Origin of the sequence: Aphanizomenon sp. CS-733/32, assembly GCF_028330045.1 — a bacterium.
GTDB classification, from domain to species: Bacteria; Cyanobacteriota; Cyanobacteriia; order Cyanobacteriales; family Nostocaceae; genus Dolichospermum; species Dolichospermum gracile.
The window spans coordinates 1-57,591 of the sequence record NZ_JAQMSE010000163.1 but is presented as its reverse complement, the minus strand read 5'-3'; the positions used below and the strand labels follow the sequence as shown (position 1 = coordinate 57,591).

The 57,591-nt window shown below is 38.2% G+C and carries 52 protein-coding genes; 18 read left to right on the top strand and 34 right to left on the bottom strand.

Features of this window, described 5'->3' with window-relative positions; translation table 11 throughout:
- The first annotated feature begins 187 nt into the window (after positions 1-187).
- On the top strand, positions 188-622 hold the full coding sequence (locus PN471_RS13100) for a DUF29 family protein (RefSeq protein WP_271777217.1): 435 nt from the start codon (positions 188-190) through the stop codon (positions 620-622).
- A 90-nt stretch (positions 623-712) separates the two neighbouring features.
- Here the strand turns inward: PN471_RS13100 and PN471_RS13095 are convergent, their stop codons facing one another.
- The 9 genes from PN471_RS13095 to PN471_RS13055 form a co-directional block, all read right to left on the bottom strand.
- Positions 713-838: a type II toxin-antitoxin system HicA family toxin gene (locus PN471_RS13095; protein ID WP_236630619.1), complete on the bottom strand. Its 126-nt coding sequence runs from the start codon at positions 836-838 to the stop codon at positions 713-715.
- Between the two features lie 102 nt (positions 839-940).
- Positions 941-1,147, bottom strand: a complete 207-nt coding sequence (locus PN471_RS13090) for a type II toxin-antitoxin system HicB family antitoxin (protein WP_053537805.1) — start codon at positions 1,145-1,147, stop codon at positions 941-943.
- A 385-nt stretch (positions 1,148-1,532) separates the two neighbouring features.
- On the bottom strand, positions 1,533-2,228 hold the full coding sequence (fabG, locus tag PN471_RS13085; RefSeq protein WP_257120443.1) for a 3-oxoacyl-ACP reductase FabG: 696 nt from the start codon (positions 2,226-2,228) through the stop codon (positions 1,533-1,535).
- Positions 2,229-3,042: 814 nt separating this feature from the next.
- Complete coding sequence (trxA, locus tag PN471_RS13080) at positions 3,043-3,360, bottom strand: thioredoxin (protein ID WP_027403754.1); 318 nt, start codon at positions 3,358-3,360, stop codon at positions 3,043-3,045.
- A 138-nt stretch (positions 3,361-3,498) separates the two neighbouring features.
- Positions 3,499-4,806: a dihydrolipoamide acetyltransferase family protein gene (locus PN471_RS13075; RefSeq protein WP_271777216.1), complete on the bottom strand. Its 1,308-nt coding sequence runs from the start codon at positions 4,804-4,806 to the stop codon at positions 3,499-3,501.
- A 463-nt stretch (positions 4,807-5,269) separates the two neighbouring features.
- Entirely contained in the window at positions 5,270-6,883 is a 1,614-nt protein-coding gene (locus PN471_RS13070; RefSeq protein ID WP_271777215.1) for an archaeosortase/exosortase family protein, read from the bottom strand.
- Between the two features lie 10 nt (positions 6,884-6,893).
- Positions 6,894-7,670, bottom strand: coding sequence for an HpsJ-like protein, cyanoexosortase A-associated (gene hpsJ-A / locus PN471_RS13065; protein WP_271777214.1), 777 nt, complete (start codon positions 7,668-7,670; stop codon positions 6,894-6,896).
- 267 nt (positions 7,671-7,937) lie between these two features.
- A complete protein-coding gene (locus PN471_RS13060) occupies positions 7,938-8,387 on the bottom strand; it encodes a YlqD family protein (protein ID WP_053537811.1) in 450 nt (149 codons plus the stop codon).
- A 91-nt stretch (positions 8,388-8,478) separates the two neighbouring features.
- On the bottom strand, positions 8,479-10,434 hold the full coding sequence (locus PN471_RS13055; RefSeq protein ID WP_271777213.1) for an AMP-dependent synthetase/ligase: 1,956 nt from the start codon (positions 10,432-10,434) through the stop codon (positions 8,479-8,481).
- A gap of 237 nt (positions 10,435-10,671) precedes the next feature.
- Between PN471_RS13055 and PN471_RS13050 the strand changes: the two genes are divergently transcribed.
- The gene (locus PN471_RS13050; protein WP_271777212.1) at positions 10,672-10,908 is read left to right on the top strand and encodes a hypothetical protein; all 237 of its coding nucleotides are present in this window, start codon (positions 10,672-10,674) and stop codon (positions 10,906-10,908) included.
- Between the two features lie 304 nt (positions 10,909-11,212).
- Here the strand turns inward: PN471_RS13050 and recQ are convergent, their stop codons facing one another.
- Both recQ and PN471_RS13040 read right to left on the bottom strand, forming a co-directional pair.
- A complete protein-coding gene (gene recQ / locus PN471_RS13045) occupies positions 11,213-13,402 on the bottom strand; it encodes a DNA helicase RecQ (RefSeq protein ID WP_271777211.1) in 2,190 nt (729 codons plus the stop codon).
- 145 nt (positions 13,403-13,547) lie between these two features.
- On the bottom strand, positions 13,548-14,015 hold the full coding sequence (locus PN471_RS13040; RefSeq protein ID WP_271777210.1) for a DUF29 domain-containing protein: 468 nt from the start codon (positions 14,013-14,015) through the stop codon (positions 13,548-13,550).
- Positions 14,016-14,369: 354 nt separating this feature from the next.
- Between PN471_RS13040 and PN471_RS13035 the strand changes: the two genes are divergently transcribed.
- Both PN471_RS13035 and PN471_RS23360 read left to right on the top strand, forming a co-directional pair.
- A complete protein-coding gene (locus tag PN471_RS13035; protein WP_271777209.1) occupies positions 14,370-14,960 on the top strand; it encodes a hypothetical protein in 591 nt (196 codons plus the stop codon).
- 164 nt (positions 14,961-15,124) lie between these two features.
- Positions 15,125-16,600: an SUMF1/EgtB/PvdO family nonheme iron enzyme gene (locus PN471_RS23360; RefSeq protein ID WP_334311917.1), complete on the top strand. Its 1,476-nt coding sequence runs from the start codon at positions 15,125-15,127 to the stop codon at positions 16,598-16,600.
- A 51-nt stretch (positions 16,601-16,651) separates the two neighbouring features.
- Here PN471_RS23360 and PN471_RS13025 read toward each other — a convergent pair whose 3' ends face one another.
- The gene (locus tag PN471_RS13025; RefSeq protein ID WP_271777208.1) at positions 16,652-18,142 is read right to left on the bottom strand and encodes a HEAT repeat domain-containing protein; all 1,491 of its coding nucleotides are present in this window, start codon (positions 18,140-18,142) and stop codon (positions 16,652-16,654) included.
- Positions 18,143-18,284: 142 nt separating this feature from the next.
- Between PN471_RS13025 and PN471_RS13020 the strand changes: the two genes are divergently transcribed.
- Positions 18,285-18,569 carry a DUF427 domain-containing protein gene (locus tag PN471_RS13020; protein WP_271777219.1) on the top strand — a complete coding sequence of 95 codons (285 nt, stop codon included), beginning with the start codon at positions 18,285-18,287 and terminating at the stop codon, positions 18,567-18,569.
- Positions 18,570-18,856: 287 nt separating this feature from the next.
- Here PN471_RS13020 and PN471_RS13015 read toward each other — a convergent pair whose 3' ends face one another.
- The 4 genes from PN471_RS13015 to PN471_RS13000 form a co-directional block, all read right to left on the bottom strand.
- On the bottom strand, positions 18,857-19,291 hold the full coding sequence (locus tag PN471_RS13015; RefSeq protein ID WP_271777207.1) for a TOBE domain-containing protein: 435 nt from the start codon (positions 19,289-19,291) through the stop codon (positions 18,857-18,859).
- A 114-nt stretch (positions 19,292-19,405) separates the two neighbouring features.
- Complete coding sequence (hisA, locus tag PN471_RS13010) at positions 19,406-20,179, bottom strand: 1-(5-phosphoribosyl)-5-[(5-phosphoribosylamino)methylideneamino]imidazole-4-carboxamide isomerase (protein ID WP_271777206.1); 774 nt, start codon at positions 20,177-20,179, stop codon at positions 19,406-19,408.
- A 35-nt stretch (positions 20,180-20,214) separates the two neighbouring features.
- Positions 20,215-20,547: a DUF3593 domain-containing protein gene (locus PN471_RS13005; RefSeq protein WP_271777205.1), complete on the bottom strand. Its 333-nt coding sequence runs from the start codon at positions 20,545-20,547 to the stop codon at positions 20,215-20,217.
- Complete coding sequence (locus tag PN471_RS13000; protein ID WP_271777204.1) at positions 20,544-20,879, bottom strand: DUF2499 domain-containing protein; 336 nt, start codon at positions 20,877-20,879, stop codon at positions 20,544-20,546. Before PN471_RS13000 ends, PN471_RS13005 begins: the two co-directional genes overlap by 4 nt.
- Before the next feature lie 85 nt (positions 20,880-20,964).
- On the opposite strand from PN471_RS13000, the gene csaB reads away from it, so the two are divergent.
- The 6 genes from csaB to PN471_RS12970 all read left to right on the top strand — a co-directional run bounded on the left by csaB (position 20,965) and on the right by PN471_RS12970 (position 27,763).
- A complete protein-coding gene (gene csaB / locus PN471_RS12995) occupies positions 20,965-22,011 on the top strand; it encodes a polysaccharide pyruvyl transferase CsaB (protein ID WP_271777203.1) in 1,047 nt (348 codons plus the stop codon).
- Positions 22,012-22,063: 52 nt separating this feature from the next.
- Positions 22,064-22,642, top strand: coding sequence for a Uma2 family endonuclease (locus PN471_RS12990; RefSeq protein ID WP_271777202.1), 579 nt, complete (start codon positions 22,064-22,066; stop codon positions 22,640-22,642).
- Positions 22,643-22,852: 210 nt separating this feature from the next.
- On the top strand, positions 22,853-23,473 hold the full coding sequence (locus PN471_RS12985) for a DUF3859 domain-containing protein (protein WP_271777201.1): 621 nt from the start codon (positions 22,853-22,855) through the stop codon (positions 23,471-23,473).
- A 2-nt stretch (positions 23,474-23,475) separates the two neighbouring features.
- On the top strand, positions 23,476-25,170 hold the full coding sequence (locus PN471_RS12980) for an asparagine synthetase B family protein (RefSeq protein ID WP_271777200.1): 1,695 nt from the start codon (positions 23,476-23,478) through the stop codon (positions 25,168-25,170).
- A complete protein-coding gene (locus tag PN471_RS12975) occupies positions 25,134-26,348 on the top strand; it encodes a diaminopimelate decarboxylase family protein (RefSeq protein ID WP_442867154.1) in 1,215 nt (404 codons plus the stop codon). The genes PN471_RS12980 and PN471_RS12975 overlap by 37 nt, the downstream gene beginning before the upstream one ends.
- Positions 26,349-26,458: 110 nt before the next feature.
- The gene (locus tag PN471_RS12970; RefSeq protein ID WP_271777198.1) at positions 26,459-27,763 is read left to right on the top strand and encodes a hypothetical protein; all 1,305 of its coding nucleotides are present in this window, start codon (positions 26,459-26,461) and stop codon (positions 27,761-27,763) included.
- Positions 27,764-27,865: 102 nt separating this feature from the next.
- Here PN471_RS12970 and PN471_RS12965 read toward each other — a convergent pair whose 3' ends face one another.
- Together PN471_RS12965 and crtR are read right to left on the bottom strand one after the other, a co-directional pair.
- Entirely contained in the window at positions 27,866-28,750 is an 885-nt protein-coding gene (locus PN471_RS12965) for a fructosamine kinase family protein (RefSeq protein WP_271777197.1), read from the bottom strand.
- A 79-nt stretch (positions 28,751-28,829) separates the two neighbouring features.
- Entirely contained in the window at positions 28,830-29,711 is an 882-nt protein-coding gene (crtR, locus tag PN471_RS12960) for a beta-carotene hydroxylase (protein WP_271777196.1), read from the bottom strand.
- A gap of 528 nt (positions 29,712-30,239) precedes the next feature.
- Here crtR and pyk point away from each other — a divergent pair.
- On the top strand, positions 30,240-32,009 hold the full coding sequence (gene pyk / locus PN471_RS12955) for a pyruvate kinase (protein WP_271777195.1): 1,770 nt from the start codon (positions 30,240-30,242) through the stop codon (positions 32,007-32,009).
- 146 nt (positions 32,010-32,155) lie between these two features.
- Here the strand turns inward: pyk and PN471_RS12950 are convergent, their stop codons facing one another.
- From PN471_RS12950 to PN471_RS12925, 6 genes are all read right to left on the bottom strand, one after another.
- Complete coding sequence (locus PN471_RS12950; RefSeq protein WP_271777194.1) at positions 32,156-33,232, bottom strand: glucose-1-phosphate thymidylyltransferase; 1,077 nt, start codon at positions 33,230-33,232, stop codon at positions 32,156-32,158.
- Positions 33,229-34,116, bottom strand: coding sequence for a dTDP-4-dehydrorhamnose reductase (gene rfbD, locus PN471_RS12945; RefSeq protein ID WP_271777193.1), 888 nt, complete (start codon positions 34,114-34,116; stop codon positions 33,229-33,231). Before rfbD ends, PN471_RS12950 begins: the two co-directional genes overlap by 4 nt.
- The gene (gene rfbC / locus PN471_RS12940; protein WP_271777192.1) at positions 34,109-34,654 is read right to left on the bottom strand and encodes a dTDP-4-dehydrorhamnose 3,5-epimerase; all 546 of its coding nucleotides are present in this window, start codon (positions 34,652-34,654) and stop codon (positions 34,109-34,111) included. Before rfbC ends, rfbD begins: the two co-directional genes overlap by 8 nt.
- 226 nt (positions 34,655-34,880) lie before the next feature.
- A complete protein-coding gene (locus tag PN471_RS12935; protein ID WP_271777191.1) occupies positions 34,881-35,564 on the bottom strand; it encodes a pentapeptide repeat-containing protein in 684 nt (227 codons plus the stop codon).
- Positions 35,561-36,961: a DICT sensory domain-containing protein gene (locus PN471_RS12930; RefSeq protein WP_271777190.1), complete on the bottom strand. Its 1,401-nt coding sequence runs from the start codon at positions 36,959-36,961 to the stop codon at positions 35,561-35,563. The genes PN471_RS12935 and PN471_RS12930 overlap by 4 nt, the downstream gene beginning before the upstream one ends.
- 164 nt (positions 36,962-37,125) lie before the next feature.
- On the bottom strand, positions 37,126-38,700 hold the full coding sequence (locus PN471_RS12925; protein WP_271777189.1) for a photosystem II high light acclimation radical SAM protein: 1,575 nt from the start codon (positions 38,698-38,700) through the stop codon (positions 37,126-37,128).
- Positions 38,701-39,280: 580 nt separating this feature from the next.
- On the opposite strand from PN471_RS12925, the gene PN471_RS12920 reads away from it, so the two are divergent.
- Entirely contained in the window at positions 39,281-39,676 is a 396-nt protein-coding gene (locus PN471_RS12920) for a DUF1830 domain-containing protein (protein ID WP_168644488.1), read from the top strand.
- A 343-nt stretch (positions 39,677-40,019) separates the two neighbouring features.
- On the opposite strand, the gene PN471_RS12915 is transcribed toward PN471_RS12920, so the two are convergent.
- Positions 40,020-40,430 carry an AbrB family transcriptional regulator gene (locus PN471_RS12915; protein WP_096666021.1) on the bottom strand — a complete coding sequence of 137 codons (411 nt, stop codon included), beginning with the start codon at positions 40,428-40,430 and terminating at the stop codon, positions 40,020-40,022.
- Between the two features lie 409 nt (positions 40,431-40,839).
- On the opposite strand from PN471_RS12915, the gene PN471_RS12910 reads away from it, so the two are divergent.
- The 4 genes from PN471_RS12910 to PN471_RS12895 all read left to right on the top strand — a co-directional run bounded on the left by PN471_RS12910 (position 40,840) and on the right by PN471_RS12895 (position 47,198).
- Complete coding sequence (locus PN471_RS12910; RefSeq protein WP_271777188.1) at positions 40,840-41,283, top strand: Rrf2 family transcriptional regulator; 444 nt, start codon at positions 40,840-40,842, stop codon at positions 41,281-41,283.
- Positions 41,284-41,364: 81 nt separating this feature from the next.
- A complete protein-coding gene (cbiB, locus tag PN471_RS12905; RefSeq protein WP_271777187.1) occupies positions 41,365-42,315 on the top strand; it encodes an adenosylcobinamide-phosphate synthase CbiB in 951 nt (316 codons plus the stop codon).
- A gap of 287 nt (positions 42,316-42,602) precedes the next feature.
- Positions 42,603-43,139, top strand: coding sequence for a bifunctional pyr operon transcriptional regulator/uracil phosphoribosyltransferase PyrR (gene pyrR / locus PN471_RS12900; RefSeq protein WP_190383495.1), 537 nt, complete (start codon positions 42,603-42,605; stop codon positions 43,137-43,139).
- 111 nt (positions 43,140-43,250) lie between these two features.
- Complete coding sequence (locus PN471_RS12895) at positions 43,251-47,198, top strand: Eco57I restriction-modification methylase domain-containing protein (RefSeq protein WP_271777186.1); 3,948 nt, start codon at positions 43,251-43,253, stop codon at positions 47,196-47,198.
- Between the two features lie 104 nt (positions 47,199-47,302).
- On the opposite strand, the gene PN471_RS12890 is transcribed toward PN471_RS12895, so the two are convergent.
- The 8 genes from PN471_RS12890 to PN471_RS12855 all read right to left on the bottom strand — a co-directional run bounded on the left by PN471_RS12890 (position 47,303) and on the right by PN471_RS12855 (position 55,817).
- Positions 47,303-48,052, bottom strand: a complete 750-nt coding sequence (locus tag PN471_RS12890; protein WP_271777185.1) for a carbonic anhydrase — start codon at positions 48,050-48,052, stop codon at positions 47,303-47,305.
- Positions 48,053-48,133: 81 nt separating this feature from the next.
- Positions 48,134-48,799, bottom strand: a complete 666-nt coding sequence (locus tag PN471_RS12885) for a retron system putative HNH endonuclease (protein WP_271777184.1) — start codon at positions 48,797-48,799, stop codon at positions 48,134-48,136.
- Positions 48,796-50,157, bottom strand: a complete 1,362-nt coding sequence (locus PN471_RS12880) for an AAA family ATPase (protein ID WP_271777183.1) — start codon at positions 50,155-50,157, stop codon at positions 48,796-48,798. The genes PN471_RS12885 and PN471_RS12880 overlap by 4 nt, the downstream gene beginning before the upstream one ends.
- Positions 50,158-50,352: 195 nt before the next feature.
- Positions 50,353-50,916: a 5-formyltetrahydrofolate cyclo-ligase gene (locus PN471_RS12875; protein WP_271777182.1), complete on the bottom strand. Its 564-nt coding sequence runs from the start codon at positions 50,914-50,916 to the stop codon at positions 50,353-50,355.
- A gap of 199 nt (positions 50,917-51,115) precedes the next feature.
- The gene (locus tag PN471_RS12870) at positions 51,116-52,060 is read right to left on the bottom strand and encodes a GDP-L-fucose synthase family protein (RefSeq protein ID WP_271777181.1); all 945 of its coding nucleotides are present in this window, start codon (positions 52,058-52,060) and stop codon (positions 51,116-51,118) included.
- A gap of 20 nt (positions 52,061-52,080) precedes the next feature.
- Entirely contained in the window at positions 52,081-53,160 is a 1,080-nt protein-coding gene (gene gmd / locus PN471_RS12865) for a GDP-mannose 4,6-dehydratase (RefSeq protein WP_271777180.1), read from the bottom strand.
- 643 nt (positions 53,161-53,803) lie between these two features.
- Complete coding sequence (locus PN471_RS12860; RefSeq protein ID WP_271777218.1) at positions 53,804-54,562, bottom strand: sugar transferase; 759 nt, start codon at positions 54,560-54,562, stop codon at positions 53,804-53,806.
- A 112-nt stretch (positions 54,563-54,674) separates the two neighbouring features.
- Positions 54,675-55,817 carry a glycosyltransferase gene (locus PN471_RS12855; protein ID WP_271777179.1) on the bottom strand — a complete coding sequence of 381 codons (1,143 nt, stop codon included), beginning with the start codon at positions 55,815-55,817 and terminating at the stop codon, positions 54,675-54,677.
- 283 nt (positions 55,818-56,100) lie between these two features.
- On the opposite strand from PN471_RS12855, the gene PN471_RS12850 reads away from it, so the two are divergent.
- Positions 56,101-57,033: an NAD-dependent epimerase/dehydratase family protein gene (locus PN471_RS12850; protein WP_271777178.1), complete on the top strand. Its 933-nt coding sequence runs from the start codon at positions 56,101-56,103 to the stop codon at positions 57,031-57,033.
- Between the two features lie 109 nt (positions 57,034-57,142).
- Here PN471_RS12850 and pirA read toward each other — a convergent pair whose 3' ends face one another.
- Positions 57,143-57,385 carry an arginine synthesis PII-interacting regulator PirA gene (pirA, locus tag PN471_RS12845; protein ID WP_271777177.1) on the bottom strand — a complete coding sequence of 81 codons (243 nt, stop codon included), beginning with the start codon at positions 57,383-57,385 and terminating at the stop codon, positions 57,143-57,145.
- Positions 57,386-57,591 lie beyond the last annotated feature (206 nt).

The window sequence follows — 57,591 nt, the reverse complement described above, 5'->3', positions numbered from 1 at the left end:
GTTTCGGGCATTTTAACGTGATTTTTTTGATGATTTTTGAGCGCTCGCTATTGAGCAGAAGTTAATCACCAAAAGCCTGAAACGAGGGATTTTCGTTCATGCACATCATGGTGAATTTGTACAGTGCGTAAGTCCTAGTAACTAATACTATAATTAGTATATATCCCATTCTCACATAATTAAAGATATGGAAGAACTTTTGACATTAAGGGAATTACTACTTAAAGGTGATATGACTGGAGCTTTGGCAATTGTTGACGAGTTAGAAGAAATGAGCAGAGACGATAAAATCAACAACATTCGTAGCTATGCAGTAATTCTGCTCATACATCTAATCAAGCAAAAAGCAGAAAATCGCACTACGAAATCGTGGGAGCTATCAATTCGCAACTCTATACGTGGCATCCAAACCAAAAACCAGCGACGTAAAGCTGGCGGAACATACCTCAATACCGATGAATTAAGCCTAGCAATTTCTGAAGCTTATACAGAAGCAGTTGATCGCGCCTCCTCAGAGGTTGAAGAAGGACGCTATGAACCCCATGAGTTAGCCAAACTAGTCAACCGTCAAGAGATATGCGATCGCGCCATGATTTTAATCTCTACAAATCTAGAAATTTAAACTGGGTGTTAAGGATTCTAATGGGAGCTTAGGCGATTCAGAAGGTCAGCGTAGCGATCGCCAATACTGACAATAATACATACCATATATTTAAACAGCGGCAATAAATTCTTCTACTGTTAACCCAGCAGTTCGTATCAGTCCACGTAAAGTCCCTTTTGCCACCTCATGATGATCAGGAACAGACAAAGTTACCATTTCACCTTCTTTGACCAAAATGATATGACTTGCACTTTGGCGTGCAAATCGCCAGCCCAGCTTTTCAACAGGTACGAACTACTTCTTGTCCACTCAGAACAGGTAATTTTGATGCCATAACTATACTAAGACTTCTACTTGTTTAGTTTCAATAGTCAATGGCAACCCCATTTCTGCCCTCACTTGTAAGCAAGCAGAAATTGCATCTTGAATATTCTCTAAAGCCTCTTCTTTTGTTGCTCCCTGACTAATGCAACCAGGAATACTAGGACATTCAATCATCCAGACACCATCTTCATCTCGATCAATCGTGACATTGAATTTCATACTAAGTTGTAGTTAAGTAATACCTGTATTTTAGCTTTGAAAATTTCGATTATTAGTCTTAATGGAAGATTACCGCAGATTCTCGAAAAAAGTCAATTGCGATCGCTTTAACTAATAGACATCTCCCGTAAAGATTGTAGAGACGTTCCATGGAACGTCTCTACAGTGACTTGAGGTCACGCATATTTAATTTTTGGAGATGTCTAATAATTATAGGTGATACCTGCTGAGTAACAAACAGATAAGCTGTTACGCAGCTAAATTTGATAACCATAATTTACTTGAACTTTGTAGTGCGGGCATCTTGCCCGCTAGAATTATACAAACTAAATGCACAACAGCTTACCACTCTCATAACCTTTCTCTTTCTCAGTCGTGGTTTATTTCACAAACTACCATAAACGGGAATGACTGCACCACGGACATCCTTGGCTGCTTCTGAGGCTAAAAAGCAGATAACTTGGGCGATAGATTCGGGTTTTACCCATTTATCAGCGTTTTCTGTACCCATAGCGGCTCTATTACTGGGAGTATCAATGATACTGGGGAGAATGGTATTAGCAGTAATATTAGTATTTTTGGTTTCATGAGCGATCGCTTTTGTTAAGGCTATTACCCCAGCTTTCGCCGCAGAATAAGCTGCTAACTGTGCAGCAGGTTCAGCACCAGCGCGAGAACCTACAGTCACAATCCGTCCATAGCCATTTTCCAGCATACTTGCAAGGCTATATTTACAAGTCAAAAAAGTTGTATTTAAGTTTAAATCTATTTGCTGTTTCCAATCATCAAAACTGTATTTGTGAGTTTTTCCCATAGAAAAACCACCAACCAAATGAATTAACACATCCACTTTTGTCATGCGGCTGACCAGTTTCTCTACTGATGCTTCATCTTCCAAATTAGCAGGAATAAAATGAATTCTTGCAAAATCCGCCGGGGAAATAATTCCTTTGAGCCGTTCTACATCTTGAGGATTACGATAAGGAATAGTTACATCTGCACCTTGGGCGATAACTGCGGGTGTGACACCTAAACCGAGTCCCCCTGTGCCACCTGTAAGTAAAACTTGTTTGCCTTTCATTATTAAAGATGCACTCCTTGGATATTCTTTATTCGGCGTTGCTGATAGCCTGCGTGGCGTATCCCTGCGGGAGCCGGAGGCATTAGCCATATTGAGGTATGAAATTCCCAAATTGAACCTTTAAAACTCAAACCTCAGTGCGTCTACTCTTCGAGATCACGAAGCGTGATTGCGCCTTTGCGTGAGACTAAAATTCATACCCTTAATCAGCAACGCCCTTTATTCAAGATAGCGTGGATTTTCCAGAATCAATTTCATGATTTTGTTTCGCGCAATCTCTCTTAGATATCCCGCAGATGTAGGCACAAAGGGGCAAAAGAAGAAACACACAGTGCTGTCATAGAGACGTGGGATTTGGCATCTCTAATTAGGGCTTGCTACACAAACAAAGTCCGCACTTCGACAAGCTCAGTGACCGCCTGCGCGGACTAAGGAAAAATCAAGAATTGAAACCCACGCAGGTGGGTTTTGCCTGTGTAGACGCGGTTTCTAACCGCCCGTTTAACGTTAACTTGACACCTATAATCACTGCTAAAGCCCTACCTTCACAGACAACTTTTTCAGCAAACCTTAATTAAACATCTCCGAGAATTAAATGTGCGTGACTTTAAACCCTTGTAGAGACGTTCCATGGAACGTCTCTACAATATTTTTCGGAGGTGTCTATTGAAGACAGTAACTAAGTAGGTTGGCGTTGAAAATTGTCGTTATGGCAAGGCAAAAGGCAATCATGCAAGAGTGAAGAGGGTTTAGGCGATTTTACTTTTCTTTACACAGATTGGTTTTATTGTGTTCACCTACTTATGTTAAAGGTTCAAATAAGAGGTTGCAGATGTTGTACTAATTGTGGTGCTTGCACAACACCTTCAATTCTATCTACAGGCTGTCCTTGCTTAAATAGTACCAAGGTTGGTAAAGCCGCAATCCCGTATCGGCTGGCTAATTCTGTATACTTTTCTGTATCAATCTTGACAATCCGCAAACGGTTTTTCAATTGACTGTTGACTTGTTCTAAAATTGGCACCATCATTTGACAAGGACCACACCAGTCAGCATAAAAGTCTACCAATACGGGTACATCTGAACCAGATAGCATTTCTTCAAAGCTGTTGAATTCTTTTTTAATGGTCATAACACACCAGTTTTTAATTAATTGTTTGTTTTAATGTTAGTTCTTAGAATCTGTAATTTGTATATGTTTATATTTTTTATAGATCCCCTTTTGAGATCCCCGACTTCTTTAAGAAGTCGGGGATCTGAGTATTAGTGCTTACATTGTCAAAGACTGAGGATTGGTTTCAATCAATTTTGCTAAGTCTTGCAAGAATCCGGCGGCATCAGCACCATAAATGATACGATGATCACAGGTAACAGTTACTTGCATTTGTTGACGGACACCAAATAGGCCGTCGGCTGTGGCTACTACTTGGGGACGTGATGCGCCAATGGCTAAGATAGAACCTTGTCCAGGCGGTAAAATGGCATCAAAGGTATCTACACCAAACATTCCCAAGTTGGAGAGGGTGAAAGTACCGCTGTTGTATTCTGCTGGTTGTAGCTGTTTGGCTCTAGCGCGTTCTACTAAGGATTTCCAGTTGCGAGATAAAGAGTAGATGTCAACTGTATCTGCATTTTGCAAAACGGGTGTGATTAAACCACCATCATCCATGGCTACGGCGACGGAAACGTTAATATTAGGATGATTGACAATTCCTTGGTCTGAGTAGCTGGCATTGAGGATGGGGTGTTTTTGCAATGTCACGGCTACAGCTTTGGCTAGTAGCGCGGTCATTGTTACGCCTTTAGACTTAATTTGTTTGTAAAGTTTATCGAGTCCATCGGTGCTAATTGTGTAACTAACACGGAATACAGGTACGGATAGACTGGCTACCATACCCCGAACTACGGCATTTTGTAAGGTAGTGAATGGTACTATTTGACCGGGAACAGCACTACTAACTACTGGTGCTGCTGTTGGTGCGGCTACAGGCGCAGGTGTTGCTGCGGCTACTGGTACTGATGCTGGTACTGGGGCGGCAGTGACAACAGGGGTAGTAATTGGCTGAACTTTACCAGTTGCAACTTCTACATCCTCAGCGACAATGCGACCGTAGGGACCGCTACCTGTGAGGGTATTTAAATCTACTTTGAGTTCTTTGGCTAGTTTACGGGCGCGGGGTGAAACTACGACTCTGCCCGGTTGATGGTTAGAACCATTTTGAGATGGGGTGACAGGGGCGGCAACTGCGGCAACTGCAACTGGTATGGGGACAGGTGTGGAGGAGGCAGCAGCGCCATCTGCATTGGCTAGGGACTTGGCTGTGGCTATTTCTGCTTCTGTTTCGGCGATATAAGCGATCGCTGCGCCGACTGGTGCGGTTTCACCAGCGGGAACAATAATATGGGCGAGATATCCTTCATAGAAGGTTTCTACATCCATATCAGCTTTATCTGATTCGACAACCACCACCGTTTCGCCTTTCTCCACTTTATCTCCAGGCGATTTGACCCAGGAGACAATCTTGCCTTCGGTCATGGTGGAACTCAGCGCCGGCATAAATACTTCGTTAATGCTCATGATATGGTGGTTTCAGAATCAATAATATATGGACTTCAATCTACGAATTTTAACAGTTTTGTGATCAAGTGGGTGATTTTTTGGAAAAATCAGATTAATGAGAACTATCTGTTTTTTTGCCCAAAACACAACCGCCTACTTCATTGTCAGCGGTTTTGAGGAATTGAATGGATTTTTGTAAGAATATAGTTCTTCCTTATCTTCTCTATGGTAACAAATCCAAAATCATTTGTCAACCCCCTAATACTCTATTTTGGCGTTTGTATGGGAGTAAATCTTTTTGTCTAAGTAGGTGAACACAATAAAACCAAACTGTGTAAAGAAACGTAAAATCTCCCAAACTCCCAAATTCCCAAACTCTCTTGCCTGTTGCCTGTTGCCTGTTGCCTGTTGCCTGTTGCCTTTTGCCTCTTGCCTCTTGCCTTTTGCCTTGCCATAACGACAATTTTCAACGCCAACCTACTTAGTTTTTCAACTTCGGGAAATTACCCTGCCAATAAGACAATAAAGCCTGCCAAACAGCCTCCAATTCAGCCTCACTACCATCAGCTTTGGACAAGGCGAGTTGCCCCCAGACACAGCGTTTGTCACGGAGAGTCTGTTTACCGTTGAAGAGATTCAACCATTGAGAGGGATTAAGGTAAGGACGATAAAAATAGGCAATGAATTGACTCACTGTCGCTGTACTTTTTCCCATGGAATTAATGCAGGCTGTCAAATAGTTTTTTCCTCCAGAGGAGAACTGTAAATGATAACCTTTAGGGTTAATCTTTTCCAGAGGCTCTATTAGCTTAGGTAAATCTGGCAAAAAAGCCAACGAATTGTAGTAGGATTGAACATTCCCTAAATTAGAACTAGAGGGGATGTAGTAAAAATTGACAGTTAAATCCTGTCCGGCTTTTCGGTAATGATAAATTTGTCCTGATATGATATCCTTGCTGTGATTGGCTTCTATCTGAGAAGCTTCCATATCTATAGTCTGTTGCGGGAGATTTTGCTCCTTTTGCGGTATGGAAACAGGTTCACTAGCGGTTAATTGCCAACCGGGTAGAGGTATTTGCTGGGGAAAACTATAGGTAGCAACTTCGCCCAACTTCACGCTGTAATAAAACCAAAAATTAAATAAAATGATGATCAAACTAATACCTATGATTAGATTTGCATAGGACACTGGCTGGGATTTGCCAGAGGTGGTCTTTGACGGTGATAATGGAATTTGATTATTAGGTGATAGTAACAAAATTATGGTTCCAAAGGTTAGGAACGAGAGAACAGCAAAGATATTACCACCTTCATATCCATGCCAATAATGAAATGCAGGTTTATCTGTCACCACTAATGCCATAATTATTAATCGGCTGATGGAAAAAACCCCACTAATAAGGAATGAAAGGATAAAAGGCAAATAAATATTTTTCAGTAAAAAGGGAAAAAGAATTACTAGCGTGATGGAAAGTCTTAATAGCATGAGTAGGAGTGATATGCCAGTACATCCATCATATATATCAATCGCGCCACCATTAACATAAACTATAGTCCCTTGATTCACGGAATCAAATCCCAAGTACCATAAAACAAAAGAGGTTATTTTCGCAGAGATAAGTGTAACAGAAAACCGACCCAACAATAACAACAATAATCGGATAAAGATGAAAGTGAAAGTGGGAAGGATGACAATAATTGCTAATTCTTTCTGGAATTGTTTAATTCCTGTAAATCCTGATGCTAATAAGGCTAAACCAGTAGCACTAATCAAGGCAATAAAATACCAGGAAACCCAGATTGCTTCAACTAAAAAACCGGCCTTGATGTAAGGAATAATAACTAGGCAAAAACCAATGAAATTAGCAGGAGACCTGCTGACAAAAGCAATGTGATTGCGTCTATCGTAAATGTTAAATAAAATACTTGCATATAGCAACAGCAGGTATGACCAGTTTTGAACATCTTTGTCAACTAGCGAGTAGAGTGTTAAGTTAATTGCAGAAATCAACCCAAAGATGAATAGGAGTAGGAAAGTATGATCAAGTTTAACTTTCCTGAATCTTCCCATTTTACGTTTAATTGCTGACATCATCTGTAACATTCTAAAAAGCCTGGCCTATTTTGAACCAAACAAACACAAAGGTAAAACTAAGAATAAAGAGAGCAATAATTGTTCTATAACTATTTTTCCATATACTCTTAGATTGCTGTTGCTTGGCTTGGTCAGTTGCTTCGGAAATTCTTCTTTTGGCAATGAGTAAGTTTCGTTTAATTGAATCTTTGATCTGAGGATCTGGTAAATTTAATTCCTTTGGACTCAGGTTGATATTCTTACCAATAAGCTTAAGTTGTGCTGTAGTAACCCCAGAATTTAGACTCTTTTCTATTTGGCTTATTTGTTCAATATTGCTATTTTGCTGTCCGATGATCTGATTATTTACTGATTTTAATAAACGTCCTGTATTTACAAAAACCAGGGGAATTGCCAGGAAAAATGCGACTCCCATCAATAGGATTATCCAGCGAATAATTTTTTGAAAAATAATTTCTGGAAAGCGGATGTCATATTGATTTTCACTAAAATAACGAGTAAAAATAAACCCCAAACCAATCAAAAAAACCCAACTGTGTTCAGTGAATGCTCTAATGGAATTAAGTTGACTTTCAAAGTTTTGCAGTTGAAACTGGGAAGCAACATAGATAAAGTCTATGAATGACATAATCACAAGAGCATAACCGATGATTGGTAATAGACCAGTCAGATCACTACTATTAAATGAGATTCCTATTAATTTAACCCGACGGAAAAATTTGATAAAATTCCTGACTAAAGAGAAAAAGAAGAAGTTAATGCTTTTTTTAATGTTCTTCATGTTCATGATGTTTGTTTACGGTATATAGCACATTACATACTTAGAAAACTTTGTCAATGCGTAAGCCCTATAAGATTAATTAGCAGGAACAAAGCCAAACTATCTAATTGATTATAAATTGGGTAGTGTGTCAAAAATTTCGGTTTTTAGCTATTATTAGTAAAATTTATCTTTTAGAGATTCAATATAGTCATTGACTTATCAAATAAGCGATCGCTTCCCCTGCTTCAAGAAATATCCCCGACTTCTCCAAGAAGTCGAGGATTAAGTTGTTTAGATATCTCCGCGAATTTCTTCAACAATGCCATCACGCAGGACAACTTCCACCTGCATTTTACTAATCAAATTATCACCCAGTTCGATGCGGAAAAAGCTTTCCATTTGAAATTGGTTGACTTCTTGATCTAATTCCAACAATTGTACTTGCTGGAGGTTTTGCAGCATTTGGTTTTTCTGCTCTAGGAGTTCACTTTTCTTTTGATTGACTTGCAGTTGAATATTGTCAATTTGTTGGAGTGTTTGGGGTCCTGGTGGTTGAACACTTTGCTTTTGAATGGCGCTAATTGCTCTTTGTCCTTCAACGTCTAGTTGTTGTAGTTGTTGGTCAACTTGATTAATCTGAGCTTGGAGTTGCTGTTGTACTTCCTCTTTCCAGAGACTAGTAACTATGGCTTTGACATTAATTGGGCGTTTTAAAAGCAATTGAGGGTTGGAGACATCCATAAAATTTGTACGTTCACTCTTAAATAGTTTGTAGTGTGGAGAGGAGTCAGTAGGGGGTTCCCCGCCCAAGATTTAGGGGGAAATTAGGAAATTATTTAGCAAACATCTTGTCAATAATATCGCAATATCGTTCCATGACAACGTGACGACGGATTTTCAGAGTTTGTGTCATGAGTCCATTTTCAATTGAGAATTGTTCCTCAATGAGTTTAAATGCTCCAATACGATCATCGGCTCGATAGCTGGGACGGTTTTGGACTTCCCGATTTAATTCTTGACGAAACAAATCCTGGACTGTTCTACTCTCTAAGTCAATCGTTTCGGTATGATTTTGAGATTGGTTCCATGCGGCTAAGGCTTCTAGGTTAGGAACAATCAGAGCGCCAATGCTACGTTGATCTTGTCCTACTAACATAATTTGGTCAATGTAGGGCGATCGCAAACAAGCATCTTCTATAGGCTGTGGTTCAATATTTTCCCCGTTGGTTAAAACAATGGTATCTTTTGCTCTCCCTGTTAATACTAGGTCATTTTCAGGTGTCACCCAACCCAAATCACCACTGTCAAACCAACCTTCTGCGTCTATAGCTTTGTTTGTAGCTTGGGGATTTTGATAATAGCCCTGCATGATTTGTGGGCCTTTGAGCAGCACTAAACCCCGTTCTCCTGGGGGTATTGGTTGACGAGTCTCAGGATTGACAATTTTTACTTGCGTACCCGGAATTGGTTGCCCCGAGGAACCCCGTAAATTTCGCCAAGGACGACGAGCATTAGTTACTGGTGAGGTTTCTGTCAAACCATAACCTTGTAAAATTTCCACACCAACAATTTCAAAAAAGTTATCTATATATGCAGGTAGCGCCCCACCACCACTAATAACGTGCTTAATTTTTCCACCAGTGGCTTCTCGCACTTTGGCATAAACTAATTTTTCACCTAGTATATGGAGTGGTAACAAGGCTAATTCTACTATTTTGGCTTGGGAACGTTTCATAACTGAAGTATGAAGGTGATTTAAACTCAATCCCTGGGAAATACGTCGTGCTTCCACATATTTCTGGCTCATATCTAGTAAAAATTTGACCAATCTTTGTTTGTTGGCTGGTTGTTCGCGGAATTGTTTTTGCACTCCTTCATAAATTGATTCCCATAAACGAGGAACAGCAATCATATAATTGGGTTTAAATTTCTTTAAATCATTTTTAACAGAACGCAAATTAGTGTAAATTTGGGTACAGCCTTGAGAAAGGAGAAAATACTCACCACTGCGTTCATAACTATGCCATGTGGGCAAAATACTCAGAACGATATCTCCCTTCTCTGGTTGTACTACTGTTCCCAAGTTTCTAACTTGGTGCAGTAAATTTTTGTGAGATAGCATCACACCCTTGGGTTTTCCCGTAGTTCCAGAGGTATAAATTAAGGTTGCTAATGTTGCGCCAGTGTGCTTAGTTGCTACCAGGGTGTTATTGCTACCAATTTCTAATAACCGGGTAAAGTTCACCACTGGGAAATTAAATTCTGTGGGTGGTGTTTCATCGGAAAGGAGAACTACAAGTTTAATCGGTAATTCATCGAGTCCTGACCCTAATTTATTGAGAGTTTTGATATCCTCAACTACCAAGGCTGTACTACCACTGTGAGAAATAATATAAAGTAGTTCTTCTGGGTCTGCTTGGGCGCTACGGACTGCATTTACCGCTCCAGCAGTCATAATACCTTGATCGGCAATAAACCAGCGAGGACTATTATCAGCAATCAGGGAAACCCGTTCACCATAGGGAAGAGTTTCGCTATGGTGGGTATTGATACCTAGAGATTGTAAACCAGCCGCAAATAGTTGAATTTGCTCTGACAACTGACCATAGGTAATTTTTACTTCTGGTTTAGAGTGAGGATTATGTAGAGCAATAATATTATCAAATTTCTTTGCCGCTAGAGTCCAAATTTCCGGTAATGACTCAACATTTGTGTAATCTACTAAACTCCGTAAGGACAGACTTTCTCGCTCAGAAATGTTAGCTATTGCAGATTGGTTTTTTGTCATGAATACCACTGTAAGATTCAACTAATAATGCTATTTAATATTTAGTTTACACATTAATTGATCACAATTACTGAACTATTACCTTTCCATCTATAAAAATCTATGCTAAACTGATTTTATATAAACTAAATACTATGGTTGAGTCTTACTACATTTCCATATATTTTAAGACTAACCGCAAGACTAACCAAACTGTTCCTATGTAATTTCGTCAGGGAGTAATTCCCTATAGATTTGATGGATGTATTATTTCTCACCGTCATCAATGCGGGGGCTTGTTTAGCTTTACCCAAGCTGCTGTCTATAATTTTGGTTCGTAAACCTCAAGAATCTCAACCATTTTCCATTGTATCTGATTGCCAACCTGCCAAAATGGGAATCACTAGTTTTCCCTACTGTACAGCCTACACATTAACTGGTAGTCAATTTTGTAAATTTAGCCCGCGTTTTTGTAATCAATGTTCTCCTAATTAAAGAGGAAATTAGCGCGTACTATCTGCATTTTGGGCGTATTCCCTGTATTCTCTACATTTGGGCGCAGGGACTGCGCCCCTACTGGATTTCTATTTAATTTACTTATGTAATATCAAAGATATTTAAAAATTCAAAGTTGCTCAAATGTAGTGTTTATCAGGCAAAATAAAGATGTTTCGATCATCAGTACCTATAAAAAGGAGTTATTTATGAATTTAATGGATGGTATATTTTTAACACTATTAAATGCGGCTATTTGTTTGGTTTTACCTAAGCTGCTATCTTTGGCTTTATCGGCTAAAAACTAAAAGTCAATATCATCTTTAGGAGATTTCTGTTTTTCCCGTCGCCATTTTGCTCTAACTAAACGAATTTCATCAAAACTGTAGCTTTCACCTAAATTTTCCCGAATAGGCGTGAGTGAAATATCACCAACAACTTCTAAGATATTCCATATTTTCTTTTGGCGTTCTAGGGGGACTAATTTACTCAAGTCTAAAGACTGTTTTTTCTCAATTAAATCTGAGAGATGACGGATAATTGTCGTAGGGCGAATATTGCGTTTTTGGGCGATTTCTTCAATACTCAATCCTTGGTTATATAACTCTAATGTAGTTAATTCTGTACCAGATGGTGAGTGAGAATAAGGTGAGGAACTAACTCGATTAATAGTTTTTTCTGGCAAACCTTGTTGTTGGCAATAAGTCTGAATTTCTGCTAAGAACCTTTCGCCATACTGAGATAATTTATGGCTACCAACGCCGGAGAGATTGCCAAATTCATCTAAGGTTTTGGGTTGGCTTTGTGCCATTAATTTTAAGGTAGAATCATGGAAGATAACGTAGGGTGGTACAGCTTGTTCGTCTGCGAGTTGTTTACGAAGCGATCGCAATTTTTGCATCAGAACTTCCACATCTGCGGATTTGCCACTTCCCTCTTCCCAAGTCATCTTTTTGACTGTAGGAACAGCAATGGAAACTGGGCGTTGTTTTCGCATCACTTCCCAACTTAAAGCATTGAGTTTTAAAACTGAATAACCATCAGCCGTTTGTTCTATTAACCCTTGATGTAATAAGGATCTACATAACATTCGCCATTCATCTACTGTTTTATCTTTGCCAATTCCATAGGTAGAAAGTTGATCATGTTTATTAACAATAATTCTCTGATTTTTTCCGCCTCGCAAAACATCAATAATATGTAACATTCCAAATCTTTCTTTGCACCTAGCCACACAAGATAAAAATTTCATGGCTTCAATTGTCCAATCTTGAACAGGTTTGGGATAAAGACAATTATCACAATTTCCGCAATTGCCGGGAAATCTTTCCCCAAAATAACTTAATTGAATTGTGCGTCTACAATCTGTCCCTTCCGCATAATCAATTACCTGTCTTAGTTGCTGTTTAGCTATTAATTGTTCTTGAGGATCGGTTTTTTGATTAATACTCCATTCTATAGTTTTAATATCACCATAATTGAAAAATAACGTACATTTAGAAGGTTCACTATCTCTGCCCGCTCGTCCTGATTCTTGATAATAACTCTCCAAATTTCGGGGTAAATCGGAATGCACAACAAACCGCACGTCAGGTTTATTAATACCCATCCCAAAGGCAACTGTGGCTACCATGACTCGCACATCATCCCGAATAAACCGAGTTTGATTTTTTGATCTTTCCTCATCACTTAAACCAGCATGATAAGGCAAAACAGAAATCTTATCATTTTGGAGTTTTAACGTCAGTTCATCAACTTTTTTACGAGTCAAACAATAAATAATTCCTGAACCTTCATTTTCTCTAACTATTTCTAATAATTCGGCGTAAGCGCGGTGACTTTTAGGACGGACTTCATAATAAAGATTTTGGCGGTTAAAACTAGCAATATGAATACTGGGTTGTTTTAATCCTAATTGTTCAATAATATCAGCCCTAACTCTATCTGTGGCAGTAGCAGTCAGCGCAACTGTAGGCACATCAGGATAACGTTTGCGGAGTAATCTTAATTGCCGATATTCTGGACGGAAATCATGCCCCCATTCTGAGACACAATGGGCTTCATCAATGGCAAAGGTGGAAATCCCCACTTTTTCCTTAACTACGTCTAAAAGGGGGAGAAATCGGTCACTAACAAGGCGTTCTGGGGCGACATAAAGTAATTTTATTTTACCATTCATGATCGCTTCTTCTCGGGAGCGAACTTTATAGGCGTTGAGACTACTATTGAGAAATGTGGCAGAAATGTTATTAGTTCGCAGTGCTTCTACTTGATCTTGCATTAAAGCAATTAATGGTGACACTACTACAGTTAAACCGGGTTTCAAAAGTGCTGGTAATTGAAAGCACAGAGATTTCCCCCCACCTGTGGGCATGACTACCATTAAATCACGATTTTCCAACGCATCCTCGATAATTTGCCGTTGTCCAGGGCGAAATTGATCATAACCAAAATGATATTTTAAGGCTTTTTCTAAGTGGGGGTACTGAAGCATGGTAGATGATTGTGCTGGTGATGCTTGTCTGTGTAGTCTGAGGGTTTAGCATTGTGCTTTACCCCTACAGAAGATATTAGAATTTTAACTCACCTTGGGGGAATGGCGAAAGCTAGAATTTATAGATATTCCCAGACATTGTATTTTAGTCCAGCCAAAAATCTTGATTGAGAATAGATTCAATTTCTCGATTAAATTGCCATGTATCAGGAAATGAATATTGTGGATATTCGCGCTTAACTTTTTTAAGTGCTTGTTGATAAGCCACGTCAAAAATTTCGGCTGAGTAGGGACGTAAACTAGGGGAATCTTCTAGTATATCTTCTATTTCTACGCGCACATTATCAATAGTCCTTTCCCAGCCATTAAACTCTTGCGGCATATTCACATATACCCGTTTTAACAAGTGTTCAAAAAAAGCGCGTAAATGCCCTTTAAAAGCTCTTTTTGTTTCCTTACCCAAAGATTCAATTTCCTCAATTAAATTGTCAATATCTAGCTGATTAAAATCTCTAGCTCGTAGTTTTTGAACTATTTCTTCTGTCCACAGTAAATAGTCATCTTTATAAAGAGATACCACTTCTGTAGTTTTAACTGAAATTGCTTGTTTCATGGGTTATTTTCCTGTTACAGCAACCGCAAGATAGTGTCTCTCTTGGGCAACATATCATTCATTATTTTAGTGAGTCAAATAATAGGGCTGCAAAAATTATCTCTATGAATTGGGCGATCGCTAAATGTCAATTTCTGATAATGTGTATAATAACACGCTGGCTCTAATTAAATCAAACCAAGCTTTGCGGGGGATGAGTGGTTATTTGAGGAACTACCTTGATTTTCAGGTTGTTTTACTTAAATTCTAAAATTTCTTCTATCCATAGTTATAAAAAAGTGACGTGAACTGATAATATCTGTATTTGTAATGATATTATATACTCCTGTTGCTTTATATACATAAAAACTTCTTATGCATGAGGTTTCTACTAAGCTCCTAGCGATTTTCCAGAATGTGAATGAGTGGCTGAAGTTTGCAGAGGCTAAAAATGGTGTTCTGCTGGCTTTTTCTGGTGCTGCTATTACTGCAACTATCACTCTTTTAGTCACAGCACAAAATATTCCCCATTCTTTAAATTTTGGGTTGTTGTTAACAACGATTCTGCTTTGTATTTGCGCTTTGATTTGTTCTCTTTCTTTTTTGCCTAAAACAAATCTAGAGGATCTTTTCTGGTTGCGAGATAGACGAAATAAAAAATCAAATTCCCAAGATCCAATAAAAGATAATTTTTGGTATTTTGGACATTTACAGAAATATAAACCGGATGAATTACTGGAAGCATTGAATGAACCCTATTTTCATAGTAATCTAAATATAGCTAAACTAGCTGACAGAAAAGAATACAAGGAATATAAAGATATTGCTGCACAAATTACTATTAATGCCGAAATTGCTTTTTTGAAGTTTGAAGTTTTTACCTATGCGATAAAGGTTTTAATTGCTTCTATTTTAGTAATTCCCTGTTCAATTCTGATAAGTTTAATTATTTATCATCGTTTGTGATCTTTATGATATATTCAATTATTTTTGACAACAAAAACGAAATATATATAATTTAAATATATACATTCTGTAAAAGTTTGGCAATGCTAAACTCCTACAGCGAACTATATTTAATATTCACAATTTTATCAATTTAGATTTATTCACAGAAGATAACAGCACCTATGTCACAAGAAAACATCCAATTAACTGTAGTTCAACTCGATTTATTTCAGTCTTCAAAATCAACTAAATTTATTGAAGATCAATTAGGTATACAAGGTACAAAACTCTTTGTTGAGCAAATTAGAAAATTTGTTGAAGATGCTTTTAATCCAATTAGGATTACATCTATTTACAACGAAACTTATTCTTTGGGTGGAGATGGTTATCGTATATTATTTAAAGATGTTGATGATGCCTATAAGTTTGTTAAAGATTTTTGTATAAAGGTTGATAAATATAACATCACAAAAGATAATAAGCGACTTTTTCGTATTGGTGCAGCAACGGGTAATGTTCTATATGATGAATCTCAATCAGGTATTGACAGAATAATAGGGCATCGTGTTTTGTTTACAGTTTCACGAATGGTTACAGTGGCAGATCCTGGTTGGTTATATATTGATAAAGCAACATATCAAGCACTACCTCAAGAGTCACAAAAGAATTTTACTCTGAGAAATATCGAAGGAAAAAAGCATGAAAATAATTTTGATGCTTATGGTTGTCCAATGTTATATGATGCTTCGCCCTTCATGCAGCCTTTTAATTTTGAAATTGCTATTATAGATAGGAAAAACAAAGTTAGTTACAAAAGCAAAGAAACTAAAGAAGTAAAAATTGAAGCTAAATATTTTATTGAAAAGTTAGTTAATAATGTAAACCTAGAAAATAATGTAATCTTAGAAATGATATCTATCCCAAGTGGAATATTCCAGATGGGAACAACAGAGGATGAAATTGAGAGGTTATGTAAACTATATAATGAAGACTATTTTAGACGAGAAGGAGAACAACATGGTGTAACTATACAATCTTTCTGTTTGGGTCGCTATCCTGTCACTCAAGCGCAGTGGAAAGCAGTAGCTTCTTTCCCACAAATAAATCGAGAACTAAATCCTAACCCATCTCATTTTCAAGGAACAAATCGCCCTGTTGAGTGCGTTTCTTGGGATGATGCGGAGGAGTTTTGCTTACGCCTCTCACATCATACTAAAAAACAGTACCGCCTTCCTAGTGAAGCAGAATGGGAATATGCTTGTCGCGCTGGGACAAAAACAGCATTTCATTTTGGTGAAACACTGAAAACAGACTTGGCTAACTATAATGGCAAATATGGTGGTGAAGGAGATTATCGAGAGGAAACAACAGAAGTAGGTAGTATGAAGTTTGCTAATAGGTTTGGATTATACGATATGCACGGAAATGTATGGGAATGGTGTCAAGACCATTGGCATGATAGCTATGAAGGTGCGCCTACAGATGGAAGCGCATGGATAAACACAAGTCATAATACAAAAGGAAGAATTCTTCGCGGTGGTTCTTGGTATACTGGTCTTGCAAATTGTCGTTCAATGCGTCGTCTTTACGCTAATTCAGGACAGGAACATAACACTTACGGGTTTCGAGTTGCTTGTAGTTCTTCATGGATTTTGTAGTTTTTTAGACTTTGAGTCTTTCGCTTGCAAGGGAAAAATCTTTTTAAGAAATCAAGAATGATGCCAAGCTTGATAAAATTCTGGATAGGGCATATTTTGGGCGCAATTCCAAATCAGATCATAGTCTTCACTATCTAGTTTATAGCGACGTAAAGCTTGCACCACCAAGAATATATCTTTATTGCTGGTGACTATCTTTCCTAAGCTTTTAGCGGCTAGTTTATGGGTGTACTCATTCTGTGATTTATCCAGAAGTTGCACTAATGCGGCAATGGCTTTTTCATTATTTATACCTATATTGCCTAAACTTTCTAGTGCATAGACAATAATTTCATCATTTTCTGATGTATTTATAAGTTGTAATAAAGTGGAGATAGCTTTTTCGTTACCAGGATCTATATTTCCTAAGCTTTCGGCTACTTGCACAAGGATGTACTTATTCTCTGATGTATCTAAAAGTTGCCCTAAAGCAGAAATAGCTTTTACATCACCTTTGCCTATTTCTCCTAATGTATAAAGTGCTTGACTAATCGCTTCTTCATCCTCTGATATATCTAAACTTTGGATTAAATCGGCAATGGCTTTTTCGTGATCAGTTTCTATTTGATATGGGGTTGTAGCCGCTTGAAGAATAACGGCTTTTTCGTGGTTATTGTCTATTTTCCCTAATCTATTTGTATATTTATTACCTGATCTATCTAGTAATTTTACTAGAACAGAAATGGCTTTCTCATTGCCAATGCCTATTTTTCCTAGGCTTTCAGCTACTTGCCAATAAATAGAATCATTTTGTGCTGTATCTAAAATTTGCACTAAGGCAGAAATAGCTTGTTCATTACCATAGCCTATTTCTCCTAAGCTTTCAGTCGCTTGCTTACGGATATCATTGTTATCTGATGTAGTTATAATTTCTAATAAGGCAGAAATAGCTTGTTCATTACCATAGCCTATTTTTCCTAAGCTTTTAACTACTCGTCTACGAATGTCTTTATCCTGTGACGTATTCAATAGTTGTATTAAAGCGACAACGGCTTTTTCACTACCAGATCCGATTGTTTCTAAGCTAGTAATGGCGAGAGAAAGGGTAAAATTTTGTTGTAATGTGTTGATTGATTGGACTAAAGTATCTATAGCTTTGGTTCTGTCAGTTTCTTGAAGTCCTACAGTGACTTGCTGTTCAATGCTATTGAAACGATAATAATCTAATTTCCAATTTACCAGTTGTTGAACTATGTTATCAGCTTTTGTAGATTCTGGGAATTGAGCGATCGCTGCTGCTGCTAAAAAATAGGCGCGATAACCATAAAAACCCTTACCCTGATATGGTACACAGCCATCTTCAAAATTGACCAAAGCTTGAATAAAAGCCTCTTTTGACTCTTGGGGTACATCTTTGCGTCCAAACCAGGATAATATTGCTGGTTGCCATTGGGGGTCAAAAATGCGGTATGCTTGACTGTCTATGGGTTGATTTTTATGGTTTTTGGGTAAGAAGACATCCCAATCATCAATCGCTGTTGTGACAAAATCCTCTGGTTTCATAAATTTACTATATCAATAAAAGTTATTTTGATATTGACAGGGTGGTATTTTGAAAAAAATTACTAGAATTTAGTGTATCACGTTAATAAATTATCATTTTCAATGTAACAATATGAATTATTAACTTTTTTTTCAGACTCAAATCATGAAAGCAATTTGGAATGGTGCTATTCTAGCCGAAAGCGATAATACCGTAGTTGTTGAAGGAAATCATTATTTCCCTGCTGACGCTATTAATAAGGAATACTTTACAGACAGCAGTACTCATACCACTTGTCCTTGGAAAGGGGTTGCTAGTTACTATAGTATTGAAGTTGGTGGACAAGTTAATAAAGATGCGGCTTGGTACTATCCTAGCACTAAGGAAAAAGCTAAAAATATCGAAGGTTATGTTGCTTTCTGGAAAGGCGTAAAAGTCGAAGCTTAGACTAAGATTAAATTAACCATATAGCCAGGGAATCAATTCCCTGTCTAATAGCTAAAGTCGGTTAAAACCGACTAATTTTTTCTAGCTTTTTGAATTTTGAGAAAGTTTACAGCACTTTCTCCTGTTATGAATCCGTAGGGGCGGGGTTTCCCCGCCCTTGCTAGGGGTTTCCCCGCCCTTGGTAGGGGTTTCCCCGCCCTTGCTAGGGGTTTCCCCGCCCTTGGTAGGGGTTTCCCCGCCCTTGGTAGTATTTATTAAAGCAAAAACCGCTGTATTTATATCTACTTCTAATCTTTGGCGATAACAATATCATTAGATTTAATTACAGCATAGGCTTCTGTCCCTTCAGATAATTCTAATTCTTCAGCCGAAACCCTAGTAATCATGGAAGTTAACTCAACTTTGTGAACGATTTCTAAAGTTATTTCGGTATTTATACTGCCTGTAGTGACTCGTTTTACAATTCCTTTTAAAACATTGCGGGAACTAACTTTTAAGGCTTTTTTGGGACTAACAATTTCAAATTCAACATTTTTTGTTTCCGCTTGTTCTGGTGAAGTTGATGATGATATAGACGGTGCTGAATATTGTTTAAGTCCCCGGACTAATTCTCGCAAAATCTCTGTTTTAGTCCGTTGGGAGTTTTGACAAAATTCTTCTAATATCTTGCGTTCTTCTTCGGATGTTTGAAATGTCACCCAACCCTGGTCTTTTCTTGGCATAAAATTACTAATTTATTGAGTAAGTATAATCTTGATTCAATCCTAGCAACAATCAATATAATCAAGGGCGCAGGCCCTGCGCCCCTGGGGGTTTCTGTATATTGCTAATTCATTTTATGCAATGCTAGAAATACCGAAATCTGGGGGTATATCTTGCAGTCTTCCCGGTCCAATAGCTTGTAATCCTTCTTTGAGGATAATATCGCCAGTGTACAAGGCTTTACCGACTATCACACCTGTGACACCTTGGGGTTCTAAGGCTAATAAACTTAATAAATCGGTGACGGAACTTACGCCACCGGAAGCTATTACGGGTATGGAAATTGCTGCTGCGAGTTCTCGTAATGCGTCTAAATTCGGTCCTGCTAATGTGCCATCGCGGTTGATATCAGTGTAAATGATGGCTGCTGCACCTAATTCTTGCATCTGTACTGCTAGTTGGGTGGCTAATACTGTTGATGTTTCCAACCAACCACGAGTTGCGACTAAGCTGTTACGGGCATCTATGCCAATAATAATTTGTTGGGGAAATTCTTGACAAAGTTCTTGGACTAATTGAGGTTGTTCGACGGCGACAGTGCCGAGAATTGCCCAATTTACACCCAGGTTGAATAATTGTACGACACTGGTGCGATCGCGCAATCCTCCCCCAACTTCAATGGGTATGTCAAGATTATCTCTAATGGCTGCAATGGCGGCTAAGTTGACGATTTTCCCGGCTTTTGCACCGTCTAAGTCAACTAAATGTAGTCTTGTCGCACCTTGGTCTGCCCACATTTTCGCCACTTCGACGGGGTTTTCGCTGAATACTTGCGATCGCTCGTAGTCTCCTTTATATAGTCGCACACAGCGACCTTCTAGTAAATCAATTGCGGGGATTACTTCCATAATTTGTCAGTTGTTCGTTGTCCATTAACTATTCCCTACTTCTTACCTCTTCCCTCTGAACTGTCACCTGTCAGCTGTTCCCTGTCACCTAATTGCTGTACTGCTTGGCGAAAACCCAAGACTAGTAAGATGTTAGCAAGGGTTAAAAAGACTTCTGCACCGCCATGTAACCAGTCTATATTGGCTAATTGTTCTCCGTACTGCACTTTGGCGTAAATGGCGGCGGGGATGGTGATAGCCACAAATACCAATGTGCCGTAAAATCCATATAGGGCTAAACGTGGCATTTGGGGAACGCGGCTAATAAACCACAAGAAACCCAGATAGGGAAAGAGAGAGAGGGCAAAGAGGGTTTCTTTTGATATCATTGTTCTGATTTGATGGATTGTGTCTCAATGGGGTTTGCAGACTTGGTGGAACGCCAAATTACATAAGCTGCCGCCCAAAGGGTAAAGTTACCAACTAATGTCATGGTAGCTTGTAGGGTGACTAACCATTCTAATGATTCAGAATTGTCGAAATAATGCCAAGTACAAGCACACATTGCGCTAATTAAAGCTGGTAACATGGCAAAGGACAATCCCCACCAACTACGATTTTCTGTAAGTTCACCATAAGTCCAAATTAGCCAAATTGCGGCTATCCACTCAATGACGCTAGAAATATGAATTATCCATGTGGGGATTGAAAGTACGTGCATAATTGTTTGTCAGTTGTCAGTTGTCAGTGGTAGATAACTAGGTTGAAAAAATTGGTAGTCCAAAATCTAAAATCTAAAATTCAAAATGGGGAAAATGCGGGTTTTATTGTCTGGGTATTACGGTAAGGGTAATGGTGGTGATGAAGCTTTGTTAGCCACACTTCTGCAAATGTTACCACTTGATGTTACTCCTGTGGTGCTTTCTGGAAATCCTGAAGAAACTCATCGGCGTTATGGTGTGGAATGTTACAACCGAATGGCGGTTTTACAGGTTATCAAAGCTTTGCGTTCTTGTGATGCTTTTGTTTGGGGTGGTGGCAGTTTAATTCAAGATGCTACCAGCAGCATTAGCCCTTTTTATTATGGCGGATTAATGACTTTAGCTCAAGTTATGGGTTTGAAAACCATTGCCTGGGGACAGGGTATAGGTCCATTGTTGCGTTCCCAAACTCGTTCGTTAGCAAAGGGGAATTTTGCAGGTTGTACTCAAGTGAGTGTGCGCGATCGCTCCAGTTCTCAGTTATTATCAGATTGGAGTATACCGCATATCCTTGCCCCTGACCCAGTTTGGGCGTTAGAATCGAAGCCAGTCCCGGAATTAGTAGATTTACCAAAACCCAGAATTGCAGTTACTTTAAGAAATCATCCTCAATTGACAGAAAATAGGTTAGCAAATTTGACTCAAGCTTTAGTTAATTTGCAAAAAGAAACCCAAGCTTTTATTTTATTATTACCATTTCAAAAAAGTGAAGATCTAGGAATTGCGGAAAAAATTCACACTCAATTACCAGATGTGAGTAGAGTTCTTTGTTCGGAAGATCCACAAATTTTAAAAGGTGTATTTCGCGGCGTGGAAATGTCCATAGGAATGCGTCTCCATAGTTTAATTATGGCAGCTAGTGAAGGTTCTCGTTGTTTTGCATTGAGTTATGATCCCAAGGTCAACCGATTAATGGAAGATTTAGAAATACCTGGTTGGGATTTAAAGGATTTACCAGATGATGTAGATTTAATTAGTAAAACTTGGATTGATTATTATAATAATGGTGCGGCTTTGTCACCTCATAAAATTCAATCTTTAGTAAATGGGGCTTTTTTGCATCAAGATTTGTTAAAGGAAGCGTTAACATGAAATTTATTCTATAATTTAGTTAATGTTGATATTATCCCCAAGGAGATTCATCATGACAGCTATTACCGTCAACTTAAACCCCATTATCCAACTTACCGACAACCAATTTTATCAACTCTGTCGAGAAAATCCTGAAGTTAAATTTGAACGCAATGCAAAAGGAGAAATATTGATCATGTCACCAACCGGAGGAGAAACAGGAAAACGTAATGTAGAAGTTGCAGCGGATTTTGTGTTTTGGAATCGTCAAACTAAATTAGGAGTTTGTTTCGATTCTTCCACCTGTTTTCAACTTCCCAATGGTGCAAATCGTTCTCCTGATGTTGCTTGGATAAAAAAAGATAGATGGGATAAACTTACAGTAGCAGAACAAGAAAAATTCTCACCAATTACCCCAGATTTTGTTTTAGAATTAATGTCACCTAGTGATAATTTGCAAGAAACACGAGCAAAAATGCAAGAGTATATAAATAACGAAGTTAAATTAGGTTGGTTAATTAATCGGAAAATGCGCCAAGTGGAAATTTATCGTCTTGGTAAACCAGTGAAAATATTAGACTCTCCTCAAGAATTATCAGGTGAAGATATTTTACCAGGGTTTATTTTAAATATGGAAATTGTTTGGGGATAAATATTATTTCTTCGTTTGATTGCTGAAATTCAACAACTACAATATTTGGATATAAATGGCTCTACCGTACTTAGTATGCTAAACTAAAATTTTCTGATCAATATCCAAAATTTATTTTACACAGCAAGCTTTATGAGATTTCTTTGTTCAAATTTTGCATATTATGGACTCAAGAGCCATAATCCTAAATTCTAATTCTTGACTCTAATTATGAACCAGCGACTAACTCAAGAACAATTAAACCAAATAATTACTGAAGTCCAAGCATTGCAATTACGTCAAGAAGCAGAACTTGATCAACAACAAGTTAGAGACATTCTACAAGATCTGAATTTAGCACCGGAATTATTAGATGAAGCCTTGATTCAAGTGCGGCGTAAACAAGCTTTAGAAGTCCAACAACACCGCAATAAATTGATTAGCTTGGGAGTAGCTACGACTATAATTATAGGAATAGGACTAACAGTATTTTTTAATCAACAACAAAGTTCTTTACTCGCTAATGTTTCCGCCCAGAAGGATAGAATTACCCTAGAATCAAATAATGGGAATTTAAACAACATCTCCCGTTCAGCTAATGCAGAACTTTTCTATCGGGTAACTTTGAAAGATGCACCTGTCGGTAAAAAACTCAATCTTTCTTGTCATTGGATTGACCCCAGTGGTCAAATTGTCAAGCAAAATAATTATCAAACTCGTGAAGTTAAAACTTCTGTTTGGGAGACCTTTTGTCGTTATACTATTAATTCTCCGGCAAATGTGGGCAATTGGCAAGTGGAAATGTTTCTTGATAATCGAAAAATTAGTCAAGAAACTTTTGTGGTGCAATAGTTATGTTTCCTTTTCATTTTATTGGTTATTGGGGTAATCAGAAAAAAGAGTTTCTCACGCCAAGGCGCAAAGGCGCAAAGGAGGAAGGAAAGTTATTTTGGGATGTTGTTTATGTTGGTTGTGAGTCTCTACCTGCTTTACCACGAAATATGATTGCGGGTATTTCTGCTGGGGGGTTTTCTGATGCTTGGGATGTTTGGGTAAGTGTAGAATCAAATAAGTTAATTTTGGCAAGGGAAGCTTTTGGACGGGTTTCTTTATTTTGGACTCAGCAAGGTGGGGTGATTTGGTTTGCTTCTCAATTACAATTACTTTTAGAAGTTATGGAAAAACCGGAAGTTAATATTTCTGGTTTATATGGTTATAGTTGTTTTTCCTATGTTCCTAATCCTCTGACTCCGGTAAGTAATGTGTTTTCTGTGGCTGGGGGAACTGAGGTGATTTGGCAGGATGTTGATAATCCTCAAGTTGGTAATATTTATCAATGGTGTGAATCAAAGTCACAAATTGAAGATGAAAAGACCGCAGTCTCTCAATTACAGGTTTTACTACAAAATTCTATTCAGAAACAAATTGCTGATTTAAAAGATGAACCTGTGGGGGTTTTTCTGTCTGGAGGTTTGGATTCTTCTCTTGCTGCGGCTTTATTGGTAAAAGCTGGGGTGAAAGTTCGTGCTTACACTTTAGATTTTGGTAAGGTGGGTATTTCTGAATATCCCTATGCTGAAGAAGTAGCAGCATTTTTGAATATTCCTTTAGTGAAAGTTGATGCCAGTCCTGGTAATATTAAAAAGGCTTTAATACCTACCATCAAAGCCTTAGATTTACCTTTTGGTGACGGTGTAACTGTTCCTTTATATCTCCTCAATCAAGTCGCTTCTCAAGAAACGCAAGTGATTTTTAATGGTGAAGGTGGTGATCAATTATTTGCTGGTTGGACTAATAAACCTTTAATTGCTGCGGGTATTTATCAAGGGGAACATCCTAATCAGGAAGAAGGTTTTATTCACCAATATCTGCGGACTTTTCACCGTCTTTGGGGTTATGAATCTAGGGTATATCAGCCGGAAATATATGCTCAGATTCAAGGTTTAAATGCTCAAGAATGGTTGTTAAATGCTCTTGATGCTAATTTTTGTCCTTCGTTGTTACATCGCCTCCGACGTGCTAGTTTGCTGTTAAAAGGAGCGCAAAATATTCACCCTCGTGCGACTGCGTTAGGTTTTGCCCATGGATTGGTTGTGCGATCGCCTTTTTGTGATTTACTTTTAGCAGAATGGACTTTTCAGCTATCTGGAGAACTCTGTCTACACGGTGCTTGTGAGAAGTATATCCTCAAACGTGCAGCAGAAAATTGGCTACCTGCAAAAATTGTTTGGCGACAAAAACGCGGTATGGGTGTTCCCTTAACCTCTTGGTGTTTAAATGATTATTGGCATGATCTTGGTAATTGGTTAAATCCTGGTATACTGAGTTATGAGAACTGCTTTTTTCCTGATATTGCGTCACAAATTGTTAGAGGTGAACTAGGGGGACAAATTCAAGGACGACGAATTGGGGAAAGTCTGTGGTTACTCATAATCTGGCAACTTTGGCGTTATCATGTTTTTGGTTCTAAATTAGGCAAAAAGTCTTTATATCATCCATTTATTTTACCTCGATGGTTATGGAAAAAGTACCAGCAATCCCAAATTTAGAACTAGCACTTGCACAGGAGTTATTGCAAGTTTACGGTTCTCCTTTATATGTTTATAATGGGGATATTTTACGCCAAACTATTGCACATATTACCAAATCTATTAGTTATCCCCATACAAAGTTTCACTTTGCCAGTGTCACCAATGGCAATATTGCTTTATTGAAAATATTTAAAAATGCTGGTTGGGGACTTCATGCTAATACTCCCGGTGATATTTATTTGGGTTTAAATGCAGGTTTTCATCCCAGTAATATTGTTTATAGTGGGAGTAATTTGAATCGGGAGGAAATGGCACAGGTTCTTGATTGGGGTGTGACTACTCTCAATTTGGATAGTATTTCTCAGTTGCGTTTGTGTTGTGAGGTTTTTTTATTTCGCGCAAGGACGCAGAGAAGCAAAGACACAAAGTTAAATATTGGTCTGCGGTTGAATGTTTCGGAGGATAGTCGGATTGGTGTTAGTTCGGTGAATTTTGATGAGGCTGTTTCTATTACTTCTACTGCGGGTTTGCAGGTGACGGGTTTACATTTTTATCGTGGTACGGGAACTAATGCAACAACTGCTTTTACTGATGTTATTGATGCGGTTTTAGCAACTGCACAAAAGTTACCAGATTGGCAATATTTGGATTTTGGTGGTGGTTTTGGTTATCCCTATCATCATCATGGTATAGCTTTTGATTGGGAAAGATTTGGTCATGAGTTAAGTACAAGAATTGCTAATTTAGGCAGAAAAATTAATTTGGTAATTGAGCCGGGACGTGCTGCTATTGCCGGTTGTGCGACTATGTTGGCTAAGGTTGTTTCTGTAAAATGGCAAGGAGAAAAACAAATTATTGGTGTTGATTCTACTATCGCTAATATTTCTGTAATTTCTGTACATGGAGGTTATCGAGAAATTGTCGCTTGCAAAAATCCAAATTATGAAAAGTATTTAACAGATGTTTGTGGAAATACAACTTACTCACGAGACTATTTAGGCAAAAGTTGTCAACTTCCTGCTTTAGAAATTGGCGATATTATTAATATTTTAGATGTTGGCGCTTATGGTTATGCTATGTCTTCTCACTTTTTACATCGTCCCAGACCTGCGGAAGTATTATTAGAAAATGGTAGACATCGTTTAATTCGTAAACGGGAAGATCACAGTATTTTACTTAACAACCAAATATTCTAAAAGGAAAGATCCCCGACTTCTATGATTAATTATTAATTTCATGACAAAATCAAAAAAGAAGTCGGGGATCTGAAATAACAATTTTTAATCCACTCAAAACTAACAAAACCATGAAATGTATTAAATGCGGAACTGATAATAATTTAAAAGATAGAACAGCAAATCAAGGAAGATGTACTAAATGTAATCATCCTTTTGCTTTTGAACCTACAGCTATGGGAAATCTGAAAATTACAGATCCTCTGTTTGCTAAAATCATTAGTGATATTTCTGCTAAAAATACCTTATTTTTCACACCTAAACAACTACTTTACTTTTTAGATGGTCGGTTGAGAAATAAATCATTTCAACCATTAGGATTTGGTTGTTCATATCTATTCTTTAATATTTGGTCTACAGTATTTTTCGGTGGTTTCTTGAGTGGAATATTGGGAACTAGTTCGTTTTTAATTGTCAATGCAATTTATCAAATAGGCGTGGTTATTTATTTATTTAATAACACAAATTCCACAAAATTAAATAGGGCTAGTCGCAAAGCAAGTGCGAAATCTTTACAAAGATTAGGCATTTTGATTTTGGTTGTGGGAATCTTAGCAAGTTTATTTATCTTTCAATCATTTACTCTATTTGTTTTTGTCGTCGTTCTAGGGACATCTTCACTATTTTTAGGAACTCAACAATTAGCAAAAGTGGATAAATTAGCACAAGAATTATTAATTTCTCAACCTCAATTACAAGAATGGTTAAACCGCTGGGAACAAATCAATAATATCCCGGAAACAATTCTCCCTTCTCCACGACAAGAAATTACACCAGCTACAATAAATCCTGATGTTACTGCTTACAGTTTTGATAGATTAGTAGTTTGTGATAGTGCGATTATTGCACAATTATTAATTGCTAATAATTTCCACTTTGAAAATAACTGTGCAATTCTCAGTATTACTGGTTATCCCCAAAGCATTTTCAGTACCACAATGGAAATGCTGCGGCGTAATCCTGATTTAAAAGTTTATGCTATCCATGATTGTAGTCCTAAAGGTGTGAGTTTAATTAATCATCTCCGCAACAGTGAACGTTGGTTTCTGAATAGCAGTGTGACAATTATTGATATTGGACTTTTCCCCAGACAAATTATCGCTACGAAGGGAGGAATGTTTATCCAATCCTCTCCAGATTTAGCAACCGCAGCTAAACAATTATCAGGGGAAATTCGTCAAGGTTTAACTTCTGAAGAATTAGCTTGGTTAGAAGCTGGTAAATTTGTTGAATTGGAATCTTTGACACCACAAAGATTAATTCAAGTTCTGCGAAGTGGTATTTCTGGAAGTTCAAATTTAGAAACTGATGATAGTAGTTTAATTTTAATGGGTGATTCAGGCAATAATATCTATATGGTAGAAAATTTTGGGTAAAATATGGATTTACTCCAGGGGGAAAGTAAAATCCCCCAAACCCTCTTCACTATTGCCTCTTACCTTGCCATAACGACGATTTTCAAGGCTAACCTACTTAAATCATGGTTTAGACCTTGATGATTTTAAAATTTTCTCCATCATCCGATTAGCTTGGGAACTATAACCACCACCAAACAAATTAAAATGATTTAAAACATGATACAGATTATATAATGTTTTTCTGGTTTCATATCCTGGATCTAAAGGATATATCTCTTCATAACCCTGATAAAAACTTGGCGGAAAACCTCCAAATAATTCTGTCATAGCGATATCAACTTCTCTATCACCAAAATAAGTTGCAGGATCAAATATTACTGGTTCACCTGCAACCGTAAAACCTGCATTTCCTCTCCATAAATCCCCATGTACTAAAGCCGTTTGAACTTGATAATTTGCTAATAATTCAGGAATAGCTGCTAATAGTTTGTCTGCTAATGGAAAACTGCCACCGCGTTTTTTTGCTAACTTAAATTGATAACCTAAACGGTGTTGAATATAAAATTCAATCCAAGAGTGAGAAAAATTGTTAATTTGCGGTGTAGAACCGATAGTATTATTAATATCCCAGCCAAAACCTTTATCACTGGTAGTTTTGTGCATTGCTGCTAATTTGCGTCCCATTTCTGGCCAAGATTGATGATTACCAGTGGTCATTTCTAGCCATTCCAAGACAAGATAGCTAGAATTGCCTGTAGTTCCCCAACAGATTGGCCCAGGAACGCGGATAGTTCCTGTGGTAGACATTTGCTTTAACCCAAGCATTTCCGCTGCAAACATTGAGACGTGAGAAGCTTGATTCAGTTTAACAAAATAAGTTAATTGGCGATCGCTAATCGCAAAACCCTGATTAATACACCCACCACTGATGGATAAATGCTGCTGACTGACAAATTTTTCGCCAGTAACTTGGCTAATATGGGTATCAATTTCCGTCCAAATCATAAAACCTGTAGGGGCGGGGTCTCCCCGCCCTCAATTAATTTATATTGCATCAGCGTAATAACCGCTATAATCAGCAAATTCAGTGATGAAAATGAATACCTATGAAGATATCATAGACAAATTCCCAAAAGTCCTGCTTCTGCAATAAACCGGAAGTTTGCGGACTGCCTTTTTCGTCTAATAATGGCTTCATCAAATAATAAGCTGGCTGATAATTGTACCAAGGAATCGAAGGCCAGAGATGATGAATCAGATGATAATTCTGCCCCAAAATTAGGATATTGAGAACCTTACCAGGATAGACGCGGGCATTTTTCCAGCGATTTCTCTCGACAAAAGGACGGTGAGGTAAATAATCAAAAAATAACCCCAAAGTTATTCCTACCAAAAAAGCGGGAATAAACCAAAAGTTAAGAATATAGCCCAAAAAATGATATTGGACAGAAATATAAACAATAGTAATGATAATTAGGCGACTAATAAACCATTCCAGTAGTTCATAATTACGCCATAACCGTCTTTGAAAGAAAAATACTTCATGGTACAAAAATCTCACCGCAATTAACCACAGCGGACCACCTGTCGAAACATAATGGTCTGGGTCATCCTTGGGGTGATTGACATTACCATGATGCTGTAAATGTACTCGTGTAAATACTGGAAAAGCAAAAGCTAGAACCAAGGCACTACAATGGCCTAACATAGCATTAACAATTCGATGGCGATGGGCAGATTGGTGACAAGCATCATGAATCACCGTTCCTGAACAATGAAGTGCTAGAGTATTGACACCAAAACACAACCAATGCGGCCATTCCCAAAGCCAATACCCAAAGTTAGACAAAACCAACATCATCACCACCACTAAAAACATTAATAGTGTGGGATTAAAATCACCAGGAGGTGATAAAAGTTCTTTGGGGGGAATTGTCAGTGGCTTTTGTGCCTCCGACGTGATCATTCTTAACTCCTTTAATCATCAATCTTTACGGATCATACTATTATTCTTAGTGAATAGTAAAGTTATGTAAAGCAAGATTTATCCAGAGTCGTGATTAAGAATATGTAAATAAGGCTATGATTCTTGGCTAAATGAACTATCCCTGGCGATTATAAATCGCGGCTACACAAGCAAAGTCCGCCTACGCGGACTCAGAGAAAATCAAAATTTTTCAACCCACCCAGGTGGGTTTTGTGTGTGTATTCGTGACTTCCAGTCGCCCGGCGCAAGATGTGAATGATCAGATTAGTGTACGATATCAAAACTATACCATAATTAGCTCCCTAACTGCTTATAACATTGATATAGTAGTGACCGAAAAGAGAGAGTCTGTTTAATTCACAACCATTTGCAAAAAGATGGCGATCAATGGAAAAATGATTTGCTGATACACTCAGTTTTTCATGATCCAAATCTCAGACCTTAAATGGTATGAGAAAAGATGACCATAAATTCCCAGGTAGATCCCCAAAATCTTGAACCCAGCCCATGACGCAATTAAGAGATTCTCAGCGCCGAACTAAAATTGTTGCTACTATCGGACCTGCTACCAGCAGTCCAGAAATGCTGAAGGCGATTATTGAAGCGGGTGCAACAACGCTACGGCTCAACTTTTCCCACGGAACTCATGCTGATCATCAGCGGAGTATTAGATTAATTCGGCAAACCGCTTTTGAACTGAACAGACCGGTAGCAATTCTGCAAGATTTACAAGGTCCAAAAATTCGCTTGGGACGGTTTGAAACTGGTTCGATAATTTTAGCAAAAGGCGATCGCTTCATATTGACAAATCGCCCCATAGAAGGGACACAGGAAATAAGCTGCGTTACCTACGATTACTTAGCCCAAGAAGTCCCCGTCGGTTCAAAAATCCTCCTCGATGATGGCAAAGTCGAAATGGTAGTAGAGGAAATTAACCACGAAAAAGGCGATTTACATTGTCGGGTCACAGTTCCCGGTAAACTTTCCAACAACAAAGGTGTTAACTTTCCGGGAGTATACTTATCCATCAAAGCCATGACCGACAAAGACCGCGAGGATCTGATGTTTGGTCTAGACCAAGGAGTTGATTGGGTAGCCCTTTCTTTCGTCCGCAATCCCCAGGATATTATCGAAATTAAAGAACTAATTTCCAGCACCGGCAAAAATGTCCCTGTAGTTGCCAAAATCGAAAAACACGAAGCCATTGAACAAATGGAAGCAGTGTTGTCTTTGTGTGATGGGGTAATGGTTGCCAGAGGTGATTTAGGTGTAGAACTACCAGCAGAAGACGTACCTGTATTACAAAAACGGCTAATTGCGACAGCCAACCGTTTGGGGATTCCCATTATTACCGCCACCCAAATGCTAGATAGCATGGTCAGCAACCCCCGTCCGACCCGCGCCGAAGTATCCGATGTCGCCAATGCCATTTTAGACGGCACAGATGCGGTAATGCTGTCCAATGAAACCGCCGTTGGTAGTTTCCCCGTAGAAGCTGTAGCCACCATGGCCAGAATAGCCGAACGGATTGAACAAGAGGAAACCCTGAACACCAACTCCCGTCTGTCAAGAGATAAAAGGCGTTCTGTTCCCAATGCAATTAGCCAAGCTGTTGGTCAAATTGCGGAGAATTTAGGTGCAGCGGCAATTATGACTTTGACACAAACCGGGGCTACAGCCCGCAACGTTTCTAAGTTCCGCCCCAAAACGCCAATTTTAGCCATTACACCTCATGTCAACGTAGCCCGACAATTACAGATGGTCTGGGGAGTTAGACCGCTGTTGGTGCTAGAACTACCTTCTACGGGTCAGACATTCCAAGCCGCTATCAATGTCGCCCAAGAAAAAAACCTCTTAACTGAAGGTGATTTAGTGGTCATGACCGCTGGTACACTTCAAGGCGTTTCCGGGTCAACGGACTTGATTAAGGTAGAAATAGTCACTGCTGTACTAGGTCAAGGAATTGGACTGGGACAAGGTTCTGTCAGTGGTCGCGCTAGGGTAGTTCATAATGCTATGGATGCCAGTAATTTTAACACCGGAGATATTTTGGTAGCATCCCGCACTGGCGTTGATTTTGTGGAGGCAATTCGCAAAGCTGGGGGGATTATTACTGAAGAGGAAAGTCTCACCAGTCACGCCGCAGTTATCGGTTTACGTCTCGGTGTACCAGTGATTGTAGGCGTGAAGGAAGCGACACAGGTAATTAAGGATGGGGCAATTTTAACTTTGGATATCCAGCGGGGTTTAATTTACTCTGGTGCTGTGGGAACTTAACTAAGAATACAGGAGTCAGGAGTCAGGAATCAGGAATCAGGAGAAGAAAGAATAAAGAAGGAATTTTCTCTCTTCTTCCCTATTCCCTCTTGCCTATTCCCTATTCCCTCTTAACTGTCACCTGTCACCTGTCACCTGTCACCTATTCAAGTCAATTCAATTTGCGAATCATCACCAATTAAAAAGCGTAATGCTTTAGGACGACGGGGGGCAATACTTAATTGGGCGCGTTGTCCGATTAGGCTATCAATAATCCGTTGTTGAATGCCAGTGATTTTAGCCCCTTCTAAGACAACGCTGTGTTCTAAATCTGTTTCTATCAGTGTTGAATTATCGGCAATACTACTATAAGGACCGATAAAACAGTTTTCTAAATAACAGTTGTTGCCAATGATCACAGGTCCGCGAATCATACAGTTGGTAATTTTAGATTCAACACCAATTTCTACTCTTCCAGTAATCTGAGTTGTAGAGTCAATATCACTCAGAATTGATTTTGTTAAATAGGTATCAAGAATGAGACGGTTAGCTTCTAATAAATCATCTTTTTTACCTGTATCTAACCACCAACCGTCAAGATTACAGGCTAAAACTTCTTTTTCTTGATCTATTAAACATTGAATTGCATCAGTAATTTCTAATTCTCCTCTAGCTGAAGGTTTAATCAGAGAAATCGCCTCATGGATAACTGGTGAAAAGAAATAAACCCCCACTAATGCTAAATTTGAAGGAGGAATTTTTGGCTTTTCAATTAACTGTAATACTCTGCCTTTTTCATCTACCTTTGCTACTCCAAAAGCACTAGGATTTGTGACTTCCCGCAATAGAATTAAAGCATCTGGTTGTTGTTGAGTAAATTTATCTAAAAATGAACTCAAATCACCTTGTTGAATTAGGTTATCACCTAAATACATGGCAAAGGGTGAATCTTTTAAAAAAGGACGGGCAACCTGGACAGCTTGGGCTAATCCTGCCGGTTTTTCTTGTAAAATATAGGTAATATTAACGCCGAACTTTTCACCATTTCCGGTTTTACTCTTGACTTCTTCCCCGGTTTCTGGGCTGATAATAATACCAATATCAGTAATCCCGGCTGTAGCCATTTCTTCAATGCCGTACCATAAAATTGGTTTGTTGGCAACGGGTACAAGTTGTTTTGCTCCTGTATAAGTTAAGGGTCGTAATCTTGTTCCTTTTCCACCGGATAAAATTAGGGCTTTCATAAAGATTTTTCTTGTAATTCTTTTAACATTAATCTGAGTCCTTGTCGCCAATGAGGAGAATAAGTTCCCAAGACTTTGGATATTTTCTCACAAGCTAAAACAGAATAAGCAGGACGTTTTGCTGGTGTAGGATATTCGGGAGTGGTAATGGGGATAATATTTTTGATGGTGAGGGGGAAACCGAGTTTTTCTGCTTCTTCAAAGATAGCTATGGCAAAGTCATACCAACTGGCTACACCACTATTTGTATAGTGATAAATTCCCGCAGTTTCTAATGTTAATTGGGGGATAATTTGGGTAATTGCTAAGGCTATATTTCGCGCCCATGTAGGACTACCAATTTGATCGGCAACTACTCTAACTTCTGGTCTTTCAATACCTAGTCTTAACATGGTTTTGACGAAGTTACTTTTTCCATAGGTTCCATAAACCCAGGCTGTACGGAGAATTAGATGCTGCGGGCAAATATTTTGAATTGCTATTTCTCCGGCTAATTTTGTTTGTCCATATACGCTCAATGGATTGGTATTGTCGGTTTCTTGATAGGGATAATTACTGTTGCCATTAAATACGTAATCTGTGGAAATGTGAATTAAGAAATTTCCTAATTTTTGACTTTCTTCGGCGAGAATTTGGGGTGCTAATGTGTTGACTATGTGAGCATTTTCTGGTTCACTTTCGGCTTTGTCTACTGCGGTGTAAGCAGCGGCATTGATAATTATTTCGGGTTGGGTTTCTCTGATGATTTGGCGTAAGTTTTCCGGTTGAGTTAAGTCTATTTGCGGACGCGCAACTGTTATAACTTTGTAGTTGGATGAAAGGGTATGTTGTAGTTCTGTTCCAACTTGTCCGTTACTACCTATTAATAATATTGATTTATTCATAAACTTCGGCGTTTTTGAAAGTTGGAGCGTTGCTATCTTTAGCTGATAAAACTGGGGGTGTTTTCAGAGGCCAATCTATAGCTAAATCTGGATCCTTCCAAAGTATAGCGCGATCGCCTGCTGGTGTATAATAATCTGTAGCCTTATACAAAACTTCGGCTATTTCTGACAACACCAGAAAACCGTGAGCAAACCCTGCTGGTATCCACAATTGGCGTTTGTTTTCGGCGCTGAGTTCGTAACCTACCCATTGTCCAAAGGTGGGGGAGTTTTTTCTCATGTCTACTGCGACATCAAAGATTTTACCAACAATGGCGCGAACTAATTTACCTTGAGGTTGGATGAGTTGATAATGTAATCCTCTCAGGACATTGTATTCAGATTTTGAATGATTATCTTGAACGAAGTTGACTGTGATTCCGAGTTTTTCTGTGAATGTTTTTTGATTGTAGGATTCCAAAAAAAATCCCCGCGAGTCTTGGAATACTTTGGGTTCGAGGAGAAGGACATCAGGAATGGAGGTGGAGATAATATTCATTGAATTGTTATATCTCGGAAATAGCACTCATAACAATATCACTATTTCAGTCAATTACCACCCAATACAAAAATTGCCTGGGGGACAGGAACTTGGTTAAAGGCGAACTGCTTGCAGCAGCGCCTACGCGATCGCTATCCTAACAGGAATTATGCCCACTAACCCCAACATGATCCCGAAAACAAACCAAGCTAACCTAACCTTCCATTTCATAGACCATCAAGTTCTACATAATTCTTCTTCCTTCCTCATGACTCCGAACTCCGAACTCCTGACTCCTGACTTCCAAAACTGTTCCCCGCAAACACACCCGATCTAAATTTGCCCCGTTTAACTTTACTGCATCTAATTCAGCACAGAGTAAATTAGCTCCGGTTAAATTAGCCCCTGCTAAATTCGCTGCTCTTAAATCTGCTTCTTCAAGACTCGCTTCAATTAGTACAGCACCTTGCAAATCTGCACCGCTTAAATCTGCACCTTTGAGATTAGCTCCCGTTAAATTTGCACCTCGTAAATCTGCACCTCGTAAGTCAACACTCTGCAAATTCACCCCCCGCAAATTAGCGCCACTTAAAAAAGCACCGGCTAAACACGCATCGTCGAGGATTGCTCCCATCAAGTTACTACCCCGTAAGTTGCTACCACGTAAATCCGCACTTGTCAAGTTAGCCTGCATCAAGTTTGCACCCATCAAGTTAGCCCGCAAGTCGGTTTCTTGCAGATTAGCCCCCATTAAATTTGCACCTTCAAAATGACCACCCTCTAATTGAGAACCAGTGAAGTCAGTCCCCACCAGTTTAGCCCCTGTTAAATTTATCTTCCTTAAATCTAGGTGAGATAGATCCTCATCTTCTAAATTTGCACCAGGAAGTTGTTTGTTCTGACCTAATCTAATGGTTTCTATATTCATTTGCTGTACACTGAAATCTGCTCACTACTTTTGCTATCGGTATCCCAACGGGAGTCAAGTAACCATAAACCGCTGCTGACCTTGGGTGTCATTATCGGTAAATCAAGCCCCTGTTGTAAACCCATCACTAATAAAGTTAATGTATCTACAAGTTTCGGATCAAAGCGGGTAGCTTGTTGTTTTCGGCACTGCTCTAAAGCTTGAGCAAATATCCCTGGGGCTCCTTTGGCGGAGTATTTATACTGATTGACTTGTGACTGAAATTCTGCTACTAATGACAAAATTCGTGATTCTAAGGGAATATCATCACCAGCTAAACCTGCGGGTTCACCTGTACCATTCCACCATTCGCTTTGGTGAGTAATAATCTGGGCGATGGCTCGTAGTCGTGGCATGATTCGTAATGCTTGCGCTCCTGGGACGAGGGGACAAGCCAGAGGACAACTGGGAGATTGTTCTTGATAGGCTGTTGTTATATGAGTAGGACTAATCAGGCTTTCGGCTTTTTGCAGTGGGTCTAAGCGATGCAATAAAGCAGCTAGGCGTAATCTTTTAATTTGCCATGCAGGTAAATCCAATAATTGCCCCATTGTTTCGGCGAGAGATGCTACTTCTGAGGCGGCGACAGGGTTACGGCTATCTGCTAGATCAATCAATTGTGCCATCCGCAAAAATGCCTGAATTTCGTTAGATACCAAGTTACGATCTAGAAACTTTTGGTGGGATGCGGTGATCACAGGTAAGTTACCTTGTCCGGTTTTGAGGTAATCAACAACACGAGAGACAACGGTAGCTACTTCTTCCCCCGGACAGATAGCTGGGTGAATTGCTTGTTTATATTGACTCAGTTTGAGCGCTAGTTCAGGATGATAGTCGTGAATGTGAGCGATCGCTAACTCTGCCGTTTCCTCCACCAATTCCGGTTCAAATGTCCATAAACCATAGAATTTACGCTCTAAATCGCAAGTTGGTAATCCATCTTTCCCATAGTCAGCTTCAGATAACTCTTGACAAATTACCATAGCTGTGTAGTCAGGAGCTAAAATAATCAAGTGCCACTCCTGCGCCACAGGATCATCAGCAGCTAATCCCACCAAATCAATGTTAGGTAATTGACCGGTCGGATGTTCAGCAAAACCAGCATCAGCCGTTGCCATAATCACAATTTCCCGGCTGTGTTGGGCGATATCTGCGTATCTTTGAGCTTCTTCCAGATACCATTTACCCTGTTGGAAAGCAGTAATCACCAAAGGATCATTATCTTTAGTTAAAATATGATCTTCCAAAGCATGACAGAGGGCAACTAAGGTATTTTTATAGTACACGCCAAAATGAATAGGTCTAGCACTATGGCGGTGAGATGCTTCTAACTGTTGGAGAATTGAACCTTGTAACATGGAATTAATTGGGGATTTCAGATAATACGGCGGTTAGAAACCGCGTCTACACAGGCGAAACCCACCTGCGTGGGTTCAATATCTTAATTTTTAATTAGTCCGCGCAGGCGGACTTTGTTTGTGTAGCCGTGATTTCTAATCACCTGGGCTAATCGCCAGGAGTTTTAAGATACGCTTGCTAACTGTTTCTCTGGTTTTTCTATCGGTGCAGAAAGTGCATCTTCTAAATCAGCACAACCCAATTTGGCTTCTAAAATATTCATCACTTCCCGTCCGAAGTCATTGGGATTTTGTCGCCAAGCTTGTAAACAAACCTCACCAAAGAAAGAACCTAATGGTTCAGGATTCCAGAGGAGTTTTTTGGCTGTCCAAGGCATTAAACTCATCGGATCATAACCAGGTTTGAGAATACCTTCTTTAAAGGCATATTCTTCTAAATGGGTATGGGGTTGGAGTCCAATGAAGAAAATAGCAGGTTCAACTTTATCCACCCCAAAAATCCGTTCTAGTTCGCGGTGATACGCAATAGTTTGACGAATAGTTTCAGGACGTTCATCAATCACATTAAAGGAGTAGTTAACAGAAACTACATCATTGAAACCGGCAGATTTTAAATCACGACAATTTTGTAAAACAGTCCGCAAGTTATAACCCATTCGCATTTTGCGAACCAGTTCTTGAGAACCGCTGGTAATCCCAATTTCAAAATAATTCATGCCTGTTTTTACCATCAACTCACACAATTGGGGTGTTAAGTTGTCGGCTCTGATATATGCTGCCCAATGAATATCTGACATTCCCGAATCAACGATTTTCTGGAGAAGTTCTACAGCATCATCAATAAATTTCCGGGCGGGGATAAATTGAGCATCTGTAAACCAAAAGTTGCGAATACCCCGGTTATACAATGCTCGGATTTCCGCTACAACTTCGTCACTAGGGTTAATGCGGACTTGTTTACCTTCAACTACTGTATAAACACAGTAACAGCAATTATGGGGACAACCGCGTTTGGTTTGGACACCAATATAAAAGTCCTGTTCTTGCAGGTAATAGTTAAATTCCGGCCAAATGGTTTCGATGTAATCGTAATTACAAACTGTTTTCTCTAAGGGTGTGGGTTGTTCATGAATTAACCGTTGACGTGGTTGATTTTCTCCCACTACATAACAGCGTTCATCCTGAATATCTTCACCCTTGAGTAGTTTTGTGAGTAGGGTTTCTCCTTCACCGACGGAAATAATTGTTCCGGGCGGTAAGCTTTTACCCAACTGTTCATAAAATACGCTAACTGCACCACCACCTAAGACTACACGGGCTTGAGATTGATATTTTTGGGCGCGTTTTAAACCCCGTTTAACTAGTCCCAAGTTGCGCCATAATTCTACATAATAAGCAATAAAAATTCTCAACCCGCCCAAAGCACCACGCAATTTTATAACCGGGTTTTTTGCGTAGTAAAATTCAAAGGCGTTTTGGAGAGGATTGCCGCCCCGTCCACCCACTGGAGCGTAAATTTGAATATCTCGCCAGGAGAAGACTAGGAGTGTGGGTTGAAACTCATCAATACATCGGTCTAGGGCGGAAGCATAATCTAGGGGGGGGACTGTGCCTAAGTCAAAAATCCGCTGTTCGGCATGGGGAAATAATTTGTGGACGTGATCTGAGAGATAGACAACCCCAATGGGAAAGATGGGGTTACAAGGAAGGCGAACGTAGAGGATTTTAGTTGCGTTCATAGGTGGTTTAACTGTAATGCTTGCCGTAGTTGAGAAAAAGACTAGAGGAATTGTGAATTTGCTTCTGACTGGACTAGCATTATTTTTGACATTTCAGTTGTTTTGTGCTATGCAAAAACTTTTGCCGTTAGTGATCAAAGTGAATGTGAAAACTGCACTGCATAAAATTTGCTTGTTATATATAGATAGGGATTTATGAACGAAATTTTCATATACATTTACCATAACATCGAGTTTATGAATTTAGCGATGATTTTTCGTGGTAACTCCGAAGATAGATGCAAGAAATAATTCAACTTACCAGGGATGATAAATCTTGGCGCAAAGGGGGGAAATTCTTGGCTGTAAAGGATTTACGGAGATTCTAGCGGATATAACAATGGAGATTCTCCTTTATCGTCTATTTTATTAAGTAAATACAGATTTATTTACAAAAATTTTATAATCTCTATATATCTTTAGATAGAAATAATGCAGAAACTTGCAGTTGGTAGTCGCAGTTACAGTAACCGGGGATCATCGAGTGTTAGCTTTACTGATGTAATGTAAAATTGTGGAGCAAATAAGCTCCTCAGCAGTTATGGCTCAGATATTAGATCCTCTACCACCGGAGCATTCGGGGAAAATTCTCTGCTGCTACGTCAATGCCACGAGTAAAATCCAGGTGGCGCGTATCTCCAATATTCCTAACTGGTACTTTGAAAGGGTTGTCTTTCCTGGACAAAGGCTGGTGTTTGAAGTTCCTCCAGAAGCACAAATGGAGGTGCATACTGGGATGATGGCAAGTGCGATTATATCAGATACAATTCCGTGCGATCGCCTGATCATCCATGAACCTAGCTATGATGAGAGACAAGACAACTTATCTCCAGAGATAAATTCTAGTAGTAGTCATCCGATTAAGTCGGAAATTAATAAAAAAATTGTAGATACCACAAAATCTTTACAAACGGTTAAATTGGCATCTATTGATTAAAAACACAATGTTGCTAAATTATCAAGGTTGCTGAATCCAGCAGCCTTTTTTATGTGGGGTTGGCTGATAGCGTGACATTAGCCATACAAGTTTTTTGCAAGGCATAGGAGTCAGGATTTATCACTATTACCTGTTGCCTAAGTAGGTGAACACAATAAAACCAAACTGTGTAAAGAAAGGTAAAATGGCTGAAAATTTCTTTACTCTTGCCTTGCTATAACGATAATTTTCAACGTCAACCTACTTAGTGTGTTAATTTTGGTAATCAGTCAGTTATTCAGCAGTCAGGGTTAAAACGCAACCACTGACAACTGACAACCTACAACTAACTAATGAATATTCATTAAGCTGTAGCTTCTACTTCGGCATCTTCTGTGGATTCCAAATCTACTTGCCGCAGTCGAATATGTTTTTTCCCTAAAGTAATGACAAACTCATCACCGGGCTGAAGATTCATCTGTTTTGTGTAAGCTGCACCGATTAATAAATTGCCATTTTGTTGGACACTAATTCTATAGCTGGCACTGCGTCCACCACGTCCATTAGCACTAGGTGAACTATCCAACTGAATACCTTCCGCATCAATTAGGGCATTCAAGAATTTCATCATATTGACGCGCTCTATACCATTTTTGGTAACGGTATAGTAGCCACACTGTTTAGCTTTGTCGTCTTTGCTGATGGCTTCTAGCTCTTTAACTTTTTTGAGCAGTTCTTCGCCAACGAGGGGTTCAATTTTTTTCTGTTTAGGCATCAACTTAGGTCGAAAATGAATTTTTGAAGTTGTCAAGTGAACTCTATTTTAGCTGACATCGAACTAATAGGAACATAATCCTTTAATTTTTGGATCAGCCTAGCCAAGTATATTACACTCGTAGACAAAATTGTTGCACTATTATCAATTTTGTTAAATAATTATATGAAATATAATTACGATGATGCTAATAGCTACTATAGATATAGCAATCCTCAAGAAGATATGAGTTTATTGATGTAGGCAGAGCAGGGAGAACAGGAGAAAATAGCCCTGAGATATGTGATAAATTTTTGCAAGCATCAAATGGGAGTCTGATGTAGTATTCTTATTTGATTTGGCAAATTATCAAATCCGGTAGGGATGAGGAAAGAGAGATTGGGAAAATAAAATCAATGATAACTGCTATATGAAACTAACGACAAGAGGACACTATAGTGTGAAAGCATTGCTAGATTTGAGTTTACGTCCAAAATATGGACCTGAATCTGTCAGAGCGATCGCTCAACGTCAAGATATTCCCGCTCCCTACCTAGAAAAACTACTCATCGAAATGCGTCGAGCCGGATTAGTCACATCAATTCGTGGTAGCGACGGTGGATACAAATTAGCCAAAAAACCGGCACTTATATCTATCGGTCAAATTTTAGAAGCAGTGGGTGAAAATATTACTAACTTACCCTTAAATAATCCCACCCCTACTCAAACAGCAGATTGGGTAACATCTAGCCTCTGGAACAGACTCAACCAAAAGCTAAAAGAAGCCTTGTACAATATTACCCTCGCAGACCTTTATTATGATGCTCGCAGTTGGCAAGCATCTCAAGGAGAAGAAACCAATTTTGTAGTTTAGTGAAGGAGTTAGGACTCAGGATAAAGGGGAAGAAAGAAGAAAGAAGGAAGAAGGAAGGGAAAAAGAAAGAAGGAAGAATAAATGACATCTGCTGTTTTGGTTTTCGCTGCCTTGTTAGATTACTTAATAGGAGATCCTTGGGGTTGGCCTCATCCTGTGCGAGTCATGGGATGGGTAATTTCTCGCTTGAGTAAACTCGCCCTCCAATATTGCCAAAATCCTCTTTCTCAACGCCTTGCCGGCATTTTCCTAGGGATAATTGTGATAATTGGTAGTGGTTTGGTGGGTTGGATAATAGTTCAAGCCGCCAAATGGGTACATCCATTTTTAGGAATTGCCGTAGAAGGTATTCTTATAGCTAGTTGTTTTGCTTTCAAAAGTTTACGAAATGCAGCAATAGAAGTTCTGCAACCTTTAAAAAATGGAGAATTAGAATCAGCGCGACAGATTTTAAGTAATTACGTCGGGAGAGATACAGCCAATCTTTCCGCAGCAGAAATTCTCAGAGCAATCTTGGAAACTGTCACAGAAAACGCCACCGATGGCGTAATGGCTCCTCTTTTTTATATTATTATTGGTGCATTCATCCCCGTTATTGGTTCTGTCCCTTTGGCTTTAGCATATAAAGCCAGTAGCACTTTAGATTCAATGGTAGGTTACAAGGAAGCACCTTATACTTATCTTGGTTGGTTTAGTGCGCGGTGGGAAGACGGTTTAACCTGGTTGCCTTGTCGGTTAACAGTGATAACCTTATCATTATTATCCTTGCAACCTATAAAAGTTTGGCGAATTTGTCGCCGGGATGCCATCAAAGATCCCAGTCCCAATTCTGGTTGGAGTGAATGCGCTTATGCTGCGGTTTTAGGTGTGCAAATGGGAGGCATAAATTGGTATCGTGGAATAGCTAAAGAGAAACCACTTTTAGGAGATCCTATTTATCCCATTACACCAGATTCTATTGATCAAGCTTTGCAACTAACCCGATATGCGTTTTTACTATGGTTAGGATTAGCAATATTGTTAATACCTTAGTTATCTCCTTGTCTCGTTCCCAGTCTCTGACCGGGAATGCTATCACAGAGGCTCTGCCTCTACTATTATTGAAGGCAGAGCCTTCTAGCACCGCAAGGCGGAGGTCAAAAGTCAAAAGCAAGACAGTATAGGCTTTTTAACGATTTAGAATGGTTGGTTTATTTATGCCGTGTTGTACTAGTATTCATTCCCACACAGGGTATGGGAACGAGAAAAGGAGAAATGCAGAGTATGGGAGAGAGATAATGAAAAATCACCAATTACCAATTACCAATTACCAATTACCTATGTCTACTAAAGTAGTTGAAATTCTCTCATCAGAAGAACTGCGTCGGACATTAACTCGTATGGCTTCTCAGATTATAGAAAGAACACGAGATTTATCGCAGTTGTTACTTCTGGGTATTCACACTAGAGGAGTGCCATTAGCTTATTCATTAGCTCGTCAAATAGAAATTCTCGAAGATGTCAGCGTTTCCGTAGGCTCTTTGGATATTACATTTTATCGTGATGATCTTGATAAAATTGGGTTGAGAACTCCAGAAAAAACTGATATTCCCTTTGACTTGACCGGAAAAACAGTGGTACTTGTAGATGATGTCATTTTTAAAGGCAGAACTATTCGTGCTGCTTTAAATGCCGTCAATGAATATGGTAGACCAGAGGTAATTCGTTTAGCTATATTAGTAGATAGAGGTCATCGAGAGTTACCAATTCATCCAGATTTTGTCGGTAAGAAATTACCCACAGCGAAGGAGGAAATTGTTAAAGTTTATTTACAGGATAGTGATGGACGAGATGGTGTGGAGTTAATTAGTAATTAAAATTAACCTACACAAGCTAGGATTTAAAAAATATATAAATTACACCTGTAAACTTGACTATGAGCGTAAGTATCTGCGGAATGTGGGATACATGATTTTGGAGTGGAAATTATGACAAATGTGAAAAATATCAATAAACCCTTATTTTCTCAACATTATTTAGAATATCGGCTTCAAGAATGTCCAGAATGGCAATTAGATATTAAACTGGATTTTGAAAGATTAAAAAACCTGTATTTATCAAAGAAAGCGATTTTACCGACTCTCAATGAAGCGCAAACAGAAGATGTGTTTATTAAACCCGTATTAGATATTTTAGGATTTTTTAATATTCCTCAAGTCGTGACTCGTGGTAAAGGTAGAGCCGAACGTCCTGATTATGCGTTGTTTGCAAATGAAGCAGATAGAGATACAGCTTACTCTTTTCAAAATAATGAAACTGCTTTTTATGGTAGGGTATTAGTTATCGCAGAAGCTAAATATTGGGAAAGACCATTAAGTAAAGTTTCTGCTAATGATAAAAGAGATATTTTCAAGAATGAAAATCCATCTTTTCAAATTTCTAGTTATTTGACTGGTACAAATGTTGATTGGGGAATTTTAACTAATGGGAGAGAATGGCGTTTATATTATCGTCAAGCATCTTCTACCGCAACGGAATTTTATCCTCTTGATTTGGTAGAATTATTAGAAACTGAAGATTTGCAAAAGTTCAAATATTTCTGGTTATTTTTTAGAAGTGCTGCTTTTGAAAAAGATAGTTACAATAAAAACTTTTTAGAAAGAGTCAGAGAAGGAAGTACAACCTATGCAACTCAAGTAGGAAATGAATTAAAAACATTGGTATTTGAGCAAATATTTCCTGACTTAGCAGGGGGTTTTGTTGCAGACGCTATCAGACGGGGAAAAACTGGAGAACCAAAACAGGTTTATGCGGCTACTTTATCATTTTTATATAAGTTGTTATTTCTATTATATGCCGAAGCAAGAAACCTATTACCAATTACTACCGCTTACCGTGATTATAGTTTGATTAAAATTACCCAAGAAATAGCGGAAAGTGTTGATAAACAAAAAACATTAAGTGGAACTTCGACAAAAATTTACAAGAGTTTATTAGGTTTATTTGAAATAGTAGATAGAGGTGATTCAGCTTTAGAAGTACCTCGTTATAATGGTGGTTTATTCCATTTTGATTTTCATGAAGCTGAGGATATCAAAGATTATCCAGATAATTATTTTTTGTATGAACATCAATTATCTGATGCTGTCTTATTTCCCGCTTTGGATAAATTAGCACGGTTTGAAAAATTACCCATTGACTACAGCTTTCTAGGTGTGCGACAATTGGGTTCAATTTATGAAGGTTTATTAGAATATCGTGTAGTGATTGCAGATGGAAATAACGGAAAAGTTCATTTAGAAAATGATCAGGGTGAACGCAAAGCTACAGGTTCTTATTACACACCTGATTATATTGTTAAATACATTGTTAGTCATACTCTCAAGCCAATTTTAGAGGAAAGAAAACAGAAATTTGCGGATTTGATGACGCAAATTAGCCAATTACATGAAAAAATAGCAGATGGTAGATTGGGGGTACAAAGTCGTAATGGTTTACGAAAAGATTTACAACGTTTAGAAAGAAAAAGTACAAATACTCTCCTTGATATTAAAATATGTGATCCTGCAATGGGAAGCGGACATTTTTTAGTGGAAGCTGTTGATTATTTCACAGATGAATTAATCAGCATTTTAAATGAATATCCCGAACATAATCCGGTTTTGGAGATGTTGAAACAAACCCGCGAGGGAATTTTAGCAAATTTACAACAGCAGGGAATTACTATTGATGTGAATAAGTTAGAAGATACTCAACTTTTGCAACGGGTGGTAATGAAACGTTGTATTTATGGTGTGGATTTGAACCCAATGGCTGTAGAATTAGCAAAGGTGAGTTTATGGTTACATTCTTTCACAATTGGCGCACCTTTGAGTTTTTTAGATCATCATTTGCGTTGTGGTAATTCCCTTATTGGTACGACTGCGCGAGAAGCAGAAGCAAATATGGTGAAGGAAGAAAGTGGACAATTAAATTTATTAACTGGTCCGTTTGTCGGGTTGTTACGTGCTGCGGAAATTATGCGCGGTGTGAGTACGTTAAGTGATGCAACTTTTGCGGAAGTGGAAACTAGCGAAAGATTATTTAAGGAATTTGATCAAGCTGCGAAACCTTATAAACGGTTATTAGATATTTATGTTTCTAAATATTTTGGCTTAAAACGTGCTGATCATTTTTTACGAGTTCATGCTACTAATGCGATTAATGCTAATTCTGAAAATATGAATGTTGCTGATATTGCAGTTTATGAAGATGCGAGAAAGTTGTTTGAGGAAAAGCGGTTTTTTCATTGGGATTTGGAATTTCCAGAGGTTTTCATTGATTTAGAAAATGCCAGTTGGAAAGAAAATCCTGGTTTTGATGTTGTGATTGGAAATCCTCCTTATGATGAGTTATCTGAGGATAAAAAAAGCGGTGTAACTCATGAAATAAATTACTTTAAATTGACACCTAAATTCAAGGCTGCGTTAGGTAATCGTATTAACATTTATCGTCTTTTTATTGTACAAGCAATATATATACTTAAAAATCAAGGTACACATGGATTTATTGTTCCTCTGTCCTTATTAGCTGATGAATTTACCTTAAATCTACGAAAATACCTACTTGGAAATGTTCAAATTATTTTAATAGAACAGTTTCCACAAAAAGATGATCCACACAATAGAATATTTTTTGATGCTAAGTTATCAACTTGTATTTATGTGATTTGTAACCGCAAACCCAACGAAGAAGATAGAATTTATGTAAGAACTCATCCAGGAAAATTAATTTCCGAAAATTCACAAAGTTATAAGACATTGCAATCAAGTTTTTTTAGGTTTGATACAACTAATTTGTCAATACCCGGTTTAAATAGCAATTCTTGGAATCTTGTTTTGAAACTTGCAACAAGTGTAAAATTCTCAAAACTTGAAGAATTTGTGAATGCGTCACCTGGTGAATTAATGATTAATAGTGAATTTAAACCTTATTTAAGTGATAAAGAATTAGGTGAAGAAGCAATTCGTGGTTCACATATTGCTATGTACGCTATTGTAGAACCAAAGCAAGGAGAGAATGTCTTCTTTAATCGTGTTCTTTATTTAGCAGAACATAGTAACAGTAAAAAAGCTGTTGCTTATCAAAATAAAAGGGTTATTTATCAGCGTTATGCAGCAATAGATAATTATCGAAGATTAATTGCCACAATATTGCCAGAAAATTATTTCTGTTCACACACAACCGGATATTTTTCTGATGTCAAAGTATATGATTTAGGATTTTTTACTGCTTTACTTAATTCAACTTTGTTAAATTGGAGGTTTAGCATAACCAGCACAAATAATAATATCAACGGTTATGAAATCAAGTCTTTGCCAGTTCCTAAAATCTCCTTTACAACTCCCCCAGAAAAACGCCAAGAATATCTAGAAAATACTATCAAACTTTACCAACAATATCAAATCAATCATCATCCAGATATCCTATTTACCCAAATTGATCACCACCTCAATCAACAACCATCAGAAGCGGATGTAATTCATGATTTCCTCGCATATTTAGCTGAACAAATGATAGAATTGAATCAACAAAAACAAACAGAAACCAAAGGCTTCTTAACATGGTTAGAAAGACTTATCGGTACTGAAATTAATAATCTTACCAATAAATCAAAAATTCAAAATTATTTAGGTGATTATTATAAACAAAAACAAGGAGATAACCATTTAACCCTTGATGAATTAATTGGTATCCTCAGGAAAAATCAGAAAAAACTGAAAATAGATCCCACCGCGAGAAAAGAACAGGAGACATTAGCAAAAGAATATCAATCGAGTTTAAATACACTTTTACCAATCAAGAAACAACTTAAACAATGTGATTGGTTAATTGATGAAATCGTTTATCGGTTATATGGTTTAACTGAAGAAGAAAAAGCCATAATTCAAGGATAAAAATATCCCCGACTTCTGTTTTCATTTTCGGTTTGAAACTTAGTTGAAGATTCATGGTGGCTTGCAAACGCAGATAGACGCAGATAAGAAAAGAGGGATAAATATCAAGTTAAAAATCTAACTTTACCAGTATTAATATCATAGTAAGCACCGACAATTTTTAATCTATCATCACGGATTAATTTATCTATAATTTGTGAATTATCTTGCAATTTTCTAGCTTGGTATTCAATATTATTAATCACGGCATTGTTATCATCATTAACATCATTACTATTACTATTACGTCTTGTTCTGGAATTTGGAGATAAACTTGGCCTAATATCATCAACTACAGATTTAATTTTACCATCATCTGGTTGATTGTCAAATGCTGCTGATACTGCACCACATCCTTTATGACCTAAAACAACTATGAGTTGTGTTCCTAAATTAGCGGTAGCATATTCTAAACTACCAATGGTTTCATTAGTAGCAATATTACCAGCAACGCGCACAACAAATAAATCTCCTAATCCTTGATCAAAAATTATTTCTGGGGGTACGCGAGAATCTGCACATCCTAATATTGCTGCATAAGGATATTGTTTTTTAGATAGTGATTGCAAACGTCTTTTTGATTGATTGGGATATTGACGATTTTGATTAACAAATCTTCTGTTTCCTGCTATTAATCTTCTTTTTGCTTCCTCTGCACTAACTGGATTGGGATTAGGATTATTTTCACGAATTGTAATTTCTGCACGGTTAGTAATGATTTCATTACAAGCAGTCAAAGTACCCATACTCAAGGTACTTAAACCTACGAATTTTAAGAAGTTACGACGACCTACAAAACCGTTAATTCTACTCATAAGTCTACCTGACAACTTCTACACGATTTTTACAGAAGATATCAGATTTGATTATGATCTGAGAGTACCTAATGACACGGTTTAAGGGTTATTTAATCTTTTGCTTAAATACCAAACAATATATTGGACATATTCAGTATATTTGCCTTCTGCATCTTTGGTACTGAGTTCTTCTAGCGTCTTTTTGATAGCTTCAGTTGACCATGTTTTATTAGGAAATTTTTTATTTAATACTGCAATTACTGTGTCTAAAGCTATTTTACGATTTTCTCTAAGAGTTTGATAGTTAAGATTTAAAATTTCATTTAGTTCCTGATTGATAGTTTCATCATCACATATAGATAATATTTTTCCAGTTGAACTATATTTGATCTGATTTTCACAATTCTTATTACTATCTACTGGATTGAGAATCATTGTATAATTTCTATGTGTTCCTTCATAATCTCCTTTTCTTGCGTTACAATGTAGATTCTTTTTTCCTTGACCTCTATTACCTGAACAAGAAGCTATTAGATTTTTATAGTCTAGTTGTAAATCTGGATTATCAGATTGAGGTTTATTATGTTCAATTTCCATATTATCTATAGATATTCGTTGCATACAATAACAACAAATATAACCTTGTTCAGTCAACAACGCCTTTTTTAACGGTTCTTTTGGACGATAATCATCATAGTTTGCGTTCTGTGTCTGACGATATTTTAAAAGACATGGAGGTTCTGAACCTTTGATAATGCGTTTCATTCTACCCTGTTTAAAAAGTCAATTAGCGTATAAGCTCTAACTAATTCTGGATCATTATTTCCTAACAATTCAGATAACTTTTGTAGTTCTAGTTTAGCTTCTTCTAAGTTATCATTATCTATCATTTCAAAACATTTGTCTATTCTTTCCTGCATTTTCACCGGTCTTTTTTCCACACCCATAACTTCAAACAGAATTGAGTTACTATCTCTGCCAAAAGTGTGGGGTGTCAATTCTACAATTTCTGAATCTTCTAAAATAAATACGTTTTCTCTGTTTACTCCACTCAAAACTTGAGGAGAATGAGTAGTAACAATAAATTGACAATTAGGAAATGTTTTTCTAAAGCTAGGAATTACAATTCTTTGCCATTGAGGATGTAAATGTAAATCTATTTCATCAATTAATATTATTCCTGTTCCTTTTTCTAGTAGTTCTGAAGGGTTAGTAATACTTGGATTTAAAATTGCTAACCGTCGCGCAATGTCAACTACTATCATGAGTAAAGTTTTTTCACCGTCGGAAAGTTGATCTAGTTTGAAGTTTTCACCATTTTTTTCTATAACTAATGAAGGTTTAATTAAATGACGAATACCACCTTCTCTACTCGAACTTACGCGTACTATATGTAAATCAGAAAATTCAGTATTGGGAAAGCCTTCTAAAAATTCCTCTAATGCTTTTCTGACAATTTGTAAATGAGGGTTTCTAAAGTTATTATCTTCTCTTAATCTAACTTCGTTTTCATATTCTTCTTGTTCTTTGAACCAATATAAAAAATCTCTAAAATCATTTATTTTATCTGAAAATGCTTCTTTATAAGCATCAAATTGATTATTATAGATAATTACTTGTGTATCTTTAATAGAATCGTTTAAAGATGCAGAACTTATTGATATTCGATTTGTTTGATAATAAACTAATATTGGTAGACTTAAATGAGGAAATATATCAATATCTTCAAGAATTTTATAAGCATAATTATTTATTTCTACTTCAGTAGTATTCTGTATCATCTCAATTTGAGATAATTTCCATAAATCGTTTGTAGAAGAATTGACAGTTTTCCAGATAAGTTTTGTATTTTCACCAGTAATTGTATCTGTATCAGTGACAATATGAATAATATTATAAACTGTATCTGATTTGATGTTAATATCATCTTCTGTTAAATCAAATTTTGAAAATGTTTTATTGAATAAAGATACAAATTGCGACAAAATTATAGCAATACTATCTAAAATAGATGATTTACCTGAACCATTAGATCCAATGAATACAGCTAAATCAGGAGGAAGTGTTAATTTAAGTTCTCGAAAACCTCGAAAATTTTGTAAATGTAATTCTTCAATACGCATATTTATAAATTGAATATAATTGGAAATTCAAAGCACCAACAAGATCATATTTTCATCTTATCGAAAATTTTCGATTTTACCAAATGAAAAATTATGCTAATTTTTGCACATATAACCCATCTTCCGCACCATAAACTTGATTAATGGTGCGTTACGGCTTTGCCTAACACACCCTACAAATACTGCTATAATTACTTAGTCTCTATTTTCTGTAATTACCTTATCTAATGGTTTATCCCAACTATCAATAGGTAATTGAGATAAATACGCAAAATCAAAAACTACTCCTATGGTCTGTTTTTTGTTCCAACCTGGAGAATTTAACAAACGGTCATAATATCCACCACCATAACCTAAGCGGTATCCTTGGACATCACAACCCACACAGGGGACAATAATTAAATCTACTTCGTCAATCTCTATTATCGGTGCTTCGTGGTGAGGTTCAGTAATCCCATAAGCGCCGATATTTATTGTGTCTTGAGGTTGCCAATAATGCCAAACTAGAGATTTATCAACACAACGGGGAAAACCCCAACGTTTATTAATGTTAGTATATAGCGAGCTAATATCAGGTTCTTGACAAAAGCTAAAAAAAGCCAGAATTGTATTTGCTTGATTAAATATAACTGAGTTTTGGATGTTGGTGGTGAGGCGATCGCTCTTATCTCTCCATTCTAATAATGTCATAGACTGGCGTTTTTGGAGTAGAGTCCGCCGCAGTTCTCTTTTATTTAGCTGTGAATTTATTTTCCGCAAAGCTGATGCAATTATTTTGAATTTTAATTAACTTGGCGGTCAGAAACCGCGTCTAGACAGACAAAACCCACCTATCCCTTCTATCCCGTAAGGGATACGTGGGTTCAAATTTTCTATTTTTATTGAGTCCGCGAAGGCGGACTTTGTTTGTGTAGCCGCGAATTCTATTCGCCGGGACTATTATTCGCCAGGACTATTTCTATGCGGCGTTTTCGCGCCACCAATCAATAGTATTTTTCAAGCCTTCTCTAAATTCTACCTCAGCAGTAAAACCAAAAGCCTGTTTTGCCCTTTCCGTATCTAAACAACGACGGGGTTGACCATTGGGTTTGTCGGTTTCCCAGACAATTTCCCCCTCATACTCCATCAATTCGCAAATTAAGTTAATTAAATCCCTGATGGAGATTTCATAACCAGTTCCTAAATTGACGGGTTCAGCATCATTATAAAACTGAGTTCCCATGACTATTCCCCGTGCTGCATCTGTAGAATACAAAAATTCACGGGTAGGAGAACCATCACCCCACACAGGAAGTTGCTTTTCTCCCCTAGTTTGGGCTTCTTGCACTTTACGAATTAAAGCGGGAATTACATGAGAACTGCTGGGATTGAAGTTGTCTTCGGGTCCATACAAGTTTACAGGTAACAGGTAAATACCATTAAACCCATACTGCTGACGATAAGATTGCAATTGTACCAACAGGGCTTTTTTCGCAATTCCATAGGGGGCGTTAGTTTCTTCTGGATAACCATTCCAGATGTCATCTTCTTTAAATGGTACAGGGGTAAATTTAGGATAAGCGCAAATAGTTCCTACACAGACAAACTTTTCTATCCCCTGTTGATAAGCTGCATGGATTAACTGAGTCCCCATCATCAAGTTATCGTAAAATAACTCGCCGGGTTTTTCTCGATTCAGACCAATACCACCAACGTGGGCAGCTAAGTGAATGATAATATCCTGTTGGTCTACTGCCCGTTGGCAATTTTCCCATACTCGCAGATCACAATCGTGCGATCGCGTCACTGTAATCTTCTCACGATCAGCGCCATGCTGACACAGTTGATCTATCACTTGACGGCCGAGAAAACCCGCCCCACCGGTAACAAGAATCCGTTTATTTGCTAATTCTAAGGCAGTCATATTATTATCCTTGATCGGAATTAAAAGTGTAGAGATCCCAATTCTTGACGGGTAGTAGCAATATCTTGAATTTGTTTTCCACCATTCCCATTGGGAGAAGTACAACCCACAGCTTGTAAATCAGCTTCCACCATTAACGCCACCAGTTCCTTAAATGTTACCGATGGTTGCCAGCCTAATTTCTGCTGGGCTTTAGTGGGATCACCAATTAGTAAATCCACTTCCGCAGGACGCAAATAACGTTGATCAAACTCTACGTATTTCTGCCAATCGAGATTAACATAACTAAATGCTAACTCCAGAAACTCCTTCACTGAATGGGTTTCACCTGTAGCGACCACATAATCATCCGGTTGCTCTTGCTGCAACATCAACCACATAGCTTTTACGTAATCTTTCGCATAACCCCAATCCCGCTTGGAGTCCAAATTACCCATGTAGATATTTTTTTGTTTACCAGCAACAATGCGGGCTACTGCTCTAGTAATTTTGCGGGTAACAAATGTTTCTCCTCGTCTGGGAGATTCATGATTAAAAAGAATCCCGTTACAAGCAAATAAATTGTAAGATTCGCGGTAATTTATAGTTTGCCAGTGGGCGTATACCTTAGCACAAGCGTAGGGACTGCGGGGATAAAAAGGTGTGGTTTCACTTTGAGGAACCGCTTGCACCAAACCATACATTTCCGAAGAACCAGCTTGATAGAAACGGACTTCAATCCCAGTCCGGTGTTGATAATCGCGGATAGCTTCTAATAAACGTAATGTCCCCATACCTACAGCATCTACTGTATACTCAGGTGAGTCAAAACTTACCCTAACGTGGGATTGAGCGCCTAAATTATAAATTTCTGTAGGTTTGACTTCTTCTAAAATCCGTCGTAGAGTTGTTCCGTCTGTCAAATCACCATAGTGAAGAAATAGCCTTGCGCCCTCGTTATGAGGATCTTCATACATATGATCAATTCTGTCTGTGTTAAAGGTGGAAGTACGGCGAATAATTCCGTGGACTTCATAGCCTTGTTCTAGTAGAAGTTCGGTTAAATAAGAACCATCTTGGCCAGTAATACCAGTAATTAAAGCTCGTTTTCTTTGTGTCATGCTTGGTGATGCCTTGTTGTTTTTAGTTGAAGATTACAAACAGTCTGATATAACCTGAGTTCGGTGTTAGGAGTTTCTCCTTCGGAGACGCTACGCGAACGGAGTTATGATTTTTTCAACGAGATCATAAGAGACTTCCAAATAAAAAAATGTCCCAAAACTGATGCAAAAATTCTCTCTCTGTGTACTCTGTGCCTCTGTGGTTCGTTTCTTGGGATAATTTATTTCTGGGAAGTCTCTAAGGGTTTGAGACTCATACTTGGGGCAGTTTTCCACAAATTATCTTATGTCGAACTCAGGTGATATAAATTAGCATCTAAGTGATATAACTGCCCAATAGTCAGGCTGCAAATATTTAGTCGCTATTAAATCAGGTTCAACAAATATTTTGGTTAAAAAACAATTTAACAAATAATTATAGGGTTATGTCAATTAGTATTCCTGATTTTAAGTAGGTGAACAGAATAAAACTAAAGTGTGTAAGTAAGTGAAGACAATAAAACCAATCTGTGTAAAGAAAAGTAAAATCGCCCAAACCCTCTTCACTATTGCCTATTGCCTATTGCCTCTTCCCTATTGTCTGCTGTCAAAAATGGTTTTTGGGGCATAATGTTGCCCCATAAGAGGGAATTGGTGTACTTACTTAGTAAGCTCCTTTATTTTTGGGCATGATAACAACATTAATTGTTTTGAGGATAATCCACAAATCGAGCCAAAAATTCCTAAAATTGACATAATGTAGGTCTATTTGCACCCGGCGAGGATAGGGAATATCATTCCGTCCAGATACTTGCCACAAACCAGTAATTCCTGGACGAATCGTTAAAACATGATTGATATAATCACCATACTTTATTAATTCTTCTGCCACTAAAGGTCTTGGCCCAACTACACTCATATCTCCTTTGAGAACATTCCAAAATTGGGGAAATTCATCTAAGCTAGTAATTCGCAAAAAATGGCCAATTTTAGTGATTCTTGGGTCTGTTTTCAGCTTAAAGTTGTCTTCAAATTCTGCTCGCAAGCTAGGTGATGTGGCCATCATTTCGACGAGAATTTCGTCGGCATTGTTGACCATAGTGCGAAACTTAATACAATTAAAGCTGCGGTAGTTTTTGCCTACCCGTTCTTGAACATAAAAAATCGGACCTTTGGAGCTTATGGCTATCAATAAAGCCAATATCATGTAAATGGGAGAAAACAAAATCAAGACCGACAATGAAAAAACTATATCAAACAGTCGTTTAAAGAACTCTCCGTATAAACCCTGAAAAGATAAACTTCTGGATTTCACCTTTGGCTGTTTAACTTTTTGACCACGTTTTGATAAAACAGTCATAGATGTACTGTTATCCTTCCGCGGGTACCGCTTGCCGGAGAGGAGTGAACTCTGGGCAGTCATCATACTCCTTTATAATCCACACCACACATAGTCCCGATCTTAAAGCTAAAAGGCAGTAATTTTGAGGAAAAATTTCCTGTCTTCTGAGAAAATAAATACAAAAGGCTGATGTTTACCGTCTGTAAACTCCTTTTTCACGGCATTCATTCACAAAACTGAGATAACGTTCTGCAAAAACCTGGCGAGAAAATTGATTAGCGTGTGTTTGTATATACTCATGACTGTATAAATGTTGCTGATCTACAAATTTTTCTACGGCATCTACTAAAGCTCCTACTGTTTGGATTCTAAATAATATACCAGTTCCTGTATCAGGATGTGTCTGAATATCTCTAACTGTTTCTAATGCACCACCTGCACGGTATGCAATTACGGGAGTTCCACAGGCTTGGGCTTCAACTAGGGCAATGCCAAAGTCTTCGCAGGCTGCATAAACAAAGGCTTTGGCACGGGACATATAATTTTTGACGATATGATCGGGTTGCCATCCTAAGATTTGAATATGTGGTTGGGCGATTTCCCGTAGTTTGTTCATTTGCGGACCTGTGCCAATAATGATCAAGGGTTTTCTTAGGTGATTAAAGGCCTCAACAATTAAGGAAACTTGTTTATAACTGACTAATCGAGAAACTATCAGGTAAAAATCCTCTTTTTCCGAGGAAAAGGGACATTCATCTAGGTTAACTGGTGGATAGATGACTGTTGCTTCCCGCCGATAGCAACGCCAAATCCGTCTGGCTGTGTGTTGGGAGTTGGCAATGAAGTAATCTACTCGATTGGCACTAATTACGTCCCATTGCCGCAAATTATGGAGGATTTGGCGGGTGATCCAGCCGACTGCTCCTTGCCCTAGTTTGCTTTGCTTGAGATAATCAAAGGTTAAATCCCAAGCGTAGCGCATGGGGCTATGGCTGTAACAGATATGCAATTGATTCGGGGTGGTTAAGACTCCTTTAGCTACAGCATGAGATGAAGATAAGATGACTTCATATTCTCGCAAATCCAATTGCTCAATAGCCAAGGGTAATAGGGGTAAATATTTTTGGACTCCTTGACGGGCTTGGGGAAATTTCTGTAAAAACGTTGTGCCAATTTGACGTTTGTACAGGTAACTTTCTGGATTGCTGGATTCAAAATCTATCAGGGCGTATAAATCAGCGTCAATGTGATTTAGTATTTCCTGGACTACGAGTTCTGAACCTCCTGTGGCTTGAGGGGTTAACCACTCATGAACTAAGGCATATTCTAGGGACACGGTTAAGTTGAATGGGTGGAAGGTAATTAGGCTATTTTCATGAGGTGATATAGCAGGTGACAGGTGACAGAGTTTAAAGTCTTGTGCTACAGTTCTATGACAAGTTTATGTTCTCATCCAACTGCATACCGCTATATTAAATATTCCTCACTGTGATCCAGACGTAGGAAAATCTCTAGATTGAATACAAGATATAATCCTAGCAAAAGATGTTCCTCTAGTGATACTACAACCTGATAACCTCTACAGATAAGGGTGATTTTTATTGAGGAATTAGAAAGTTATGCGGATTCTGGTTATCGGTGGAACTCGGTTTATTGGGGTGTATTTGACTGAATTACTGGTGAAGGCTGGGCATGAGGTGGTTTTGTTCAATCGTGGTAATCATGCTGCGCCTTCAGGGGTAGGACAAATTATCGGCGATCGCACTAACTCAACTCAACTTCAAGAAAAGTTAGCATCAGCAAGTTTTGATGTTGTTTTTGACAATAATGGTCGGGAACTCACGGATACACAACCTCTGGCGGAAATTTTTCAAGGACGGGTCAAACATTTTGTGTACATGAGTTCTGCGGGTGTTTACCTCAAATCTGACCAAATGCCCCATTTAGAAGGGGATGCTGTTGATCCTAAGAGTCGTCACCAGGGTAAACATGAAACGGAAGCTTACCTGAAGCAATTGGGAATCCCCTTTACTTCTATTCGTCCTACTTATATCTACGGACCGCAAAATTATAATCCTTTGGAAAGTTGGTTTTTTGAGAGAATTGTGCGCGATCGCCCGATTTGTATTCCCGGAAATGGTATGCACATCACTCAGCTTGGCCATGTCTGGGATTTAGCTCAAGCAATGACCCAGATAATTGGTAATGAAAAGGCGATTGGAGAGATTTATAATATTTCGGGCGATCGCTTTGTCACTTTCGACGGTTTAGCCCGCGCTTGTGCTGTGGCTGCTGGTAAATCTGCCAATGATGTGAAAATCGTTCATTATGATCCGAAAAAGTTTGATTTCGGTAAACGCAAGGCTTTTCCCATGCGGGTGCAACATTTCTTTGCGTCAGTGAATAAAGCCCAAATAGAATTAAATTGGCAACCTAAATATGGTTTAATTTCTGGTTTGCAAGACTCTTTAGAAAATGACTATTTAGCGACTGGTGCAGACAAAATGGAGATAGATTTTTCTGTAGATGATGAGATTTTGAACGCCGGGTAATTAGTGATGAGTAATGGGTAATTAGTAATTGGCTTTAACAACTATAACTCACCCATTACAATTCATCTAGGAGATCATGATGCAATTAGCAGCCCCGACAGCTTATTTACTATTTTGCCCTGTTTGGAGCAAGAATGGTCTTAAAGTTGTGTAGAAACCCCAAGAAATTAGCTTTAACGCCAGGAGGTTCAAAATTTTCACTGTATTTTGTCATCTCCGCTTCTAACTGACGCAATAGGTTTTTGTCCTCATCTGTTCTGGCTGCTTGCAAGCGATGTTCTAAGGTTTTTCGCATGTTTTCTTGATGCTTTATTGAACTCTCTTTAGCCAGATCTACCCTGCGTTTATTCATGGTTATTGTCTCAGTCAAATGTTTTAGGGTTGCTAAATTGAAATAGGGGATTAAACACTAGACTTGAAGTGACGTACTCCACACACTCCCTTTCAGGTGAGTGTGGGCTTCTCAGTGACTCCTCTATGAGGACATTAACTGAGCTTTAAGACCGTGCGCCCCACGGTTCTTTGGTTTTGAGATTTGTTTTTTGTTTTGTAGGCTGC

Bases quoted from the DNA above. Each gene is read 5' to 3' on its own strand.
- PN471_RS13035 (WP_271777209.1), top strand. From the start codon at position 14,370: ATGCATGAGGTTTCTACTAAGCTCCTAGCGATTTTCCAGAATGTGAAT.
- PN471_RS13025 (WP_271777208.1), bottom strand. From the start codon at position 18,142: ATGAAACCAGAGGATTTTGTCACAACAGCGATTGATGATTGGGATGTC.
- PN471_RS12935 (WP_271777191.1), bottom strand. From the start codon at position 35,564: ATGAATATAGAAACCATTAGATTAGGTCAGAACAAACAACTTCCTGGT.
- PN471_RS13000 (WP_271777204.1), bottom strand. From the start codon at position 20,879: ATGCACGTACTTTCAATCCCCACATGGATAATTCATATTTCTAGCGTC.
- PN471_RS12970 (WP_271777198.1), top strand. From the start codon at position 26,459: ATGAAATGTATTAAATGCGGAACTGATAATAATTTAAAAGATAGAACA.
- PN471_RS12890 (WP_271777185.1), bottom strand. From the start codon at position 48,052: ATGAGTAGAATTAACGGTTTTGTAGGTCGTCGTAACTTCTTAAAATTC.
- PN471_RS12920 (WP_168644488.1), top strand. From the start codon at position 39,281: ATGGCTCAGATATTAGATCCTCTACCACCGGAGCATTCGGGGAAAATT.
- csaB (WP_271777203.1), top strand. From the start codon at position 20,965: ATGGGGAAAATGCGGGTTTTATTGTCTGGGTATTACGGTAAGGGTAAT.
- PN471_RS13055 (WP_271777213.1), bottom strand. From the start codon at position 10,434: ATGACAAAAAACCAATCTGCAATAGCTAACATTTCTGAGCGAGAAAGT.
- PN471_RS12910 (WP_271777188.1), top strand. From the start codon at position 40,840: ATGAAACTAACGACAAGAGGACACTATAGTGTGAAAGCATTGCTAGAT.
- PN471_RS12980 (WP_271777200.1), top strand. From the start codon at position 23,476: ATGTTTCCTTTTCATTTTATTGGTTATTGGGGTAATCAGAAAAAAGAG.
- rfbD (WP_271777193.1), bottom strand. From the start codon at position 34,116: ATGAATAAATCAATATTATTAATAGGTAGTAACGGACAAGTTGGAACA.
- PN471_RS13075 (WP_271777216.1), bottom strand. From the start codon at position 4,806: ATGAGCATTAACGAAGTATTTATGCCGGCGCTGAGTTCCACCATGACC.
- PN471_RS12860 (WP_271777218.1), bottom strand. From the start codon at position 54,562: ATGACTGCCCAGAGTTCACTCCTCTCCGGCAAGCGGTACCCGCGGAAG.
- PN471_RS13015 (WP_271777207.1), bottom strand. From the start codon at position 19,291: ATGCCAAGAAAAGACCAGGGTTGGGTGACATTTCAAACATCCGAAGAA.
- hpsJ-A (WP_271777214.1), bottom strand. From the start codon at position 7,670: ATGAACATGAAGAACATTAAAAAAAGCATTAACTTCTTCTTTTTCTCT.
- PN471_RS12975 (WP_442867154.1), top strand. From the start codon at position 25,134: ATGGTTATGGAAAAAGTACCAGCAATCCCAAATTTAGAACTAGCACTT.
- PN471_RS13040 (WP_271777210.1), bottom strand. From the start codon at position 14,015: ATGAAACAAGCAATTTCAGTTAAAACTACAGAAGTGGTATCTCTTTAT.
- PN471_RS13100 (WP_271777217.1), top strand. From the start codon at position 188: ATGGAAGAACTTTTGACATTAAGGGAATTACTACTTAAAGGTGATATG.
- PN471_RS13005 (WP_271777205.1), bottom strand. From the start codon at position 20,547: ATGATATCAAAAGAAACCCTCTTTGCCCTCTCTCTCTTTCCCTATCTG.
- pyk (WP_271777195.1), top strand. From the start codon at position 30,240: ATGACGCAATTAAGAGATTCTCAGCGCCGAACTAAAATTGTTGCTACT.
- PN471_RS12950 (WP_271777194.1), bottom strand. From the start codon at position 33,232: ATGAAAGCCCTAATTTTATCCGGTGGAAAAGGAACAAGATTACGACCC.
- recQ (WP_271777211.1), bottom strand. From the start codon at position 13,402: ATGCTTCAGTACCCCCACTTAGAAAAAGCCTTAAAATATCATTTTGGT.
- PN471_RS13090 (WP_053537805.1), bottom strand. From the start codon at position 1,147: ATGAAATTCAATGTCACGATTGATCGAGATGAAGATGGTGTCTGGATG.
- PN471_RS13050 (WP_271777212.1), top strand. From the start codon at position 10,672: ATGGATGTATTATTTCTCACCGTCATCAATGCGGGGGCTTGTTTAGCT.
- PN471_RS12885 (WP_271777184.1), bottom strand. From the start codon at position 48,799: ATGAAACGCATTATCAAAGGTTCAGAACCTCCATGTCTTTTAAAATAT.
- PN471_RS12930 (WP_271777190.1), bottom strand. From the start codon at position 36,961: ATGTTACAAGGTTCAATTCTCCAACAGTTAGAAGCATCTCACCGCCAT.
- cbiB (WP_271777187.1), top strand. From the start codon at position 41,365: ATGACATCTGCTGTTTTGGTTTTCGCTGCCTTGTTAGATTACTTAATA.
- PN471_RS23360 (WP_334311917.1), top strand. From the start codon at position 15,125: ATGTCACAAGAAAACATCCAATTAACTGTAGTTCAACTCGATTTATTT.
- PN471_RS12965 (WP_271777197.1), bottom strand. From the start codon at position 28,750: ATGATTTGGACGGAAATTGATACCCATATTAGCCAAGTTACTGGCGAA.
- PN471_RS12990 (WP_271777202.1), top strand. From the start codon at position 22,064: ATGACAGCTATTACCGTCAACTTAAACCCCATTATCCAACTTACCGAC.
- PN471_RS12850 (WP_271777178.1), top strand. From the start codon at position 56,101: ATGCGGATTCTGGTTATCGGTGGAACTCGGTTTATTGGGGTGTATTTG.
- hisA (WP_271777206.1), bottom strand. From the start codon at position 20,179: ATGGAAGTAATCCCCGCAATTGATTTACTAGAAGGTCGCTGTGTGCGA.
- rfbC (WP_271777192.1), bottom strand. From the start codon at position 34,654: ATGAATATTATCTCCACCTCCATTCCTGATGTCCTTCTCCTCGAACCC.
- PN471_RS13060 (WP_053537811.1), bottom strand. From the start codon at position 8,387: ATGGATGTCTCCAACCCTCAATTGCTTTTAAAACGCCCAATTAATGTC.
- PN471_RS12880 (WP_271777183.1), bottom strand. From the start codon at position 50,157: ATGCGTATTGAAGAATTACATTTACAAAATTTTCGAGGTTTTCGAGAA.
- pirA (WP_271777177.1), bottom strand. From the start codon at position 57,385: ATGAATAAACGCAGGGTAGATCTGGCTAAAGAGAGTTCAATAAAGCAT.
- crtR (WP_271777196.1), bottom strand. From the start codon at position 29,711: ATGATCACGTCGGAGGCACAAAAGCCACTGACAATTCCCCCCAAAGAA.
- trxA (WP_027403754.1), bottom strand. From the start codon at position 3,360: ATGACCATTAAAAAAGAATTCAACAGCTTTGAAGAAATGCTATCTGGT.
- PN471_RS12915 (WP_096666021.1), bottom strand. From the start codon at position 40,430: ATGCCTAAACAGAAAAAAATTGAACCCCTCGTTGGCGAAGAACTGCTC.
- PN471_RS13070 (WP_271777215.1), bottom strand. From the start codon at position 6,883: ATGATGTCAGCAATTAAACGTAAAATGGGAAGATTCAGGAAAGTTAAA.
- gmd (WP_271777180.1), bottom strand. From the start codon at position 53,160: ATGACACAAAGAAAACGAGCTTTAATTACTGGTATTACTGGCCAAGAT.
- PN471_RS12895 (WP_271777186.1), top strand. From the start codon at position 43,251: ATGACAAATGTGAAAAATATCAATAAACCCTTATTTTCTCAACATTAT.
- PN471_RS12925 (WP_271777189.1), bottom strand. From the start codon at position 38,700: ATGAACGCAACTAAAATCCTCTACGTTCGCCTTCCTTGTAACCCCATC.
- pyrR (WP_190383495.1), top strand. From the start codon at position 42,603: ATGTCTACTAAAGTAGTTGAAATTCTCTCATCAGAAGAACTGCGTCGG.
- fabG (WP_257120443.1), bottom strand. From the start codon at position 2,228: ATGAAAGGCAAACAAGTTTTACTTACAGGTGGCACAGGGGGACTCGGT.
- PN471_RS12985 (WP_271777201.1), top strand. From the start codon at position 22,853: ATGAACCAGCGACTAACTCAAGAACAATTAAACCAAATAATTACTGAA.
- PN471_RS12870 (WP_271777181.1), bottom strand. From the start codon at position 52,060: ATGACTGCCTTAGAATTAGCAAATAAACGGATTCTTGTTACCGGTGGG.